This is a genomic window from Pseudomonas sp. GL_135, from assembly GCF_057834665.1.
The window spans coordinates 4,707,672-4,765,342 of sequence record NZ_CM174408.1 but is presented as its reverse complement, the minus strand read 5'-3'; the positions used below and the strand labels follow the sequence as shown (position 1 = coordinate 4,765,342).

50 protein-coding genes and 2 tRNA genes (1 of these 52 only partly in view) are annotated in these 57,671 nt (G+C 58.8%); 38 read left to right on the top strand and 14 right to left on the bottom strand.

The window, feature by feature from the left end; translation table 11 throughout:
- On the bottom strand, window positions 1-1,131 hold the 5' portion of the coding sequence (locus AC3ISG_RS21100; RefSeq protein WP_489297878.1) for a lactate permease LctP family transporter. It extends 576 nt beyond the left edge of the window; 1,131 of the gene's 1,707 nt are visible here — the first part of the coding sequence; its start codon is at window positions 1,129-1,131; the stop codon falls past the left edge of the window.
- A gap of 415 nt (window positions 1,132-1,546) precedes the next feature.
- On the opposite strand from AC3ISG_RS21100, the gene AC3ISG_RS21095 reads away from it, so the two are divergent.
- The gene (locus tag AC3ISG_RS21095; RefSeq protein WP_489297877.1) at window positions 1,547-2,314 is read left to right on the top strand and encodes a GntR family transcriptional regulator; all 768 of its coding nucleotides are present in this window, start codon (window positions 1,547-1,549) and stop codon (window positions 2,312-2,314) included.
- Window positions 2,315-2,395: 81 nt separating this feature from the next.
- On the opposite strand, the gene smpB is transcribed toward AC3ISG_RS21095, so the two are convergent.
- Window positions 2,396-2,878: an SsrA-binding protein SmpB gene (smpB, locus tag AC3ISG_RS21090; protein ID WP_065987620.1), complete on the bottom strand. Its 483-nt coding sequence runs from the start codon at window positions 2,876-2,878 to the stop codon at window positions 2,396-2,398.
- A 127-nt stretch (window positions 2,879-3,005) separates the two neighbouring features.
- Here smpB and AC3ISG_RS21085 point away from each other — a divergent pair, with 127 nt between their 5' ends.
- Genes AC3ISG_RS21085 through AC3ISG_RS21075 form a run of 3 tightly spaced genes read left to right on the top strand, consistent with a single transcriptional unit; the run spans window position 3,006 to window position 5,164 of the window.
- Window positions 3,006-4,409: a sodium-dependent transporter gene (locus tag AC3ISG_RS21085; RefSeq protein WP_489297876.1), complete on the top strand. Its 1,404-nt coding sequence runs from the start codon at window positions 3,006-3,008 to the stop codon at window positions 4,407-4,409.
- Window positions 4,410-4,416: 7 nt separating this feature from the next.
- A complete protein-coding gene (locus AC3ISG_RS21080) occupies window positions 4,417-4,851 on the top strand; it encodes a type II toxin-antitoxin system RatA family toxin (RefSeq protein WP_065987619.1) in 435 nt (144 codons plus the stop codon).
- Window positions 4,844-5,164 (top strand): RnfH family protein, encoded by a 321-nt coding sequence (locus AC3ISG_RS21075; RefSeq protein ID WP_489297875.1) that lies wholly within the window; start codon window positions 4,844-4,846, stop codon window positions 5,162-5,164. Before AC3ISG_RS21080 ends, AC3ISG_RS21075 begins: the two co-directional genes overlap by 8 nt.
- An 87-nt stretch (window positions 5,165-5,251) precedes the next feature.
- On the opposite strand, the gene AC3ISG_RS21070 is transcribed toward AC3ISG_RS21075, so the two are convergent.
- Window positions 5,252-5,776, bottom strand: coding sequence for an outer membrane protein assembly factor BamE (locus AC3ISG_RS21070; RefSeq protein WP_122535412.1), 525 nt, complete (start codon window positions 5,774-5,776; stop codon window positions 5,252-5,254).
- A 98-nt stretch (window positions 5,777-5,874) separates the two neighbouring features.
- Between AC3ISG_RS21070 and fur the strand changes: the two genes are divergently transcribed.
- Window positions 5,875-6,282: a ferric iron uptake transcriptional regulator gene (gene fur / locus AC3ISG_RS21065; RefSeq protein WP_065987616.1), complete on the top strand. Its 408-nt coding sequence runs from the start codon at window positions 5,875-5,877 to the stop codon at window positions 6,280-6,282.
- A gap of 108 nt (window positions 6,283-6,390) precedes the next feature.
- On the opposite strand, the gene recN is transcribed toward fur, so the two are convergent.
- Entirely contained in the window at window positions 6,391-8,064 is a 1,674-nt protein-coding gene (gene recN, locus AC3ISG_RS21060) for a DNA repair protein RecN (RefSeq protein ID WP_122622784.1), read from the bottom strand.
- A gap of 277 nt (window positions 8,065-8,341) precedes the next feature.
- Here recN and grpE point away from each other — a divergent pair, with 277 nt between their 5' ends.
- From grpE to greA, 7 genes are all read left to right on the top strand, one after another.
- On the top strand, window positions 8,342-8,908 hold the full coding sequence (gene grpE, locus AC3ISG_RS21055; RefSeq protein WP_489297874.1) for a nucleotide exchange factor GrpE: 567 nt from the start codon (window positions 8,342-8,344) through the stop codon (window positions 8,906-8,908).
- A 59-nt stretch (window positions 8,909-8,967) separates the two neighbouring features.
- Window positions 8,968-10,929: a molecular chaperone DnaK gene (dnaK, locus tag AC3ISG_RS21050; protein WP_489297873.1), complete on the top strand. Its 1,962-nt coding sequence runs from the start codon at window positions 8,968-8,970 to the stop codon at window positions 10,927-10,929.
- Between the two features lie 322 nt (window positions 10,930-11,251).
- A complete protein-coding gene (dnaJ, locus tag AC3ISG_RS21045) occupies window positions 11,252-12,382 on the top strand; it encodes a molecular chaperone DnaJ (RefSeq protein ID WP_489297872.1) in 1,131 nt (376 codons plus the stop codon).
- 10 nt (window positions 12,383-12,392) lie between these two features.
- Window positions 12,393-13,199 carry a 4-hydroxy-tetrahydrodipicolinate reductase gene (dapB, locus tag AC3ISG_RS21040; protein WP_489297871.1) on the top strand — a complete coding sequence of 269 codons (807 nt, stop codon included), beginning with the start codon at window positions 12,393-12,395 and terminating at the stop codon, window positions 13,197-13,199.
- Between the two features lie 300 nt (window positions 13,200-13,499).
- The gene (gene carA / locus AC3ISG_RS21035; protein WP_489297870.1) at window positions 13,500-14,636 is read left to right on the top strand and encodes a glutamine-hydrolyzing carbamoyl-phosphate synthase small subunit; all 1,137 of its coding nucleotides are present in this window, start codon (window positions 13,500-13,502) and stop codon (window positions 14,634-14,636) included.
- Window positions 14,637-14,758: 122 nt separating this feature from the next.
- The gene (carB, locus tag AC3ISG_RS21030; RefSeq protein WP_369318943.1) at window positions 14,759-17,980 is read left to right on the top strand and encodes a carbamoyl-phosphate synthase large subunit; all 3,222 of its coding nucleotides are present in this window, start codon (window positions 14,759-14,761) and stop codon (window positions 17,978-17,980) included.
- Window positions 17,977-18,453 carry a transcription elongation factor GreA gene (gene greA / locus AC3ISG_RS21025; RefSeq protein ID WP_122535420.1) on the top strand — a complete coding sequence of 159 codons (477 nt, stop codon included), beginning with the start codon at window positions 17,977-17,979 and terminating at the stop codon, window positions 18,451-18,453. The genes carB and greA overlap by 4 nt, the downstream gene beginning before the upstream one ends.
- Before the next feature lie 169 nt (window positions 18,454-18,622).
- Here the strand turns inward: greA and AC3ISG_RS21020 are convergent, their stop codons facing one another.
- On the bottom strand, window positions 18,623-18,931 hold the full coding sequence (locus AC3ISG_RS21020) for a YhbY family RNA-binding protein (RefSeq protein WP_489297869.1): 309 nt from the start codon (window positions 18,929-18,931) through the stop codon (window positions 18,623-18,625).
- Between the two features lie 107 nt (window positions 18,932-19,038).
- On the opposite strand from AC3ISG_RS21020, the gene rlmE reads away from it, so the two are divergent.
- The 18 genes from rlmE (at window position 19,039) to AC3ISG_RS20930 (ending at window position 37,454) form a co-directional block, all read left to right on the top strand.
- The gene (rlmE, locus tag AC3ISG_RS21015; RefSeq protein ID WP_065987607.1) at window positions 19,039-19,689 is read left to right on the top strand and encodes a 23S rRNA (uridine(2552)-2'-O)-methyltransferase RlmE; all 651 of its coding nucleotides are present in this window, start codon (window positions 19,039-19,041) and stop codon (window positions 19,687-19,689) included.
- A gap of 189 nt (window positions 19,690-19,878) precedes the next feature.
- Window positions 19,879-21,789 (top strand): ATP-dependent zinc metalloprotease FtsH, encoded by a 1,911-nt coding sequence (ftsH, locus tag AC3ISG_RS21010; protein ID WP_122535421.1) that lies wholly within the window; start codon window positions 19,879-19,881, stop codon window positions 21,787-21,789.
- Window positions 21,790-21,797: 8 nt separating this feature from the next.
- Window positions 21,798-22,649: a dihydropteroate synthase gene (gene folP / locus AC3ISG_RS21005; protein WP_489297868.1), complete on the top strand. Its 852-nt coding sequence runs from the start codon at window positions 21,798-21,800 to the stop codon at window positions 22,647-22,649.
- Between the two features lie 16 nt (window positions 22,650-22,665).
- The gene (glmM, locus tag AC3ISG_RS21000; protein ID WP_122535423.1) at window positions 22,666-24,009 is read left to right on the top strand and encodes a phosphoglucosamine mutase; all 1,344 of its coding nucleotides are present in this window, start codon (window positions 22,666-22,668) and stop codon (window positions 24,007-24,009) included.
- Window positions 24,010-24,075: 66 nt separating this feature from the next.
- The gene (tpiA, locus tag AC3ISG_RS20995; RefSeq protein ID WP_489297867.1) at window positions 24,076-24,831 is read left to right on the top strand and encodes a triose-phosphate isomerase; all 756 of its coding nucleotides are present in this window, start codon (window positions 24,076-24,078) and stop codon (window positions 24,829-24,831) included.
- 4 nt (window positions 24,832-24,835) lie between these two features.
- Window positions 24,836-25,219 (top strand): preprotein translocase subunit SecG, encoded by a 384-nt coding sequence (gene secG / locus AC3ISG_RS20990; protein ID WP_122535425.1) that lies wholly within the window; start codon window positions 24,836-24,838, stop codon window positions 25,217-25,219.
- 44 nt (window positions 25,220-25,263) lie between these two features.
- A tRNA-Leu gene (locus tag AC3ISG_RS20985) sits at window positions 25,264-25,349 on the top strand.
- Window positions 25,350-25,446: 97 nt separating this feature from the next.
- Window positions 25,447-25,523 (top strand) — tRNA-Met (locus tag AC3ISG_RS20980).
- A 127-nt stretch (window positions 25,524-25,650) separates the two neighbouring features.
- The gene (gene rimP, locus AC3ISG_RS20975) at window positions 25,651-26,109 is read left to right on the top strand and encodes a ribosome maturation factor RimP (RefSeq protein WP_163022007.1); all 459 of its coding nucleotides are present in this window, start codon (window positions 25,651-25,653) and stop codon (window positions 26,107-26,109) included.
- Window positions 26,110-26,168: 59 nt separating this feature from the next.
- Window positions 26,169-27,650 carry a transcription termination factor NusA gene (gene nusA / locus AC3ISG_RS20970; protein WP_065987602.1) on the top strand — a complete coding sequence of 494 codons (1,482 nt, stop codon included), beginning with the start codon at window positions 26,169-26,171 and terminating at the stop codon, window positions 27,648-27,650.
- A 27-nt stretch (window positions 27,651-27,677) separates the two neighbouring features.
- Window positions 27,678-30,206, top strand: coding sequence for a translation initiation factor IF-2 (infB, locus tag AC3ISG_RS20965; protein WP_122535427.1), 2,529 nt, complete (start codon window positions 27,678-27,680; stop codon window positions 30,204-30,206).
- A 161-nt stretch (window positions 30,207-30,367) separates the two neighbouring features.
- A complete protein-coding gene (rbfA, locus tag AC3ISG_RS20960; RefSeq protein WP_122535428.1) occupies window positions 30,368-30,769 on the top strand; it encodes a 30S ribosome-binding factor RbfA in 402 nt (133 codons plus the stop codon).
- Between the two features lie 3 nt (window positions 30,770-30,772).
- Window positions 30,773-31,690 carry a tRNA pseudouridine(55) synthase TruB gene (gene truB / locus AC3ISG_RS20955; RefSeq protein ID WP_065987599.1) on the top strand — a complete coding sequence of 306 codons (918 nt, stop codon included), beginning with the start codon at window positions 30,773-30,775 and terminating at the stop codon, window positions 31,688-31,690.
- Between the two features lie 151 nt (window positions 31,691-31,841).
- Entirely contained in the window at window positions 31,842-32,111 is a 270-nt protein-coding gene (gene rpsO, locus AC3ISG_RS20950; RefSeq protein WP_037015114.1) for a 30S ribosomal protein S15, read from the top strand.
- 172 nt (window positions 32,112-32,283) lie between these two features.
- Entirely contained in the window at window positions 32,284-34,389 is a 2,106-nt protein-coding gene (gene pnp / locus AC3ISG_RS20945) for a polyribonucleotide nucleotidyltransferase (RefSeq protein WP_122622794.1), read from the top strand.
- Window positions 34,390-34,683: 294 nt separating this feature from the next.
- Window positions 34,684-35,034 (top strand): BON domain-containing protein, encoded by a 351-nt coding sequence (locus AC3ISG_RS20940; RefSeq protein ID WP_122535429.1) that lies wholly within the window; start codon window positions 34,684-34,686, stop codon window positions 35,032-35,034.
- Window positions 35,035-35,489: 455 nt separating this feature from the next.
- The gene (locus AC3ISG_RS20935; protein WP_122535430.1) at window positions 35,490-36,491 is read left to right on the top strand and encodes a response regulator; all 1,002 of its coding nucleotides are present in this window, start codon (window positions 35,490-35,492) and stop codon (window positions 36,489-36,491) included.
- A gap of 3 nt (window positions 36,492-36,494) precedes the next feature.
- A complete protein-coding gene (locus AC3ISG_RS20930) occupies window positions 36,495-37,454 on the top strand; it encodes a sensor domain-containing diguanylate cyclase (RefSeq protein ID WP_122622796.1) in 960 nt (319 codons plus the stop codon).
- Between the two features lie 59 nt (window positions 37,455-37,513).
- Here AC3ISG_RS20930 and AC3ISG_RS20925 read toward each other — a convergent pair whose 3' ends face one another.
- From AC3ISG_RS20925 to AC3ISG_RS20895, 7 genes are all read right to left on the bottom strand, one after another.
- Window positions 37,514-38,275: a hypothetical protein gene (locus AC3ISG_RS20925; RefSeq protein ID WP_489297866.1), complete on the bottom strand. Its 762-nt coding sequence runs from the start codon at window positions 38,273-38,275 to the stop codon at window positions 37,514-37,516.
- Between the two features lie 360 nt (window positions 38,276-38,635).
- Window positions 38,636-39,916, bottom strand: coding sequence for a TRAP transporter large permease (locus AC3ISG_RS20920; RefSeq protein ID WP_489299568.1), 1,281 nt, complete (start codon window positions 39,914-39,916; stop codon window positions 38,636-38,638).
- A complete protein-coding gene (locus AC3ISG_RS20915) occupies window positions 39,916-40,443 on the bottom strand; it encodes a TRAP transporter small permease (RefSeq protein ID WP_122535434.1) in 528 nt (175 codons plus the stop codon). The genes AC3ISG_RS20920 and AC3ISG_RS20915 overlap by 1 nt, the downstream gene beginning before the upstream one ends.
- Before the next feature lie 63 nt (window positions 40,444-40,506).
- Window positions 40,507-41,490, bottom strand: a complete 984-nt coding sequence (locus tag AC3ISG_RS20910; RefSeq protein ID WP_489297865.1) for a TRAP transporter substrate-binding protein — start codon at window positions 41,488-41,490, stop codon at window positions 40,507-40,509.
- An 84-nt stretch (window positions 41,491-41,574) separates the two neighbouring features.
- Window positions 41,575-42,462 (bottom strand): glucurono-1,5-lactonase, encoded by an 888-nt coding sequence (locus tag AC3ISG_RS20905; protein WP_489297864.1) that lies wholly within the window; start codon window positions 42,460-42,462, stop codon window positions 41,575-41,577.
- Window positions 42,463-42,528: 66 nt separating this feature from the next.
- Window positions 42,529-43,353, bottom strand: coding sequence for an NAD-dependent epimerase/dehydratase family protein (locus tag AC3ISG_RS20900; RefSeq protein ID WP_122535437.1), 825 nt, complete (start codon window positions 43,351-43,353; stop codon window positions 42,529-42,531).
- Between the two features lie 365 nt (window positions 43,354-43,718).
- Window positions 43,719-44,975: an OprD family porin gene (locus AC3ISG_RS20895; RefSeq protein WP_489297863.1), complete on the bottom strand. Its 1,257-nt coding sequence runs from the start codon at window positions 44,973-44,975 to the stop codon at window positions 43,719-43,721.
- Between the two features lie 510 nt (window positions 44,976-45,485).
- Between AC3ISG_RS20895 and AC3ISG_RS20890 the strand changes: the two genes are divergently transcribed.
- The 6 genes from AC3ISG_RS20890 to AC3ISG_RS20865 all read left to right on the top strand — a co-directional run bounded on the left by AC3ISG_RS20890 (window position 45,486) and on the right by AC3ISG_RS20865 (window position 52,733).
- Window positions 45,486-46,433 carry a substrate-binding domain-containing protein gene (locus tag AC3ISG_RS20890; protein WP_489297862.1) on the top strand — a complete coding sequence of 316 codons (948 nt, stop codon included), beginning with the start codon at window positions 45,486-45,488 and terminating at the stop codon, window positions 46,431-46,433.
- A gap of 98 nt (window positions 46,434-46,531) precedes the next feature.
- A complete protein-coding gene (locus AC3ISG_RS20885; protein WP_489297861.1) occupies window positions 46,532-48,043 on the top strand; it encodes a sugar ABC transporter ATP-binding protein in 1,512 nt (503 codons plus the stop codon).
- 4 nt (window positions 48,044-48,047) lie between these two features.
- Entirely contained in the window at window positions 48,048-49,007 is a 960-nt protein-coding gene (locus AC3ISG_RS20880; protein ID WP_489299567.1) for an ABC transporter permease, read from the top strand.
- Window positions 49,008-49,221: 214 nt separating this feature from the next.
- Window positions 49,222-50,310 carry an alcohol dehydrogenase catalytic domain-containing protein gene (locus AC3ISG_RS20875; RefSeq protein WP_172610686.1) on the top strand — a complete coding sequence of 363 codons (1,089 nt, stop codon included), beginning with the start codon at window positions 49,222-49,224 and terminating at the stop codon, window positions 50,308-50,310.
- A gap of 150 nt (window positions 50,311-50,460) precedes the next feature.
- Window positions 50,461-51,993 carry an FGGY-family carbohydrate kinase gene (locus AC3ISG_RS20870; RefSeq protein WP_489297860.1) on the top strand — a complete coding sequence of 511 codons (1,533 nt, stop codon included), beginning with the start codon at window positions 50,461-50,463 and terminating at the stop codon, window positions 51,991-51,993.
- A gap of 2 nt (window positions 51,994-51,995) precedes the next feature.
- Entirely contained in the window at window positions 51,996-52,733 is a 738-nt protein-coding gene (locus tag AC3ISG_RS20865) for an SDR family oxidoreductase (protein ID WP_489297859.1), read from the top strand.
- An 802-nt stretch (window positions 52,734-53,535) separates the two neighbouring features.
- Here the strand turns inward: AC3ISG_RS20865 and AC3ISG_RS20860 are convergent.
- Window positions 53,536-54,552, bottom strand: coding sequence for a LacI family DNA-binding transcriptional regulator (locus tag AC3ISG_RS20860; RefSeq protein WP_122536656.1), 1,017 nt, complete (start codon window positions 54,550-54,552; stop codon window positions 53,536-53,538).
- Between the two features lie 189 nt (window positions 54,553-54,741).
- A complete protein-coding gene (locus tag AC3ISG_RS20855) occupies window positions 54,742-55,446 on the bottom strand; it encodes a hypothetical protein (protein ID WP_163023114.1) in 705 nt (234 codons plus the stop codon).
- Window positions 55,447-55,819: 373 nt separating this feature from the next.
- Between AC3ISG_RS20855 and AC3ISG_RS20850 the strand changes: the two genes are divergently transcribed.
- Window positions 55,820-57,025 (top strand): MFS transporter, encoded by a 1,206-nt coding sequence (locus AC3ISG_RS20850; RefSeq protein WP_122536658.1) that lies wholly within the window; start codon window positions 55,820-55,822, stop codon window positions 57,023-57,025.
- A 3-nt stretch (window positions 57,026-57,028) separates the two neighbouring features.
- On the top strand, window positions 57,029-57,496 hold the full coding sequence (locus tag AC3ISG_RS20845; protein WP_489297858.1) for a metallophosphoesterase family protein: 468 nt from the start codon (window positions 57,029-57,031) through the stop codon (window positions 57,494-57,496).
- Window positions 57,497-57,671 lie beyond the last annotated feature (175 nt).

The window sequence follows — 57,671 nt, the reverse complement described above, 5'->3', positions numbered from 1 at the left end:
TGGCATGGCCGTCGGGTTGGCGACAATCGGCGCCATCTTCATGACCAGTTGATCCAGGTGCGGCACCGGGAAGTTCATGGTCAGTGCCTGCAGCGGGCCGCCCGCAGCGAACAGCGCCTTGAACGGCTTCAGCGTCCAGATCGTCACGACAACGGTAAGAATCAGGAAGGGCGACCAGGCTTTGATGATGGTGCCTGCCGAGTATGGCGATTTCTTGGTGGTGCGCGGCTGACCAAAGCCGCCTGGATTGCCTGGGCCTCCGGCCATGACCGCAGCACCGCCGGACGCACCGGCGACTTGAGCGTCGGTTGAGCGCGCCGGCTGCCAGACTTTCAGGAAGAAGGTCAGGGATACGAGGCTAACCAGTGCGGAGGTAATGTCAGGCAGTTCCGGGCCAATGAAGTTGGAGGTCAGAAACTGCACGATGGCGAAGCTGCCGCCTGCGACCAGCGCTGCGGGCCAGGTCTCTTTGACGCCTTTCACGCCATCCATCATGAACATCAGCCAGAACGGCACGAATACTGACAATAGCGGCAATTGACGACCGGCCATGGCGCCGATCTTGAACGGGTCGAGGCCGGACACCTGGCCTGCCACGATGATCGGGATACCCAGTGCGCCGAACGCCACCGGTGCGGTGTTGGCGATCAGGCAGAGGCCGGCGGCGTACAGCGGGTTCAATCCTAGGCCAACAAGCAAGGCAGCGGTGATCGCCACCGGTGCGCCGAAGCCCGCTGCCCCTTCCAGAAATGCGCCGAAGCAGAAACCGATCAGCAAGACCTGAATGCGTTGATCGTCGGTGATTGACATGACCGAGCTTCGGATGATTTCAAACTGGCCGCTTTTGACCGTCAGTTTGTAGAGAAACACCGCCGCAATGATGATCCACGCGATGGGCCACAGGCCATAAAGGAACCCGTAGCCGGCGGACGCGACAGCCATGTCGGCAGGCATCTGGAACGCGAAGATCGCGATCAAAATGGCGAGCAGCAGGGTGATCGCGCCTGCGATGTGGCCCTTGAGCCGGAATATTGCCAGCGCCAGAAAGAAGAAAACGATCGGGATGACAGCCGCCAGGGCCGAAAGGCCCAGGCCGCCAAGAGGTGTGTAGAGCTGTTGCCAGGTTTGCATGTATGAGGCCCCTAATTGTTTTTGGTTAGGCCCGGTGTCCATGTCTTACGTGCGCGGCTCCTGCAGGCGACAACTGCTTTTCTGTCTTCCTGTCGGCGCTGACGAACGAGTCGCACAGCTCACCAGCTCAAGCGTTCCGCCGTCGGGAAGTGCCTGCGGCGCAGTACGGTGGTAGCCGTCCGGCGCCGGCATTGTAAATTGGTAATACCAATTTACAATGTCTTGGAGCTAGGTTAGAAGCCTTGCTGACGGTGTGTCAATTTATGACGCGTAAACTTTCGTAGTAGCTCGCCCGCATTGCGCCTGAGAGGGTGATTTCTCCTACACCTGACGGGTGAATGTCTGATCGCGATCGGCGAGAATATGCGCCCCGCATCACGTCAGACGGGGCTGCCGGGTTGTGGAGTGAAGGGTTATGGGCTTTGATCAGGTGCGCCAGCGCCGCTTGTCCGACGAGATTGTCGAGCAGCTGGAAAGAATGATTCTGGAGGGCACGTTGAGCTCCGGCGGTCGTCTGCCAGCTGAGCGATCGCTTGCGGAGCAGTTTGGGGTGTCACGTCCCTCGCTGCGTGAGGCTATTCAAAAGCTTACGGCCAAAGGGCTGCTGGTTAGTCGTCAGGGCGGCGGCAATTACGTCGTCGACAGTCTCGGGTCCACATTCAGCGATCCGCTGCTTCATCTGTTGGAAAGCAGCCCGGAAGCCCAGCGCGACCTGCTCGAATTCCGCCACACCCTGGAAGCCTCCTGCGCTTATTACGCGGCCATACGTGCAACGGATGTCGACCGGCTACGGCTGCGTGAAGCGTTTGATGCGCTGCAGGATTGCTACAGCCGTGCGGAAGAAGTGAGCCGTGCGGAGGAGGGCGCTGCAGATGCCAGCTTCCACCTCGCCATCGCCGAAGCCAGCCATAACGCTGTGTTGCTGCACACGATTCGTGGCTTGTTCGATCTGCTGCGGCGCAGCGTGGTCACCAATATCGGCGGCATGTACAAACAGCGCGCAGAAACCCGCGACATGCTGATTGATCAGCATCGTGAGTTGTACATGGCGATTATCGAAGGGCGGGCGGACGATGCCCGAGAGGTGTCGAGCCGTCATTTGCTGTACGTACAGGAGGTGCTGGAGGAAGTGCGCCAGCAGGTTCAGCGCACTGCGCGGGCCGAACGGCGGAACCGAATTTGAAGAGGTTGCACGGCGCCGGAGTGGTTGCGGGCCGTGCGTCATCTACAGGCGCTCCTTTTCGAAGCGACAAGAAAGACTGAATCAGTCTTCCTTGCCCTTGTTACGCACCGCGCGTTGCAGCTCGCGATTGGAGTCGCGTTCGCGCTCGGTGTCGCGCTTGTCGTATTCCTTCTTGCCTTTGCCCAGAGCAATCTCGCACTTGATCAAGTGCTGCTTCCAGTAAAGGGCAAGGGCCACGCAGGCATAGCCTTTTTGCTGAACAGACGACGTCAGCTTTTCCAGCTCGCGCTTGTTGAGCAACAGTTTACGGGTGCGTGTCGGGTCAGCGATGACGTGGGTACTGGCTGTCGTCAGTGGCGAGATATGGCTACCCATCAGCCAGGCCTCACCGTCTTTGAGCAACACGTAACTGTCAACCAGCTGCACCTTGTTGGCACGCAGGCTTTTTACTTCCCAGCCAGCCAGGACCAGACCGGCCTCGAACTTGTGTTCGATGAAGTAATCGTGACGCGCCTTTTTATTTTGCGCGATGGTCCCTGTGGGATGTTTCTTGAGCTTAGCCATAGGCGACGCATTATAGGGATCAACGGGCGTCTCGGCTATGGGCTCGCGCGCTGAAGCTGCGTGCTTGAGCACGTGGAGTGAATCCCGGACAATGCGCGATCTTTTTTGCGTGTTGGACGTGTCAACGATGTCGACGGACAAGGTTTCGGTTCACGGGAGTTGGGCCAGTCGCTGGGTGTTCATCCTGGCTGCCACCGGCTCTGCCGTAGGGTTGGGAAGCATCTGGAAATTCCCTTACATGGTCGGCGTCTACGGCGGTGGTGCGTTCGTGCTGGTGTTTCTGGCGTGCATCGCCCTGATCGGGATTCCGGTGATGATTGCCGAGACGCTCATCGGTCGCCGCGCACGGCAGAGCCCGGCCAACGCGCTGCGTTCGCTGGCACTCGCCGTCGGGCATTCGTCGAAGTGGTCCTGGGGCGCGTTTGCCGGCATGGTCACCGCGTTGTTGATCCTCTCTTTTTATAGCGTCGTCGGCGGCTGGTCGCTCGAGTACATCATTGATGTCGGCAAAGGCGATTTCAAAGGCGTGACGCCTGACGGTGTCGGTGCCTATTTCGGCGAGATGATCGCGGATCCATGGCGTCTGGTGGGCTGGCACACGCTGTTCATGCTGCTGTCCGCGATCACCATCGCCAAGGGCGTCAACGCCGGGCTTGAGCGCAGTTTGCGCATCCTGATGCCTTTGTTATTCGTGCTCATCGTGATTTTGCTGGGCTACAGCCTGACCACCGGGCATTTCATGGAAGGCGTGCATTTCATGTTCGACTTCACGCCCGAAAAGCTGCTCGATGGTCTGCTCCCGGCCATGGGTCACGCGTTCTTCTCACTCAGTGTGGGCGTCGGTTCGATCATGATCTATGGCGCCTACATGACCAAAGAGGCCTCGATCAGCGCAACCGTCGTGGGCGTGGCATTGCTTGATACGTTCGTGTCACTGCTGGCGGGCCTCGCATTGTTTCCGATTGTGTTCGCAGCCGGCCTAAACCCCAGCGAAGGGCCGGGCCTGATGTTCGTTACGCTGCCCTACGCGTTTGGTAACGTCGCGTTTGGTACCGTCATGGGCGTGGTGTTCTTTATTTTGGTCGCCGTCGCGGCCTGGAGCTCGGCCATTTCCTTGCTCGAACCCATGGTCGCGTACTTGGTCGAGCGCACAAAGGTTCGCCGCGGCTGGGTGACTTTCTGGCTATCGTTTATCTGCTGGTTCGTCGGGTTGGGGACGGTGTTCTCGTTCAACATCTGGAAGCAGGCCAAATTCTTCGTGAACGAAGGCGCCGGCTTCCATCTCTATCAGTGGGGAGCGTCGTCGGGACTGGATTTCTTCGGCGTGATCGATTTCTTCACCTCGCGGATCATGCTGCCGCTGGGTGGTTTGTGTTTTGTGGTATTCGCAGGTTGGGTGATGGGACGCGGCGCGGTGCGTGACGAATTGTCGGTACGCAGCCCGGTTCTGTTCGCTTTAACGTTCTTTTTGATGCGCTATGTGGCGCCGATCGGCATCCTGATTGTCTTTGCCGCTCAGCTTTGGAAATGACGCTGACATGACTACGCATATTCAACGTTCCGCCCTTTTGCCATATCCCGCCCAGGCGCTGTACGACCTGGTCAATGACGTGAGTCGCTACTCCGAGTTCCTGCCCTGGTGTTCCGGCGCCAGTGTGCTGGAGCAGAGTGATACCTCAATGCGTGCGCGTGTCGAGATCGCCAAAGGCGGTTTGAGCCAGCACTTCGTCACGCGTAATACGCTGACGCCCGGGCAAACCATCGAGATGAATCTGGAGGAGGGGCCCTTCAGCCAGCTCCACGGTGTCTGGACTTTCAAGGCCCTGAATGAAAAGGCCTGCAAGATTAGCCTGGACTTGTCGTTCGACTACAGCGGCTCGATCGTCCGCGCGACCTTGGGGCCGCTTTTCAATCAGGCCGCCAACACGTTGGTTGACGCGTTCTGCCAGCGAGCCAAAGAGCTGCATGGCTGAGCCGATGATTCGGGTCGAGGTGGTCTATGCCGCCGTCGACCGTCAGGCACTGCTTGCACTGGACGTGCCCCTCGGAACATCGGTACGTGCCGCAGCCATCGCGTCGGGCATGGCCGAGCGCTTTCCTGAGCTGGATCTCGCACACTGCCCCTTGGGCATTTTCGGCAAGCTTATCGATGGGCCGGAGCAGCACGAATTGGAGGCCGGTGACAGGGTTGAGATTTATCGCCCGTTGCTGGCCGACCCGAAAGAGATACGGCGTCTGCGTGCTCTGAAAGCTGCGGCTTCAAGAAAGGCGAAAAAACCGATTTAATTTCCTCATCGGCTCGATTGAGAGACGTAAAAAAGCCCGGCATGTCCGGGCTTTTTTATGCGGCTGATTCCACAAGGAAACGGTGGCTCAACGCGGATTCGTATCCAATGGTTCCTGGGAAGGAATGGGCACGGTTTCGACTTTGTCGACATCGTTTTGAATCTGCTCAAGCAACGAGCCAGGCTTCGGTGGCTCTTCCTTCGGCGGCTCTGTCCCTTGGTTTTCGGGGGTGACAGTTGTATCGCTGCCCTTGCCGAGAATGGCTTCGTCGCGGCTGACACCCGGCTTGAAGTCACCTGACAGGCTCGCCAACTGGTCGTTGCCATTGAAGATCAGGCTCACGCGCTCCTGCTGGCGTTCGCCACCACCAGGCTGCAGGCTGTACAGGTAGTCCCAGCGTTCAGGGTGGAAAGTGTCGGTCAACAAGGGGTTGCCCATGATAAACCTTACTTGCCGACGGGTCATTCCCGGGCGTAACTGGTCTATCATGTCCTGCGTGACGACATTGCCCTGTTGGATGTCGATTTTATAAACCCCGGGGAATGAACAACCGGCGAGTGCGAGCAGTCCCACAAAGGTGAAACTGGTTAGCAAGAGCTTGGTGTTTTGCATCGGTGGGCGACTTCCACTATCTTGGCTGGGACAACGTAAACCCCGATCATACCTGCATTAAGAGAAGCTGCGAAGCAGCGTCTGCGAGAAAGCTGACCATGGTTGAAAATAGCGAACTACGCAAAGCCGGACTAAAAGTGACCCTGCCGCGGGTCAAGATCCTTCAAATGCTCGATTCTGCGCAGCAGCGCCACATGAGCGCAGAGGACGTCTACAAGGCGCTGATGGAGGCCAACGAAGACGTCGGCCTGGCAACGGTTTACCGAGTTCTGACTCAGTTCGAAGCAGCCGGGTTGGTGGTTCGCCACAACTTCGACGGCGGCCACGCGGTATTTGAACTGGCTGACGGAGGCCACCACGACCATATGGTCAACGTGGAATCCGGTGAGGTCATCGAGTTCTTCGACGAAGAGATCGAAAAACTGCAAAAAGCCATTGTGAGCAAGCACGGCTTCGAGCTGGTGGATCACAATCTGGTGCTCTACGTACGCAAGCAAAAGGTGTAAGCCTCTTGTGAAGTACGACAAAGGCGACCTTCGGGTCGCCTTTGTTGTTTCTGCACTCCACGATCGGCGGCTGCGGCCGGTGTGTGTCGGGCCAGGCCGTGACGGTCATCACGACTTGGAGGTGACCACCATCTTCTTGGCGTGCGCGAGCGACTCCTTGGTCAGGTCGATCCCTCCCAGCATTCGCGCCACCTCTTCCACCCGTTCATTCTTGCTGAGCTTGGAAACCGCAGTGCGCGTGACGTCCGCATCCCGGACCTTGTGCACAAACAGGTGTTGATGCCCTTGAGCGGCAACTTGCGGCAAGTGAGTGACGGTCATGACCTGGCCGCGTTCGCCTAGACGACGCAGCAGTTGGCCGACGATTTCAGCGGTAGGGCCGCCGATACCGACGTCAACTTCGTCAAACACCAGCGTCGGAACCCGGGATGTCTGTGCGGTGATCACCTGAATCGCCAGACTGATTCGCGACAGCTCACCGCCCGACGCCACCTTCGCCAGCGCCTTGAGTGGCTGGCCCGGGTTGGCGCTGACCAGCAGTTCAACCTGCTCCAGCCCATTGGGTGACAGCTCTTTGTCCACGTTCTCGCGCAGCTCGATATTGAAACGGCCGCCCGGCATACCCAGCCGCTGAATTTCGTGCTCGACCTTGTGGGCCAGTTCCGGCGCAGCACGGTGACGCAGGTCGCTCAGCTCGCGCGCCTTCTCTTGATAGTGCCGCGCGTAAGAACCTACCTCGTGTTCCAGTCTCTCGATCGCTTCATCGTTGGCGTTGAGGGTTTCGATCTCGTCGAGCAGCTTCTGGTGCAGCGCTGCGACTTCCGTTGGCTGCACGCGGTGTTTGCGTGCCAGCGTGTAAATCGTGTCGAGGCGCTCTTCGATTTGCTGCAGACGGGCGGGGTCCGCTTCGAAGCGATCAAGGAAACGATTGATCTCGCCGACGGCTTCTTCAACCTGAATCTGCGCACTGGAGAGCAGATTGGTCGCTTCATTCAGCGCGTCGGGGGTGTTGTTCACGCTGCTCAGTCGGTTGAGGCTTGCGGTCAAGGCATTCAGCGCATTGCCGGAATCGCTTTCACTGCACAGTTCGACCACTTGCCGGCAGATGCCCAACAGACTCTCTGCATTGGTCAGCGTTGTGTGTTCCTGTTCCAGCCGCTCAAGCTCGTTTTCGCCGAGGCTCAGGCTCTCCAGCTCTTCAAGCTGGTAGCTCAGCAACTGATGCTTGGCACGCTGCTCGTCGCCAGAATTGGAAAGACGCTCAAGCTCCTGACGCGTTTGCCGCCAGCGCTGAGAAGCCAGTTGTACCTGACGTGCGAGGTCGGTGGCGCCCGCATATTCGTCCAGCAGTCGCCGATGGGTGTCGGTCTTTAGCAGCGATTGATGCTCGTGCTGGCTGTGAATGTCGATGACCAGCTCGCCAAGCGCTTTCAGGTCGCCCTGGGGGCATGGTGTCCCGTTGATATAGGCGCGTGAGCGGCCTTCGGCAGTGATGACGCGACGCAGAATGCAGGGGCCGTCGGTTTCGAGGTCCCGCTCCTTCAGCCAGGCGCTTGCTTCTGGGATATCCGACACGTCGAAGGTCGCCAGTATGTCTGCCTTGTCGGCACCTGGCCTTACAACACCACTGTCGGCGCGATCGCCAAGCGTCAGCCCGAGGGCGTCGAGCATGATCGACTTGCCGGCCCCGGTTTCCCCGGTGATCACACTCATACCGCGATCAAGTTCGAGATCGAGATGTTCAACGATGGCGTAATTATGTATGGACAGGTGGACCAGCATCAGAGCGGCTCCCAAACAATTTGTCTGGTTATTTATACAGTGTTTTGCTTTGGGCTGACAATGCCCGGCCTTAGCTCGATTTGATAGGTCATCGCCATTTTTTAGCATCAATCCTGCATTTCGCCACCGCGTAAAGCCGCCGAACTCATGTCAGCACATTTGTAGGGTTATTCGGCGGATCCTGCACCCAGGCCCCTTGAACACGGAAATTACGACCCCATATAGCCGGGCAGAGGCGTGAGTTGAGCTCACGGATGTAATTAGAAGGAGAGAATTTATGGCTGACGAACAGAACCCGGACATGCAGGCCCAGGATCAGGCTGCTGACATGGCGACTTCTCAAGATGATCTGGCAACCCGCGTGCAAGTGCTTGAAGAACAGCTGAAGGCGGCGCAGGACCAGTCTCTGCGTGTAGCTGCGGATCTGCAGAACGTCCGCCGCCGTGCTGAGCAGGATGTAGAGAAGGCGCATAAGTTTGCGCTTGAAAAATTTGCCAGCGATCTGCTGCCGATCGTTGACAGCCTTGAGCGTGGCCTGGATTTGTCCAACCCGGATGACGAGAGCATCCGGCCCATGCGTGAAGGCATCGAGCTGACGTTGAAGATGTTCTACGACACGCTCAAGCGCTACCACCTGGAAGCCATTGATCCACACGGCCAGCCATTCAACGCCGAGCACCATCAGGCAATGGCGATGCAGGAAAGCGCTGACGTGGAGCCGAACAGCGTGCTCAAGGTTTTCCAGAAGGGTTATCAGCTCAATGGCCGTTTACTTCGCCCGGCCATGGTCGTGGTCAGCAAGGCGCCATCGCCTGTTTCGCCGTCTATTGACGAGCAGGCTTGAAATTAGCTGAGTGGCCCCCATTTACAGGCCAAGCGTTTAAGAATTACCGCAATTTGTAAATGCAGTTGCGGCAACCAAATTTAAGTTTCGGGAGATTCAACATGGGCAAGATTATCGGTATCGACCTGGGGACCACCAACTCCTGCGTCTCGGTTCTGGAAAACGGCGTCGCCAAGGTCATCGAGAACGCGGAAGGCGCACGCACCACCCCTTCGATCATTGCGTATGCCAATGACGGCGAGATTCTTGTTGGTCAATCGGCCAAGCGTCAGGCTGTCACCAACCCGCACAACACGCTGTACGCAGTGAAGCGCCTGATCGGCCGTAAGTTCGACGAAGAAGTCGTTCAGAAAGACATCAAGATGGTGCCGTACAAAATCGCCAAAGCTGACAACGGCGATGCGTGGGTAGAAGTCAACGGCAAGAAAATGTCCGCGCCTCAGATTTCGGCTGAAATTCTGAAGAAAATGAAGAAGACCGCTGAGGATTACCTCGGCGAGGCAGTAACGGAAGCGGTTATCACCGTTCCGGCTTACTTCAACGACAGCCAGCGTCAGGCCACCAAAGATGCCGGTCGTATTGCGGGTCTGGACGTCAAGCGCATCATCAACGAACCAACCGCAGCCGCACTGGCTTACGGTATGGACAAAGCGAAGGGCGACCACACCGTCATCGTTTATGACCTGGGTGGCGGTACGTTCGACGTCTCCGTTATTGAAATCGCTGAAGTCGATGGCGAGCACCAGTTCGAAGTGTTGGCCACCAACGGCGACACCTTCCTGGGTGGTGAAGACTTCGACAACCGCCTGATCGATTACCTGGTCGACGAATTCAAGAAAGAATCCGGCATGAACCTGAAGGGTGATCCGCTGGCGATGCAGCGTCTTAAAGAAGCTGCCGAGAAAGCCAAAATCGAGCTGTCTTCGAGCAATTCGACCGACGTGAACCTGCCGTACATCACTGCAGACGCCACCGGCCCTAAGCACTTGAACGTGAAGATTTCCCGCGCCAAGCTGGAATCGCTGGTTGAGGATCTGGTGCAACGTACCATCGAGCCTTGCCGCATTGCGCTGAAAGACTCGGGTATCGAAATCAGCGCGATCAACGACGTGATTCTGGTCGGCGGCCAGACCCGCATGCCACTGGTTCAGCAGAAGGTCACCGAGTTCTTCGGTAAGGAAGCGCGTAAAGACGTTAACCCTGACGAAGCCGTTGCCATGGGTGCAGCGATCCAGGGTGCGGTACTGGCCGGCGACGTAAAAGACGTTCTGCTGCTGGACGTGAGCCCGCTGACGCTGGGTATCGAAACCATGGGCGGCGTGATGACGGCGCTGATCGAGAAAAACACCACGATTCCTACCAAGAAATCGCAAGTGTTCTCGACTGCCGACGACAACCAGAGCGCAGTGACCATTCACGTGCTGCAGGGCGAGCGTAAGCAGGCGACTCAGAACAAATCCCTGGGTAAGTTCGATCTGGCCGAGATTCCACCAGCACCGCGTGGCGTGCCTCAGATCGAAGTGACCTTCGACATCGACGCTAACGGCATTCTGCACGTCGGCGCGAAAGACAAGGCGACAGGCAAGACTCAGTCGATCGTGATCAAGGCCAACTCCGGTCTGTCGGATGAAGAAATCCAGCAGATGATTCGCGATGCTGAAGCGAACTCGGACGAAGACCGCAAGTTCGAAGAGCTGGCATCTGCCCGCAACCAGGGCGACGCGCTGGTGCACTCGACTCGCAAAATGGTCACAGACGCCGGCGACAAAGTCACCGCTGAAGAAAAAACCGCTATCGAGGCCGCACTGGTTGCACTTGAAGCCGCTGTGAAGGGCGACGACAAGGCTGCCATCGACGCCAGGATCGAAGAGCTGTCGAAAGTCTCCGCGCCGGTCGCTCAGAAGATGTACGCCGAGCAAGCCGAAAAACCTGAAGGCGGTGCCCAGGCCGCTCAGGAAGAAAGCAAGCCGGCTGACGACGTAGTCGACGCCGAGTTCGAAGAAGTAAAAGACCACAAGTAAGCGCAGGCTCACTTGATCGCCGGTTGACTGCTTTCTAACAGTCGCTGGTAGGATGTCGCCGCGCGGGAGCTTGCTCCCGCGTTGGCGTGTCTGGAACACCCAAAATTTTCAAGCACGCGAAGCTGTATCGCGGGCTTTGTGGCAAAGCCGGATGCTCCTGCACTCCGGCTTGTTCTGCCGCTTTTCACGGTCGATCAAAGGCCGCTGAACCAAGACCAGGATCGTTTAATGACGTGAGTTGGGTCCGGGCCTGAAAGGGGCTCAACGAGTCCGGCAGACTCAGGAGGGTCATGCCGGACGTCCTCAAGAGTGCGGAAAATTTATGTCAAAGCGTGATTATTACGAAGTATTGGGAGTGGAGCGTAGCTCCAGCGAAGCGGACCTGAAGAAGGCGTATCGCCGTCTCGCAATGAAATTTCACCCTGACCGCAACCCGGGTGACAAGGCTTCGGAAGACGCCTTCAAAGAAGCCAACGAAGCGTACGAAGTTCTTTCCGATGCCAGCAAGCGCGCGGCCTATGACCAATACGGTCATGCCGGTGTGGATCAGGGCATGGGGGGTGGTGGTTTCGGCGGCGGTGGCGCCAACTTCTCCGACATCTTCGGCGATGTCTTCAGCGACTTCTTCGGTGGCGGCCGTGCTGGCGGCGGTGGTCGTGGCGGTGCCCAGCGTGGCAGCGACCTTCGCTACACCCTCGAATTGAATCTTGAAGAAGCCGTGCGTGGCACCACCGTCAGCATCCGTGTCCCGACACTGGTCAACTGCAAGCCGTGCGACGGCAGCGGCGCCAAAAAAGGCTCGTCCCCGGTGACCTGCCCGACGTGCGGCGGCATTGGCCAGGTGCGTATGCAGCAGGGCTTCTTCTCTGTTCAGCAGACCTGTCCGCGTTGCCACGGCAACGGCAAGATCATTTCCGACCCTTGCGACTCCTGCCATGGCGAAGGCCGTGTCGAAGAATCGAAGACGCTGTCGGTCAAGGTGCCGCCAGGCGTCGACACCGGCGATCGCATTCGTCTGTCGGGCGAAGGTGAAGCGGGGACGCAGGGCGGCCCAACGGGCGACCTGTACGTTGTGATCAACGTGCGTGAACATGCCATCTTCCAGCGCGACGGCAAGCACCTGTACTGCGAAGTGCCGATCAGCTTCACCGACGCTGCGCTGGGTGGTGAGCTGGAAGTGCCGACGCTGGACGGTCGCGTCAAGCTGAAGATCCCGGAAGGCACGCAAACCGGTAAGCAGTTCCGTCTGCGCGGGAAAGGCGTGGCCCCTGTGCGTGGCGGTGGCGCGGGCGACTTGATGTGCCGTGTGGCGGTAGAGACCCCGGTCAATCTCGGCCGTCGTCAGCGCGAATTGCTCGAAGAGTTCCGCGCCTCCCTCGAAGGCGACAGCTCTCATTCGCCTAAAGCCAGTGGCTGGTTTGAAGGTGTGAAGCGTTTCTTCGGCGATCTCTAAGGGGCAGGGCATGCGACGCATTGCTGTGATGGGCGCCGCCGGGCGCATGGGCAAGAACCTGATCGAGGCGGTGCAGGATCGTGCGCCGCTCACCGGGCTGACAGCGGCCATCGTCCGTCCCGGCAGCACGATGATCGGCGCTGACGCCGGCGAACTCGCATCGCTGGGGCGTATCGGTGTTCAGTTGACCGGTAATCTGGAGCAGGTCATGGATGAGTTTGACGTCCTGATCGACTTCACACTGCCCGACGTCATGCTGAAAAACCTGGCGTTCTGCCGTAAGGCGGGCAAGGCGATGGTCATTGGTACCACCGGCTTGAGCGTCGACCAAAAGCATCTGCTGGTGGAAGCGAGTCGAGATATTCCAGTCGTCTTCGCATCCAATTTCAGTGTGGGGGTGAACCTGTCGTTCAAGCTGCTGGATCTGGCGGCGCGAGTGATGGGTGAAGATGCAGACATCGAGATCATCGAAGCTCATCACCGCAACAAGGTCGACGCGCCATCGGGTACGGCGGTCAGCATGGGTGAGGTCGTTGCCAATGCCCTGGGGCGTGATTTGAGCAGGGTCGCCGTTTACGGTCGTGAGGGCTACGCCGGTGTTCGTGAGCGGGAGACGATCGGCTTCGCCACGGTCCGTGGCGGTGACGTTGTGGGTGATCACACTGTGTTGTTCGCTGCCGAGGGTGAGCGTCTGGAGATTACGCACAAGGCTTCCAGTCGGATGACCTTTGCCAAGGGCGCAGTGCGTGCCGCGCTGTGGCTTGATGGCAAGGCGCCGGGTCTTTACGACATGCAGGACGTACTCGACCTGCGGTGAGTCTTCCGGCGCTTACATGTCACCAGTAACAATGCGGGCAGGAGAGGGGCTTTCCCTGTATCCTGCCCGCAGTTTCAAGCCATTACACACCCGCTACGCGATGTCCCGTCGCACTCCCCAGCCCTCACGGCAATTTTAGCGGTGGATTAAAAAGACCTCTTTCTGTAAGCTACAGCTTTAGTGTGTCCACTAAAAGCGCGCAGATAATTCTATGAAAAAAGCGGGGTGACGTGTCTATACGTCATTCCGCTTTTTTACAACCTGCGATCGCCCTTTCAGGCTTTATTACGGGAGGTCTTCTTGACTAAGCCAGCCATACTCGCCCTTGCTGATGGCAGCATTTTTCGCGGCGAAGCCATTGGTGCCGACGGTCAAACCGTTGGTGAAGTGGTGTTCAACACCGCAATGACCGGCTATCAGGAAATTCTTACCGATCCTTCCTATGCCCAGCAAATCGTCACCCTGACTTACCCGCACATCGGCAACACCGGCACCACGCCGGAAGATGCCGAGTCCGACCGCGTCTGGGCGGCGGGTCTGGTCATTCGCGACCTGCCACTGGTTGCGAGCAACTGGCGTAACAAGATGCCCCTGGATGAGTATCTGAAAGCCAATAAAACCGTTGCGATTGCGGGCATCGACACACGCCGTCTGACGCGCATCCTTCGCGAGAAGGGTGCTCAAAATGGCTGCATCATGGCTGGCGACAACATTTCCGTAGAGGCCGCCATCGCGGCAGCACGAGGTTTCCCAGGTCTGAAGGGCATGGACCTCGCCAAGGAAGTCAGCACCAAAGACACCTACGAGTGGCGCTCCACGGTCTGGAACCTGCAGTCCGACAGCAGCCCCGAGGTCGCCGCAGCCGACTTGAAGTACCACGTGGTCGCCTGGGACTACGGCGTCAAGCTGAACATCCTGCGCATGCTGGTGGAGCGCGGTTGCCGTGTAACGGTCGTACCGGCGCAAACCCCGGCCAGCGAAGTGCTTGCGCTCAAGCCGGACGGCATTTTCCTGTCCAACGGCCCTGGCGATCCGGAACCCTGCGACTACGCCATTCAAGCGATCAAGGATGTGCTCGAGACCGACATTCCGGTGTTCGGTATCTGCCTGGGCCACCAGCTGCTGGCGCTCGCCTCCGGCGCTCGGACCATCAAGATGGATCTGGGCCACCACGGCGCCAACCACCCGGTTCAGGACCTCGACACAGGCGTGGTCATGATCACAAGCCAGAACCATGGTTTTGCGGTGGACGAAGCGACCCTGCCGAGCAACGTTCGCGCGATTCACAAGTCGCTGTTTGATGGCAGCCTGCAGGGCATTGAGCGCACCGACAAGGACGCGTTCAGCTTCCAGGGTCACCCTGAAGCGAGCCCGGGCCCGACTGACGTCGCGCCGCTGTTCGATCGCTTCATCACAGCCATGGACAAACGCCGCTGAGGCTGCCTTGCGACTGTAGCGAACAGGTGACCGCGGCGGACCGGACCCGATCCGACAGCCCGCCCGGCACCTGAGATGTTCAAGACGGCTTGCCGACTGACACAGGATTCGAGTGACAACCCATGCCAAAACGTACAGACATTAAAAGCATCCTGATTCTTGGCGCTGGCCCGATCGTGATCGGCCAGGCCTGCGAATTCGACTACTCCGGCGCCCAGGCCTGCAAGGCCCTGCGCGAAGAGGGTTACCGCGTCATTCTGGTCAACTCGAACCCGGCCACCATCATGACCGACCCGGCCATGGCGGATGCGACCTACATCGAGCCGATCAAATGGGCGACCGTCGCCAAGATTATCGAAAAAGAACGCCCTGACGCGCTGCTGCCAACCATGGGCGGCCAGACCGCACTGAACTGCGCACTGGACCTGGAGCGCGAGGGCGTTCTGGAGAAGTTCGGCGTTGAAATGATCGGCGCCAATGCCGACACCATCGACAAGGCTGAAGACCGCTCGCGTTTCGACAAAGCCATGAAATCCATCGGCCTGGCGTGCCCGCGTTCCGGTATCGCTCACAGCATGGAAGAGGCCAATGCGGTCCTCGAAAAGCTGGGTTTCCCGTGCATCATTCGTCCGTCCTTCACCATGGGCGGCACCGGTGGCGGCATCGCGTACAACCGTGAAGAGTTCGAAGAAATCTGCGCCCGCGGTCTCGACCTGTCGCCGACTAAAGAGCTGCTGATCGACGAGTCGCTGATCGGCTGGAAAGAATACGAAATGGAAGTTGTCCGCGACAAAAAGGACAACTGCATCATCGTCTGCTCCATCGAAAACTTCGATCCGATGGGCGTCCACACTGGCGACTCCATCACCGTTGCGCCAGCACAGACGCTCACCGACAAGGAATACCAGATTCTGCGTAACGCTTCGCTGGCGGTCCTGCGCGAGATCGGCGTCGAAACGGGCGGCTCCAACGTTCAGTTCGGTATCTGCCCTGACACCGGCCGCATGGTTGTTATCGAGATGAACCCACGGGTTTCTCGTTCTTCTGCACTGGCGTCCAAGGCTACCGGCTTCCCGATCGCCCGAGTGGCAGCCAAGCTAGCTGTCGGCTACACGCTGGACGAGTTGCAGAACGAAATCACCGGCGGCAAGACCCCGGCGTCGTTCGAGCCGTCGATCGACTACGTCGTCACCAAGCTGCCGCGCTTTGCGTTCGAGAAGTTCGCGAAAGCTGACGCGCGTCTGACCACTCAAATGAAATCGGTCGGCGAAGTCATGGCCATCGGCCGGACGTTCCAGGAATCCCTGCAGAAAGCTCTGCGCGGCCTTGAAGTGGGCGTCAGCGGTCTCGATCCGAAGCTGGACCTGAGCAATCCGGAAAGCATGAGCATTCTCAAGCGCGAACTGACGGTTCCGGGTGCCGAGCGCATCTGGTACGTAGCCGACGCTTTCCGTGCCGGCATGACGGTTGAACAGATTTTCGGCATGAACATGATCGACCCTTGGTTCCTGGTGCAGATCGAAGATCTGATCAAGGACGAGGAGAAGGTCAAGACTCTCGGTCTGTCGGCGATTGACCGCGACATTATGTATCGCCTCAAGCGCAAGGGCTTCTCGGACGCACGCCTGGCCAAGCTGCTGGGTGTGACCGAGAAAAACCTGCGCACGCACCGTCACAAGCTGGACGTGCTGCCGGTCTACAAGCGCGTTGACACCTGCGCCGCCGAGTTCGCCACCGACACTGCGTACATGTACTCCACGTACGAGGAAGAGTGCGAAGCCAACCCGACGAATCGCGACAAGATCATGATTCTGGGTGGCGGTCCGAACCGCATTGGCCAGGGCATCGAGTTCGACTACTGCTGCGTGCACGCTGCGCTGGCGCTGCGGGAGGACGGGTACGAGACCATCATGGTCAACTGCAACCCGGAAACCGTATCGACCGACTACGACACCTCCGACCGGCTGTACTTCGAGCCAGTGACCCTGGAAGACGTGCTGGAAATCGTCCGCGTCGAGAAGCCGAAAGGCGTGATCGTTCAGTATGGCGGGCAGACCCCGTTGAAACTGGCTCGCGCGCTGGAGGCCGCAGGCGTGCCGATCATCGGCACCAGCCCGGACGCCATTGACCGTGCAGAAGACCGTGAGCGCTTCCAGCAAATGGTTGAGCGACTGAACCTGCGTCAACCGCCAAACGCTACGGTGCGCAGCGAAGACGAGGCGATTCGGGCCGCTGCGAAAATCGGCTACCCGCTAGTGGTGCGTCCGTCCTATGTACTGGGCGGCCGTGCGATGGAAATCGTCTACGAAGAAGACGAACTCAAGCGCTACCTGCGTGAAGCGGTTCAAGTGTCCAACGACAGCCCGGTGCTGCTTGATCACTTCCTCAACTGCGCGATCGAAATGGACGTTGATGCCGTCTGCGACGGTACCGACGTGGTAATCGGCGCAATCATGCAGCACATCGAACAGGCCGGCGTTCACTCCGGTGACTCGGCATGCTCGCTGCCACCGTATTCGCTGCCGGCGCATATCCAGGACGAAATGCGTGAGCAGGTCAAGAAAATGGCACTGGAGCTCGGCGTTGTCGGACTGATGAACGTGCAACTGGCATTGCAGGGCGAAGATATCTACGTCATTGAAGTGAACCCGCGCGCCTCGCGTACGGTGCCGTTCGTTTCGAAGTGCATTGGTGTCTCGCTGGCAATGATTGCAGCTCGAGTCATGGCCGGTAAAACGCTGAAAGAGCTCGGCTTCACCAAAGAAATCATCCCCAATTTCTACAGCGTGAAAGAGGCGGTGTTCCCGTTCGCCAAGTTCCCGGGCGTTGACCCGATCCTCGGCCCAGAGATGAAGTCGACCGGTGAAGTCATGGGTGTCGGTGACACCTTCGGCGAAGCCTTCGCCAAAGCCCAGATGGGCGCCAGTGAAGTGCTACCGACTGGCGGAACGGCTTTCATCAGTGTGCGTGATGACGACAAGCCCCTGGTGGCAGGTGTTGCACGTAGCTTGATCGAGCTGGGCTTCGACATCGTTGCAACCGCCGGCACTGCACGTCTGATCGAAGAGGCGGGGCTGAAAGTTCGCCGCGTCAACAAGGTGACCGAGGGCCGTCCACACGTGGTCGACATGATCAAGAATGACGAAGTCACACTGATCATCAACACCACCGAAGGTCGTCAGTCGATCGCCGACTCCTACTCCATTCGCCGCAATGCCCTGCAGCACAAGATTTACTGCACCACGACCATTGCCGCGGGCGAGGCCATCTGTGAAGCGCTGAAGTTCGGCCCTGAAAAAACCGTGCGCCGCTTGCAGGATCTACACGCAGGACTCAAAGCATGATCAAGTACCCAATGACCGTTCAGGGCGCTCGCGCCCTGGAAGAAGAACACGCACACCTGACCAAGGTGGTTCGTCCCAAGCTCAGCCAGGACATCGGGACTGCGCGTGAGCTGGGCGATCTCAAGGAAAACGCCGAATACCATGCCGCCCGCGAACAGCAGGGCATGGTCGAAGCGCGTATTCGCGACATCGAAGGCCGAATCCAGAATCAGGTGATCATCGACGTCACTACGATCCCTCACACCGGAAAAGTGATCTTCGGCACCACTGTCGAAATCGCGAACGTTGAGACGGACGAGCGCGTCACCTACCACATCGTGGGTGAGGACGAAGCTGACTTCAAATTGGGCAAGATATCGGTGGGTTCGCCGCTTGCTCGCGCGTTGATTGGCAAGGAAGAAGGCGATGTCGTCGCTGTGAAAACACCGAGCGGTGTGATCGAGTACGAAATCGTGGAAGTGCGTCACGTCTGATGATCGACACCCGCTTTGCGCGGGTGGTGATTCAGCCAGCGGGTTCGAAGGTCATTGACTGACCTTTCGAGCCGGCGGTCGCATGTCCGGTCTGACCGAGTCTGCGCTCATGTTTCCGGGTGAGCGCCGAGTCGTAAGGTCAGCGCTTATTCGCCCTGACCCGACAGGATCAGTTGAAGCGGTGGACGTTGGAAAGCTGCTTGTTTACCCTCGGGTTCTTGCGGTAAATCAGCGCCATTTTGCCGATCACCTGCACCAGATCGGCCTTACCGACTTTGCACAGTTCAGCGATGGCTGCCAGGCGGCTCTCGCGGTCGAGGATGTTGAGTTTGATCTTGATCAACTCGTGATCACCCAGCGCGCGCTCTAGTTCGGCCAACACACCTTCAGTCAGACCATTGTCCGCCACCATCAACACCGGTTTCAGATGGTGACCAATGGATTTGTATTGTTTCTTCTGCTCTTGAGTGAGCGGCATAATCTGACCTCTGCGTCTGATCTTGTAAAAAGCGGCGGCCAGTTTACCCGAGCGAGTCCGGGACCGCCCGGTTAATCGCGACTCGTCCTAATTTTTTGAGGTGCTCCGTGGCACGTTCCAAAACCAGCCATAACTGGCTTAAAGAACACTTCGACGACAAGTACGTCAAAATGGCGCAGCGGGATGGTTACCGTTCCCGCGCCAGTTACAAGCTTCTCGAGATCCAGGAGAAAGACAAAATCATTCGTCCCGGCATGACGGTCATCGACCTTGGCGCAGCGCCAGGGGGCTGGTCCCAAGTGACCAGTCGTCTGATTGGTGGTCAGGGCCGTTTGATTGCATCGGACATCCTGGAAATGGACAGCATTCCCGACGTGACCTTCATCCAGGGGGATTTCACCCAGGATGAAGTGCTCGCCCAGATCCTCGAGGCTGTGGGTAATACGCAGGTAGACCTTGTGATTTCCGACATGGCCCCCAATATGAGTGGATTGAGCGCTGTGGATATGCCGCGCGCGATGTTCCTCTGTGAACTGGCGCTGGATCTGGCCGGCCGTGTACTGCGTCCTGGTGGGGATTTCCTGATCAAGGTCTTCCAGGGTGAGGGCTTTGACGTGTACCACAAGGACATCCGCAAGCTGTTCGACAAGGTGCAGATGCGCAAGCCCTTGTCGTCGCGGGATCGGTCCAGGGAGCAGTATTTGTTGGGTCGCGGGTTTCGCGGCATAGAGGGATCGGCGAGCGATGAGCGCCTTTGATCAAGCGATAGCTTTTTTCAAATAGCTTAATCAAGGGAGCGTAACCAACATCGCGTAGTCAAAGTTTCACAAAGGGTTACAGACGCCGCCTGCCACGCCTGTAGGATCTGTAGTACGTTAGGCCGGTAAATATCATGCGAGGCACGCTCCAGCGTGGAGCTTGCTTCAGAGGGTAGCTAATTGAACGATATGGCAAAGAATTTGATCCTGTGGTTGATCATCGCGGCGGTTCTCGTGACCGTGATGAACAACTTCTCCAGTCCTAACGAGCCGCAGACCCTCAACTATTCCGAATTCATCCAGCAGGTGAAGGACGGCAAGGTGGAGAAAGTTGCCGTTGATGGTTACGTCATCACCGGCAAGCGCAGCGATGGCGACTCCTTCAAGACCATCCGACCGGCTATCCAGGATAACGGTCTGATCGGTGATCTGGTCGACAACAACGTTGTGATCGAAGGCAAGCAACCAGAGCAGCAAAGCATCTGGACTCAGCTTCTCGTCGCCAGCTTCCCTATCCTCGTGATTATTGCCGTCTTCATGTTCTTCATGCGCCAGATGCAAGGTGGTGCAGGTGGTAAGGGCGGCCCGATGAGCTTTGGCAAAAGCAAAGCGCGTCTGCTGTCCGAAGATCAGGTGAAGACGACACTGGCTGACGTTGCCGGTTGTGATGAGGCCAAAGAAGAAGTCGGCGAGCTCGTCGAGTTTCTGCGCGACCCGGGCAAGTTCCAGCGCCTGGGCGGTCGCATCCCTCGTGGCGTCTTGATGGTGGGCCCTCCGGGTACTGGTAAAACCTTGCTGGCGAAAGCCATCGCGGGTGAAGCCAAGGTACCGTTCTTCACGATTTCCGGTTCTGACTTCGTAGAAATGTTCGTCGGTGTTGGTGCAAGCCGGGTCCGTGACATGTTCGAGCAGGCCAAGAAGCATGCGCCTTGCATCATCTTCATCGACGAAATCGATGCGGTAGGTCGTCACCGTGGCGCCGGCATGGGCGGCGGTCATGATGAGCGTGAGCAGACGCTCAACCAGTTGCTGGTTGAGATGGACGGCTTTGAAATGAATGACGGCATCATCGTGATTGCCGCTACCAACCGTCCAGATGTCCTCGACCCTGCGCTGCTGCGTCCGGGCCGTTTCGACCGTCAGGTGGTTGTGGGCTTGCCCGACATTCGCGGTCGTGAACAGATTCTCAAAGTACACATGCGCAAAGTGCCAATGGGTGACGACGTTCAGCCAGGTGTGATTGCTCGTGGTACTCCGGGGTTCTCCGGTGCCGACTTGGCAAACCTGGTAAACGAGGCATCGCTGTTCGCCGCTCGTACGGGTAAGCGCATCGTCGAGATGAAAGAATTCGAATTGGCGAAAGACAAGATTATGATGGGCGCCGAGCGCAAGTCGATGGTCATGTCCGACAAAGAGAAGCGGAACACGGCTTATCACGAGGCAGGTCACGCAATCGTGGGTCGCGTCGTGCCAGAGCATGATCCGGTGTACAAGGTGTCGATCATCCCTCGCGGTCGTGCGCTGGGTGTCACGATGTTCCTCCCGGAGGAGGATCGCTACAGCCTTTCCAAGCGTGCATTGATCAGTCAGATCTGCTCGCTGTACGGTGGGCGTATTGCGGAAGAAATGACACTGGGCTTCGATGGGGTGACCACTGGTGCTTCCAACGACATCATGCGGGCCAGCCAGATCGCTCGGAACATGGTCACCAAGTGGGGTCTTTCCGAGAAGCTGGGTCCGTTGATGTATTCGGACGAAGACGAAGGCGGGTACCTCGGCCGTGGTGGCGGCGGTCAAAATTCCAGCCTCTCCGGTGACACGGCACGTCTTATCGACTCTGAAGTGCGCAGCATCATTGATCAGTGCTACGGCACGGCCAGACAAATCCTTACGGATAATCGTGACAAGTTGGAAGCGATGGCTGACGCGCTGATGAAGTACGAAACCATCGATGCCGAGCAAATCGATGACATCATGGCAGGCCGCACACCACGTGAGCCTCGCGACTGGGAAGGTGGCTCCGGAGATTCCGGCACTCCAATCGCACCTGTAGGTCCGCGTCCGGAATCGCCGATTGGCGGCCCTGCTGCTGAACACTAAGGTCTGACATGACTTCTGCGTTTCACCCGACCCGGTTGCCTTGCGGCAACCGGGTTCTTGATTTATCCCGCACGCATGTGATGGGAATCCTTAATATCACTCCTGATTCGTTCTCGGACGGCGGGCGCTTTGCGCAGCGCGACCTGGCGTTGCGTCATGCCGAAGCGATGATGCTGGCGGGCGCGACTTTGATCGATGTCGGTGGAGAGTCGACTCGCCCTGGTGCGCGATCTGTTTCTCCTGTTGAAGAGCTGGAGCGTGTGGCGCCTGTCGTCGAGGCGATCAGCGCCGAGCTGGATGTCATCATTTCAGTGGATACGTCAACGCCGGCCGTCATTCGCGAGACGGCGCGACTGGGGGCAGGTCTCATCAACGATGTTCGCTCGCTGCGTCGAGACGGGGCGCTGGACGCCGCTGTAGCGACGGGTTTGCCTGTTTGCCTCATGCACATGCGCGGCGAGCCGACAGACATGCAGAATGATCCTCACTACACTGACCTGATCGGCGAAGTCAGTTCCTTCCTGCGCGAGCGGATGGAGGAGTGCGTCGCGGCAGGCATTCCGGTTGAGAGCATCATCCTCGACCCGGGATTCGGGTTTGCCAAAACCCTCGAGCATAATCTGAGCCTCTTCAAGCATATGGAAGAGCTTCATGCTTTGGGCCGTCCGCTGCTGGTCGGCGTCTCTCGCAAGAGCATGATCGGCAAGGTTCTCGACAAGCCTGTTGATCAGCGTCTAAATGGTGCGCTGGCGCTGGCCGCCATGGCGATGGTCAAAGGCGCAAAAATCCTGCGTGTGCATGACGTCCCGGAGACGGTTGACGTGGTGCGTATGATTGCTGCTGTTGAATCAGCTAAATAAGAAATCTGGAGCACCCATGAACACAAAAAAATACTTCGGTACCGACGGTATCCGCGGACGTGTAGGCCAATTCCCGATCACCCCTGATTTCATGCTGAAATTGGGATGGGCAGCAGGGATGGCCTTCCGGAAAATGGGCGCATGCCGGATTCTGGTCGGCAAGGACACACGTATTTCGGGCTACATGTTCGAGTCGGCGCTTGAGGCAGGTTTGTCCGCAGCCGGAGCGGATGTGATGCTGCTGGGTCCGATGCCGACGCCTGCGATTGCTTATCTGACGCGTACGTTTCATGCCGAAGCGGGCATCGTGATCAGTGCGTCGCACAACCCGCACTACGACAACGGCATCAAATTCTTCTCCGGGCAGGGCACCAAGCTGCCTGATGAAATCGAACTCATGATCGAAGAGCTCCTCGACTCGCCTATGACGGTCGAGGAGTCAGATAAGCTGGGCAAAGTGTCGCGTATCAACGACGCTGCGGGTCGTTATATCGAATTTTGTAAGAGCAGTGTTCCGACCAGTACTGATTTTGAGGGGCTGAAGCTCGTTGTCGATTGCGCCCACGGTGCAACGTACAAAGTGGCGCCGAATGTGTTCCGTGAGCTTGGCGCCGAGGTGACCGTGCTGTCGGCGGCCCCCAATGGGCTCAACATCAATGACAATTGCGGCTCAACCCACATGGAAGCGCTGCAGGCTGCCGTTGTCGAGCATGGCGCTGACCTGGGCATCGGTTTTGACGGTGATGGCGACCGCGTGCTGATGGTCGATCACACCGGCGCGATCGTCGATGGCGATGAACTGCTTTACATCATCGCGCGTGACCTACAGGAACGCGGCCAGTTGCAGGGAGGTGTCGTCGGCACCCTGATGAGCAACCTCGGGCTGGAGCTGGCACTTGCCGATCTTGACATCCCGTTCGTGCGCGCCAACGTGGGCGATCGTTATGTCATCGCCGAACTGCTGGAGCGTGACTGGCAGGTGGGCGGCGAGAACTCTGGTCATGTCGTGTGCTTCCGGCATACCACGACGGGGGATGCGATCATCGCCGCGCTTCAGGTACTGCTGTCGATGAAGCGTACCGGTCAGAGCCTCGCGCAATCGCGTTCAGGTTTGAAGAAATGCCCTCAGGTCCTGATCAACGTGCGCTTTGAGGGTAGAGGCGTTGATCCGGTCAAGCATCCTGCTGTCATTGAAGCGTGTGACCGCGTGACCGCCGCCATGGGCGGGCGTGGGCGTGTTCTTCTGCGCAAGTCCGGTACCGAGCCGCTGGTGCGGGTAATGGTCGAGGGCGAGGACGAAATCCTGGTCCGTGGGTATGCCGATGAGCTGGCAAAACTGGTTGCTGAAGTTTGCGTCTGATTTCGGCTTGCCAGTGTTGAAACTGTTGGGTAACATCTGCGCCCACTTTGACCGACGAGGTACAGCATGCGTCGCCCTATGGTAGCTGGTAACTGGAAGATGCACGGTACCCGCGCCAGCGTCGCTGAGCTGATCGAGGGGCTTGCAAATCTCGCCCTTCCGGGTGGCGTAGATGTGGCGGTCTTCCCGCCGAGCCTGCACGTGAGTCTTGTGGTTGATTGCCTGGAAGGGCAGTCGATTTCCGTTGGTGCGCAGAATTGCGCCCATCAAGCCGGGCAAGGCGCGTTGACCGGAGAAGTGTCGTCGACTCAGTTGGCGGATGCAGGCTGCAAGTTTGTGCTTGTTGGGCACTCAGAGCGTCGTCAGGTAATGGGCGAAAGCAATGAAGTACTCAATCGCAAGTTCGAGGCTGCTCAGGCAGCGGGTCTGACGCCGATACTGTGCATCGGCGAGACACTTGAAGAGCGCCAAGCCGGCAAGACGCTCGAAGTTGTCGGGCAGCAGCTGGACAGCATCATCGAGGAGCTTGGCATCGGTGCTTTCGTTAATGCGGTAGTTGCTTATGAGCCAGTCTGGGCCATCGGTACCGGACTGACTGCCTCGCCGGAACAGGCGCAGGAAGTGCACGCAGCGATTCGTGCGCAATTGATGAAAGAGAATTCTGAAGTCGCACAAGGTGTGCGTCTTCTATATGGCGGCAGCGTGAAGGCGGCCAATGCGGCCGAACTGTTCGGCATGCCGGATATCGATGGAGGCCTCATTGGTGGTGCCTCCCTGAATGCAGATGAGTTCGGTGCGATCATTCGCGCCGCGGGAAACTGAAAAAATGCTGGAAACAGTCGTAGTCGTTCTTCATCTGCTGGGTGCTCTGGGCGTTGTTGCTCTGGTTTTGCTGCAGCAGGGCAAAGGTGCTGACGCTGGCGCATCTTTTGGAGCAGGTGCATCAAATACTGTGTTTGGTGGGCAAGGTTCCTCTACCTTTCTCAGTAAACTTACTGCTATACTTGCCGCCTGTTTCTTCATGACTAGCTTAGGGTTAGGTTACTTTGCTAAAGAGAAAGCTCACCAGCTGACTCAAGTAGGTTTGCCAAATCCAGCGGTACTGGAAGTGAAGCAAAAGCCGGCAGCAGATGATGTTCCGGTTCTGGAAGGGCAACAGAAACCAGCTGCAGTACCTGCTGATGTTCCTGTCACTCCAGAGCAAAAGTAATACCGGATTCGCAGCTGTTTTTGGGGCTGCAAAAGAGTTGTAATGCCGAGGTGGTGGAATTGGTAGACACGCAACCTTGAGGTGGTTGTGCCCATAGGGTGTAGGGGTTCGAGTCCCCTTCTCGGTACCAATTAACAAGAAAGCCCGCAGTAGCGGGCTTTCTTGTAGGTGGATGTGTCGGATTGACCCAAATTTGGATCGGTCGTATACTTCCGCCCCAGCTTTGTCGCGGGGTGGAGCAGTCTGGTAGCTCGTCGGGCTCATAACCCGAAGGTCGTTGGTTCAAATCCAGCCCCCGCAACCAGTTTTAGCGGAGCCCCTTTTCAGGGGCTTTTTGTTAGCTGGACACTTTATGACGCCGCTTTTCGCCGGCGTTTTCGTGATTGGGCTTTTGCCCATTTTTTATTTGCAGCATGCACGAGGGGGTTCAGGTGTCGAGCAAGCTAGAAGAGTTGCAGGCCTTGTTGGCCCCGGTGGTCGTGGCCCTAGGCTATGAATGCTGGGGTATCGAGTATTCGTCTCAAGGGCGTCACTCGATGTTGCGCGTCTATATCGATAAAGAAGGCGGCGTGTTGGTGGACGATTGCGCGATCGTCAGCCGTCAGATCAGCGGTATTCTGGATGTGGAAGATCCGATCAGCTCCGAATACACGCTCGAAGTTTCCTCTCCAGGCATGGAACGCCCACTGTTCACGATTGAGCAGTTTGCCGAGTTTGCCGGGGCACAAGTGAAGATAAAGCTGCGTTCGCCGTTTGAAGGTCGACGCAACTTTCAAGGCCTTCTCCGCGGGGTGGAGGAGCAGGACGTCGTGGTTCAGGTTGAAGATCACGAGTTTCTGTTGCCGATCGATCTGATCGACAAAGCCAACATTATTCCCACGTTTGACTAAGACGTGCCAGATACAGCGGATCCCGCGGATCCAATGGCTTGCGAAAGGCGAGGCGTACGATGAGCAAAGAAGTACTGCTGGTTGTTGAATCGGTATCCAATGAAAAAGGCGTACCGGCCGATGTGATTTTTGAAGCGCTTGAGATAGCTTTGGCCACGGCCACCAAGAAGCGTTTTGAAGATGAAGTAGACCTGCGTGTCGAGATTAATCGTCAAACAGGTGCCTATGAGACTTTCCGTCGCTGGACCGTCGTCGAAGAAGACGACCTCGACGACCCGGCTATCGAAACGTGGCCGAGCAAAGTTGCCCTGACGCACCCGGGCGCCAACGTTGGCGACGTTGTAGAAGAAAAGATCGATTCCATCGAGTTCGGCCGCATCGCTGCGCAAACTGCCAAGCAAGTCATTGTGCAGAAAGTTCGCGAAGCTGAGCGAGCTCAAGTCGTGGACGCCTACCGTGAGCGTCTGGGCGAAATCATTTCCGGCACTGTTAAAAAGGTTACACGTGACAATGTCATCGTCGACCTTGGTAACAATGCCGAAGCTCTGCTGGCGCGTGAAGACATCATTTCGCGGGAGACTTTCCGCGTGGGTGTCCGCGTCCGTGCATTGCTCAAAGAGATCCGCACCGAAAACCGCGGCCCTCAGCTGATCCTGTCGCGTACCGCGCCGGAAATGCTGATCGAGCTGTTCCGGATTGAAGTTCCGGAAATCGCCGAAGGACTCATTGAGGTGATGGCTGCCTCCCGTGATCCTGGTTCGCGTGCAAAGATCGCAGTTCGCTCCAAGGACAAACGCATTGACCCGCAAGGCGCGTGCATCGGCATGCGTGGTTCTCGCGTGCAGGCTGTTTCCGGCGAGTTGGGCGGCGAACGTGTGGATATCGTGCTTTGGGACGATAACCCGGCGCAGTTCGTCATCAACGCCATGTCGCCTGCCGAAGTGGCAGCGATCATCGTTGATGAAGATGCCCACGCCATGGACATCGCTGTAGGCGCAGACAACCTCGCCCAGGCGATTGGCCGTGGTGGCCAGAACGTGCGTCTGGCCAGTCAGCTGACTGGCTGGACCCTTAACGTGATGACCGAATCGGACATCCAGGCCAAGCAGCAAGCGGAAACCGGCGACATCCTGCGCAACTTTATCGACGAGCTGGAAGTCGATGAGGATCTCGCTCAGGTTCTGGTAGACGAAGGCTTCACCAGCCTGGAAGAGATTGCCTACGTACCGTTGGAAGAAATGCTCAACATCGACGGCTTTGACGAAGACACCGTCAACGAGCTTCGCGCTCGTGCCAAGGATCGTTTGTTGACTAAAGCCATCGCTACTGAGGAAAAGCTGGCAGACGCCCATCCGGCCGAAGACCTGCTCTCGCTTGAGGGTATGGACAAGGATTTGGCGATGGAACTGGCGGTGCGCGGCGTAATTACCCGCGAAGACCTGGCCGAGCAGTCTATTGACGATCTGCTCGACATCGACGGCATTGACGATGATCGTGCCGGCAAGTTGATCATGGCCGCCCGAGCCCATTGGTTCGAGTAAGTAGATGCGGCCTGAGGAGAGAAGTGCATGACGCAAGTCACGGTGAAAGAACTGGCCAAGACGGTCGACACACCGGTAGAGCGCCTGTTACAGCAGATGCGTGAGGCAGGTTTGCCGCACAACGCCGCCGAACAAGTTGTGACCGATATCGAAAAGCAAGCCCTGTTGACGCACCTGAAAAGCGGTCACAAGGCCAAGGTGGAAGAGCCGCGCAAGATCACTTTGCAGCGCAAGACCACCAGTACCCTTCGCGTTGCTGGCAGCAAAAGCATCAGCGTTGAAGTACGTAAAAAGAAAGTCTTTGTTCAGCGCAGCCCGGAAGAAATCGAAGCCGAACGCAAGCGCGAGCTGGACGAACGTCGTGCGGTAGAAAACGCCGCTCGTCAAAAGGCTGAAGAAGAATCCCGTCAGCGTGCCGAAGAAGAAGCGCGCCGTCAGCCTTCGTCGGGTGCCCCCGCTGCCGAGGCTGTTGCAGCGCCGGCACCGGCTCCGCAAGCTGCCGAGCCAGCTCGGGAGACTCCGGCTGCGGCACCTGCTGCGCCTGTCGCCGATCGCAAGAAAGACGAACAGCGTCGTCCTGACAAACCACGCAACGACGATAACAATCGTCGCAGCGGCGGCGGTGGTGATGGCGATCGCAAGAACGCCCCGCATCGCGCATCGGTCAAGGAAAAGGCGCCAACGCCACGCGTTGCTCCTCGTACTACCGACGAAGAAAGCGATGGCTTCCGTCGCGGCGGTCGCGGCAAGGCCAAGCTGAAGAAGCGCAACGCGCACGGTTTCCAGAGCCCTACCGGCCCTGTCGTTCGTGAAGTGAAGATCGGCGAAACCATCAGCGTGGGCGATCTCGCTCAGCAGATGTCGGTCAAAGCTGCCGAGATCATCAAGTTCATGTTCAAGCTGGGTACTCCGGCCACCATCAACCAGGTTCTGGATCAGGAAACTGCCCAGCTGGTCGCTGAAGAACTGGGCCACAAAGTGACCCTGGTCAGCGACACCGCGCTGGAAGATTCCCTGGCCGAGTCCCTGAAGTTTGAAGGTGAGACGTTCTCCCGTGCGCCGGTTGTAACGGTCATGGGTCACGTTGACCACGGTAAAACATCGCTCCTCGACTACATCCGTCGTGCCAAGGTTGCTGCTGGCGAAGCCGGTGGTATCACCCAGCACATCGGTGCATACCACGTAGAAACCGAGCGTGGCATGGTGACGTTCCTCGATACCCCGGGTCACGCTGCGTTTACCGCAATGCGTGCTCGTGGTGCCAAGGCAACCGACATCGTGATTCTGGTTGTCGCTGCAGACGACGGCGTGATGCCGCAGACCATCGAAGCCGTGCAACACGCCAAGGCTGCCGGTGTTCCGCTGGTCGTTGCCGTTAACAAGATCGACAAGCCGGGCGCCGACCTGGACCGTATCCGCAGTGAGCTTTCGGTTCACGGCGTCACGTCCGAAGAGTGGGGCGGTGAGACACCTTTCGTCTCGGTCTCCGCGAAGATGGGTACCGGCGTCGACGAGCTGCTTGAAGCCGTTCTGCTGCAGGCCGAGGTTCTGGAATTGATGGCAACGCCGTCTGCTCCGGGTCGTGGTGTTGTGGTTGAATCGCGTCTGGACAAGGGCCGTGGCCCGGTTGCCACTGTTCTGGTTCAGGACGGTACGCTGCGTCAGGGCGACATGGTTCTGGTTGGCTCCAACTACGGTCGCGTTCGGGCAATGCTCGACGAGAACGGCAAGCCAATCAAGGAAGCCGGTCCGTCGATCCCTGTCGAGATTCTTGGCCTGGATGGTACGCCGGACGCTGGCGACGAGATGAGCGTTGTTGCCGACGAGAAGAAAGCCCGTGAAGTGGCTCTGTTCCGTCAAGGCAAGTTCCGCGAAGTCAAGCTGGCCCGTGCTCACGCCGGCAAGCTGGAAAACATCTTCGAGAACATGGGTCAGGAAGAGAAGAAGACGCTCAACATCGTCCTCAAATCCGATGTCCGTGGTTCTCTGGAAGCGTTGCAGGGTGCCTTGAATGGCCTGGGTAACGACGAAGTGCAAGTGCGCGTAGTGGGCGGCGGTGTCGGTGGTATCACCGAAAGCGACGCCAACCTGGCACTGGCCTCCAACGCTGTACTGTTCGGCTTCAACGTGCGTGCCGATGCTGGTGCGCGCAAGATCGTCGAGCAGGAAGGTCTGGATATGCGTTACTACAACGTCATCTACGACATCATCGAAGACGTCAAGAAGGCCCTCACCGGCATGCTTGGCAGTGACGTTCGGGAGAATATCCTGGGTATCGCTGAAGTCCGCGACGTGTTCCGCTCGCCGAAATTCGGCGCGATCGCCGGTTGCATGGTCATCGAAGGCGTTGTCTTCCGTAACCGTCCAATCCGTGTACTGCGTGAAGACATCGTTATCTTCGAAGGCGAGCTGGAATCCCTGCGCCGCTTCAAGGATGACGCTTCCGAAGTGCGTGCCGGCATGGAATGCGGTATCGGCGTCAAGAGCTACAACGACGTCAAGGTCGGTGACAAGATCGAAGTCTTCGAGAAGGTCCAAGTGGCTCGCAGCCTCTAAATCGCGAGCTTCAGGAGTCATGGCTTGCGCCGCATGAAAATGTCAGGCGTCGGTCATGGACTCTAAACGCAACGCCCGGTCCGGCTCTCGCCAGGCCGGGCGTTTGCCGCTTTCAGACCACATGGCTTTAGCCATGGGTCAGCAGTGACAGGTAACAAGACATGGCAAAAGAATACAGCCGTACCCAGCGTATCGGCGATCAGATGCAGCGTGAGCTGGCACAGCTGATCCGTCGTGAAATCAAAGACCCCCGCGTGGGGCTGGTCACCATCACCGCCGTCGACGTCAGCCGTGATGTCGGACACGCGAAAATCTTCATGACCGTGATGGGGCAGGACAGCGCCGAAGAGATCGCGCAGTCGATCAAAGTGCTCAACGCCGCTGCAGGCTTCCTGCGTATGCAACTGGCGCGTGAGATGAAGCTGCGCAGCGTTCCGCAGCTGCATTTCCATTACGACGAAAGCGTTGCCCGTGGCGCGCACTTGTCGGCCTTGATCGAGCGTGCCGTGGCTGAAGATGGTCAGCACCAAGCCGCACCCAAGCAAGACGGTCCGGAGGAATAAGGCGTGGCTCAGGTCAAGCGTATTCGCCGTAACGTCAGCGGGATCATCCTGCTCGACAAGCCGCTGGGCTTCACGTCCAACGCCGCGCTGCAAAAAGTGCGCTGGTTGCTCAACGCTGAAAAAGCCGGCCACACCGGCAGTCTTGATCCGCTGGCGACCGGCGTTCTGCCGCTGTGCTTCGGTGAAGCGACAAAGTTTTCGCAGTACCTGCTCGATTCCGACAAGGGTTATGAAACCCTGATGCAGCTCGGCAAGACCACCACCACGGCCGACGCCGAGGGTGAGGTTCTGCAGACGCGGCCTGTGACCGTTGGTCGTTCGGATATCGAAGCGGTGCTTCCGGCATTTCGCGGGGATATCAGTCAGATACCGCCGATGTACTCCGCCCTCAAGCGGGACGGTCAGCCGTTATACAAGCTGGCCCGGGCTGGGGAAGTGGTGGAGCGCGAACCGCGTTCTGTTACTATTGCGCGCCTGGAATTATTGGCGTGCGAAGGTGAGACCGCGCGTTTGGCTGTCGACTGCACCAAAGGCACCTATATTCGTACCCTTGTGGAAGATATCGGTGAGAAGCTGGGCTGCGGTGCATACGTCGCTCAGTTGCGTCGCACCCAGGCCGGCCCTTTCACGCTGGCCCAGACGGTAACGCTGGAAGAGCTGGAAGCGGTGCATGCCGAAGGCGGTAATGAGGCGGTTGATCGCTTCCTGATGCCATCGGACAGCGGGTTGCTGGATTGGCCGTTGTTGCAGTTCTCGGAGCACAGTTCGTTTTACTGGCTGCATGGTCAGCCAGTGAGAGCCCCCGACGCGCCGAAGTTCGGCATGGTGCGGGTGCAGGATCATGAAGGACGCTTCATCGGGATCGGTGAAGTGAGTGAGGACGGGCGCATTGCGCCGCGTCGACTGATTCGGTCAGAGTGACCGGACCCGTCGCGGCAGGGTTTCCTGGCACGGCGGTACGAGGGTGGCTGTTAACAGGCATGGTCACTCCTCACATTTAAATACGAGAGTCAGCTCTCGGCCTGTTGAAGCCGTCTCCCAGGAGCGGTTTCTTGATAAAAGGAATGCCCACATGGCACTCAGCGTTGAAGATAAAGCTCAGATCGTAACCGACTACCAGCAAGCTGTTGGTGATACTGGTTCGCCAGAAGTGCAAGTTGCACTGCTGACCGCCAACATCAACAAACTGCAAGGCCACTTCAAGGCCAACGGTAAGGATCACCACTCCCGTCGTGGTCTGATCCGTATGGTAAACCAGCGTCGCAAGCTGCTGGATTACCTGAAAGGTAAGGACGTTAGCCGTTACAGCGCCCTGATCGGTCGTCTGGGTCTGCGTCGCTAATAACGACTCGGATAGAGGTTGGTTGTTCGTCATGCTCCGCTGGTTTTACCAGCGGGCTGGCGGGCTCCCAGCCTCTAGTTGTATCTGGGCTGCCGAAGGGTCCGATTCCCCTCGCTGCCCAAGAATTCGCAAGAAACCAGTTCCCCAAGAGCCACAAAGAAGGTAGGAAACCGTGAACCCGGTAATCAAGAAGTTTCAATTCGGTCAATCGACCGTAACCCTCGAGACTGGCCGCATTGCCCGTCAAGCCTCTGGTGCTGTATTGGTCACCGTTGACGACGACGTCACCGTTCTCGTGACTGTGGTCGGCGCCAAGCATGCAGACGCAAGCAAAGGCTTTTTCCCTCTTTCCGTTCACTACCAGGAAAAGACCTACGCCGCTGGCAAGATCCCTGGTGGGTTCTTCAAGCGTGAAGGCCGTCCTTCCGAAAAAGAAACACTGACCTCGCGTTTGATCGACCGTCCGATCCGCCCACTGTTTCCAGAAGGCTTCATGAATGAAGTGCAGGTTGTCTGCACTGTCGTCTCCACCAGCAAGAAAACCGATCCGGACGTCGCTGCGATGATCGGTACTTCGGCTGCCCTGGCCATCTCCGGCATTCCGTTCGACGGCCCGATCGGTGCCGCGCGCGTTGCTTTCCACGAGAGCACCGGCTACCTGCTGAACCCGACTTACGAGCAACTGAAAGCATCGAGCCTGGACATGGTCGTTGCCGGTACCGAAGAAGCGGTACTGATGGTTGAATCGGAAGCCAAAGAACTGACCGAAGACCAGATGCTGGGCGCTGTGCTGTTCGCCCACGACGAATTCCAGTCGGTCATCAAGGCCGTCAAAGAGCTGGCCGCCGAAGCTGCCAAGCCAACCTGGAACTGGGCGCCGAAAGCCGAAGCCACTGAACTGCTGGGCGCTATCCGCTCCGAGTTCGGCGCAGCAATCTCCGAGGCCTACACCATCACCGTCAAGGCCGATCGCTACGCTCGCCTGGGTGAGCTGAAGGATCAGATCGTTGCCAAGCTGGCTGTTGAAGACGGCAGCCCGTCCGCCAGCGAAGTCAAAGCGGCGTTCGGTGAAATCGAATACCGCACCGTTCGCGAAAACATCGTCAACGGCAAGCCGCGTATCGACGGTCGCGACACCAAGACTGTGCGTCCGTTGAACATCGAAGTCGGCGTTCTGCCGAAGACTCACGGTTCGGCACTGTTCACCCGTGGCGAAACGCAGGCGCTGGTCGTGGCCACCCTGGGTACTGCCCGTGACGCTCAGCTGCTCGACACCCTCGAAGGCGAGAAAAAAGACCCGTTCATGCTGCACTACAACTTCCCTCCGTTCTCGGTGGGCGAGTGTGGTCGCATGGGTGGCGCAGGTCGTCGTGAAATCGGTCACGGCCGTCTGGCCCGCCGTTCGGTTCAGGCCATGCTGCCTGCTGCCGACGTGTTCCCGTACACCATCCGTGTCGTATCGGAAATCACCGAGTCCAACGGTTCCAGCTCCATGGCTTCGGTCTGTGGTGCTTCGCTGGCCTTGATGGACGCTGGTGTTCCGATGAAGGCGCCGGTTGCCGGTATCGCCATGGGTCTGGTTAAAGAAGGCGAGAAGTTCGCCATCCTGACCGACATCCTGGGTGACGAAGACCACCTGGGCGACATGGACTTCAAAGTAGCCGGTACCGCCAAAGGTGTGACCGCGCTGCAGATGGACATCAAAATCAAGGGCATCACCGAAGAGATCATGGAGATCGCTTTGGGTCAGGCGCTGGAAGCGCGTCTGAACATCCTGGGTCAGATGAACACCATCATCGGTCAGTCGCGCACCGAGCTGTCGGAAAACGCGCCGACCATGATCGCGATGAAGATCGACACCGACAAGATCCGTGATGTGATCGGCAAAGGCGGCGCGACCATCCGTGCCATCTGCGAAGAGACCAAAGCGTCGATCGACATCGAAGACGACGGCTCGATCAAGATCTTCGGCGAAACCAAGGAAGCGGCTGAAGCTGCACGTCAGCGCGTTCTGGGTATTACCGCTGAAGCCGAGATCGGCAAGATCTACATCGGCAAGGTTGAGCGCATCGTCGACTTCGGTGCGTTCGTTAACATCCTGCCGGGCAAAGACGGTCTGGTGCACATCTCCATGTTGAGCGACGCTCGCGTAGAGAAAGTCACCGACATCTTGAAAGAAGGTCAGGAAGTCGAAGTTCTGGTGCTGGACGTGGACAATCGCGGTCGCATCAAGCTGTCGATCAAAGATGTCGCAGCTGCCAAGGCGTCGGGGGTTTAAACCCTTTCTCCTTTAGCTGATAAAAAGAGCCCTTCGGGGCTCTTTTTTTTGAGTGCAATTAATGGCTTAGAAGCGAAAACAACACTGCGGCGGCTCGTCAGAACATGCATCTTGCAAGTGGAACTTTCTTAAAGCGGGCAATCTGCACGACAACTGCGGATCCATTAAAATATAACCTATTGATTTATAACGAATATTTATCAAGCCGAAGGTTGGCACACCGCTTGCGACATATAGGTAACCCTGCAGCCAACCAGATTGGCGCAGATTCTGAGAAAAACAGGAGTTACCCGTATGAAGAAGTTCGCTATTGCTGCTGCTACCGCCACTGCTCTGACTCTGACTATGGCTAACGTAGCCATGGCTCAGACCTCTGCTCAAGCTCCAATGACTGTAGCTGCAAACGAAGTCGCCAAAACCAAAGAGGCTACCTCTGACACTTGGATCACCACCAAGGTCAAAGCTGACCTGGTAACCGAGAAAGGCATTCCAGGCTCCGACATCAAGGTTGAGACCAACAAAGGCGTGGTTTCCCTGTCGTCGACTGTTGCTGTGACTGAAGCACAGAAAACTACTGCTGTAGCAATCACCAAGAAAATCAAAGGCGTTAAGGCTGTCTCGGCTGATGGCCTGAAAGCTGAGTAACTCCATTCGGTAGAACCTGCGGAATGATCGGCTGACAGTGGGATAGTCGTCAGCTGAATGATTCGCGGTTCATCCGAAGGCCACGGTGATGTGGTCATCAGAAGCCCCGGCGCTCGCGTCGGGGCTTTTTTGTGCGTTGATTTCCATGGGTCTTCTAGCCTGCTCCGCTAGCTCGGAAGCATATGACGTAGGCTCGGCACGCGCGCTGCGTTACGCTCCAGCGCGACTCCTATCCAAATGAGAGGATTAAATCCATCTGTTCGGAATGATCGAATGTTGATGAGCACATTACTTGCATATCACGCAGCCCGTTGTGGATTGGGTGAAGAATCTACCCACAGGCTCAATACCTTGATAAGCCGTTATCAACTACAGTCTGGTGCGAAGCATTGTTCACCACAATGGTGCTGCCTTGCATCGGCCCAGGCCTGAAACTCTTTTGCTGTGAGAAGTAAATGCCCACGATTCCCTTGTTGATTTGCGACGACTCCAATATGGCGCGGAAACAGCTGATGAAATCCCTGCCGCCTGAGTGGGATGTGTCAGTGACCACGGCGACCAATGGCCGTGAAGGGGTCGAGGCGATTCGTCAGGGCCTGGGCAGCGTGGTGTTGCTGGATCTAACAATGCCGGACATGGACGGCTACCAGACGTTGGCCGCCATTCGCGCGGAAAACCTGCAAACCAGCGTCATTATTGTCTCCGGCGACGTTCAGGAAGAGGCTGTGCGCCGTACCCTTGAACTGGGCGCACTCGCGTTTCTGAAAAAACCGGCCGATCCAGATCAGTTGCAGCAGACCCTTCAGCGGCTGGGCTTGCTGGGGGAGAGCGCCAATCAGTGGGTCGCCCCGGCATTGAGCGTCGACCAGACCCCCATCAGTTTCAATGATGCATTCCGCGAGACCGTGAACGTCGCGATGGGCCGCGCGGCCGCGTTGCTGGCGAGGGTGTTGGGGGTGTTTGTGCAACTGCCGGTGCCCAACGTCAATATGCTGGAAGTGGGCGAGTTGCACATGGCGTTGTCCGATGCCCAGGCCAATGACCGGCTCACGGCGGTGTGTCAGGGCTATATCGGTGGCGGCATCGCCGGCGAAGCGCTGTTGTTGTTCCATGATTCGGAAATCGCCGATATGGCGCAGCTGATGAAGGTCGACGACGCCGACTACTCTGACATGGAGATGTTGCTGGACTTGTCTTCCATCCTGATCGGCGCCTGTCTGAGCGGCATTGCCGAACAGCTCGACGTCGCTTTTTCCCAAAGCCACCCCCAAGTGCTGGGCTTGCACAGCGGCATTGAAGAGCTGATCCGCCTCAACGAGCGGCGCTGGAAGAAGACGCTGGCTGTGGAGATCAGTTACAGCCTGGAAGGCCATAACATCCATTTCGATCTGTTGATGTTGTTCACCGAGGACTCGGTCGAGCTGCTGTCGCGGAAACTCGCCCATTTGATGAGCTGATTCATGAACGATCGTATCGATTTCAAAGAATTGCACTGGCTGCTCACCGTGACGCAGAACATCGACGTCGGCGTGGTGGTGCTGGATGAGGAGTACCGGGTGCAGGTCTGGAACACCTTCATGGAGAACCGTTCCGGAATACTGTCGTATGAAGCGGCGACCCGTTCGTTCTTTTCGTTGTTCCCGGAGATCAACGAGCGCTGGCTGAAGAACAAGATCGACAGCGTGATTACCCTCGGCACGCCAGCGTTCACGATCTGGGAGCAGCGCCCTTATCTGGTTCATTTCAAGAGCTATCAGCCCATCACCGGGCAAGAAGACTTCATGTACCAGAACACCACGATGTATCCGCTGCGGTCCACGACCGGAGTAGTGAGCCATGTGTGTCTGGTGATCTACGACGTCACCGATGTGGCGACGAACCGTCTGCAATTGCAGGCGGCCAACCGCGAGCTGCAGAAGCTGTCGAGCACTGACCGCCTGACCAGTCTGTACAACCGCGGTCACTGGGAAGAAGCGCTGCGTCTGGAGCATGCGCGGCACGTGCGTTACGGCTCATCGGCGGCCTTGGTGATGTTCGACATCGACCACTTCAAGCGCGTCAACGACACCTTTGGCCATCAATGCGGTGATCGGGTCATCCAGCGGGTGGCGGACGTGGTGCGTGAGCACATCCGTGACGCTGACATCGCTGGCCGTTACGGTGGCGAAGAGTTCGCAGTGCTGCTGCCGGACACCGACAAGCAGGGCGGCGCCATATTTGCCGAGCGTCTGCGCGCCGCCGTCGAGGCGCTGGACGTCATGCAGGAAGGCGAAGCCATTCATTGCACGATCAGCCTGGGTGTCGCTGACATGACTTCGCCCATGGACGACTACAAGATGCTGATCGAACGGGCGGATCAGGCGCTGTACGAATCCAAGAAAAACGGGCGCAATCGCGTCTCGGTCGATGCCTCGGATTGAAAACCACAATGAAGGCTGCATCATGAGGTCTGCATAGCAGTCTGCCCCACTGGACAACCTCATATCTGCGGCGCGTCTTCTTGCAGCCCTTGACCCTTCCAGGTACCGAGTGATCGACGCAGTCGGCTGGCCAGCGAGCTGCTGCCATGGACGTTTTGGTAGTGAAACACCGCCGTGGCGCGCAAGGCGTCTTCGGCCACGGGCATGTTGGTGTGCAGTGAGCGATAGCCCCAGAACAGGTACAGGTGGCCGGGTTGCATGGCGATGCGGGTAAAGTCGCTGTCATCCTTCGCGACTTTGTTCCTGAGGCGGCGCTGCATCCAGCCGTTGTCTACCCGGACCTTGTCGAGCAGGTTGGCGAAATAGGTACGGCGGATCGGCCGCCGGTTCGGCAGCATCAGCAGGTCGCCGCGCTCTCCGCTGGTGGGCATGCAGACCGGCATGATGGTGGTCAGCACAAACGAGTCGTAGTGGAAGATTAGCGATTCGCGACGCCCGCCGCTGCCGGTCAGGCAGCGTAACGTCTGGGTCATGCCGTTTTCGCTGGAGCGATCGCCGGTGACGCCCGCCACAATGCGTCGGCATAAATCGATGAAATCCCGCGACGTGCCCCATTCATGGAGCGGCGTTCCTTGCACGGCCTGTCGGCCCGAGAGGGCCACGTAGTCATTGCCGCACTCGGCAACGGTTCGGGCGACCAATGCTTGCAGCGACTGGAGTTGGGACGGGCTGGCCCAGTCCGGCAAGACAGCGTATCCGTCGCTTTCGATGGCATTGATCAAGCTCTTCACCTGAGCTTCCGAAAAAGTCGTGTAAGGCATCTGGCGCAACCTCATGACGTAGACAGAGGAACTAAGAAGCCCATCGGACCTACTGCTTGAGATGTACCGTTTCAGCCGGGCGAGGCCAGAGACTAGCAGCTAGCACAGGTTTATCCATGCGCAAGAAGATAATATTTCCAAATGTTTATTTTCATCTAAAAAGTGCTGGTTTCTGTCCGTTTATGAAACAGATCGACGCAGAACGCTGCAGTTAGAGAGGTCGCGATGCGTAACGTATTTGTGTCACTGAATATGTCTAAGTCGGTTTCGGCGGTGAAACAGGGGAGGGGTGTCTACGCGGACAATAAACAAAACGCCCTCAGAGTGAGGGCGTTTTTTCAGTGCTTTAGCTCAGCTGATTTACAGCACCACGCTTGGCAGCCACAGCGAGATCGCAGGAATGTACGTCACCACCATCAGTACCAGGAAAAGTGCGACATAGAAGGGAAGCAGCGCTTTCACTGTGGCCTCGATCGTGACCTTGCCCACCGCAGCGCCCACGAAGAGCACGGCCCCTACAGGCGGCGTGATCAAACCGATGCCCAGGTTGACCAGCATGATCATCCCGAAGTGCACCGGATCGACGCCAATGCCGACGATCACCGGCAGCAGGATCGGGGTGAGGATGAGGATCAACGGCGCCATGTCCATTACCGTGCCCAGCAGCAACAACATGACGTTGATGCACATCAGGATCACGTAGCGGTTGTCCGACAGCGTCAGAAACGCCGTGGTGATCTTCATCGGGATTTCCATCAGCGTCAGGATGTAACCAAAGCTGGCAGCAAAACCGATCAGGATCATCACGATGGAAACCGTGCGCACGGCCCGATGCATCAGCTTGGGCAGGTCGCGCCATTTGTAATCGCGGTAGATGAACATGGTGACGAAGAACGCCCACAGCACTGCGATCGCTGCGGACTCGGTGGCCGTGAACACGCCCGACAAAATGCCGCCCAGGATGATCACCATCGCCATCATGCCCCACAGGGCTTCACCGGCGATTTTCAGCGCCTTGCGCAGCGGTATCACTTCGCCCTTGGGGTAGTTGCGCTTACGGGCGAAGATCATGCACAGCACCATCAACACAGCGCTGAGCAGCAGGCCAGGCATGATCCCGGCCATGAACAGCGACGCGATCGACACCGTGCCACCGGCGGCCAGCGAGTACAGCACCGAGTTATGGCTAGGCGGTGTCAGCAATGCTTGCACCGAACCACTCACCGTCACCGCCGTAGAGAAGTCGCGGGGATAGCCATTGCGCTCCATTTCCGGGATCAGCACAGAACCCACTGACGCCGTATCGGCAACTGACGAGCCGGAGATGGCACCGAAGAACGTCGAGGCGACGATGTTCACCAGCGACAGGCCGCCGCGCACGAAGCCCACCAAAACACCGGCGAACGCCACGAGCCGACGGGACATCCCGCCCTCGGCCATGATCGCGCCGGCCAGTACGAAGAACGGGATCGCCAGCAACGAGAACTTGTTCACGCCACCCGCGACTTGAATCATCAGCGCGTCGAACGGGATCTCGATCCACCACGCGCCGATCAGTGCAGACAGGCCGAGGGCGAACGCCACAGGCATGCCGACCAGGATCAGCGCGATGAAGCTGCCCAACAGAATAAATGCGTCCATCATGCTGCCTCTTCGCTGGATTCGACCACGTCGTAACTCACCACCCGACGGTGACGCTGGTCACCCAGAAACAGCTTCTCCAGGACGAAGATCAGCGTCAGTACGCCGCCGATGGGAATCGGCAGATAGGAGATGCCAACCCGCAGCGCAGGCATCTCACCCAGAAACTGGTTCCAGGTATTCAGGCACAGCTTCATGCCCTTGACCGCCATGAACACGCAGACCACCGCCATCAGGATTTGCACCAGCACTGCGGCAGCATTACGTGCGTTTTCTGGCAGGCGGTCGGTGGCCATGTTGACCGCCATGTGCGCACCGGCCCGATAACTTGCGGCGGCGCCGAAGAAGGTGAACACCACCATCAGCAGAATGGCGGTGGGTTCCGGCCAGCTGGAGCCGGTGCCCAGGACGTAGCGGGCGAAGATGCCCCACGGGATGATCAGCGCCATGGTCAGCATCGACAGGCCCGCGATCCCGATGCAGAGGCGATACAGTGCGTCATTGAAGCGCAGAATCGTGTTTTTCATAGGCTCACCACAACGACGGTGAACGGCCGGGGCCGCCACCGCAGTGCTATCGGGCTGAAGGGCTTATTGAACGGCTTCGATACGCTTGATCAAGTCGGCATAAGGCGCGCCGTACTGAGCGCGTACGCTCGCCGTCGCGTCGTAGAAGGCTTTCTTCTGATCTGGCGTGAGCGTGATGAACTCGACGCCCGCTGCCTTCAGCTTGGCCTCGCTCTCGGCTGACTTTTTGTCCCACAGGACGCGCTCTTCCGCTTGCGCCTCGACGGCCAGCTTTTTCACCAGCGCCTGCTGGTCCGAACTCAGCTCGGTCCAGGTCTTCTTCGACATCACGACGGGCTCAGGCAGGATCAAATGCTCGGTGAGGGTGTAGAACTTGGCGTTCTGATAGTGGTTATGCTCAAGCAGCGTCGGCATGTTGTTTTCAGCGCCGTCGATAACACCCGTTTGCAGCGCGCTGAAAATTTCACCGGTCGCCATGGCAATGCCGTTGCCGCCCATGGCGTTGATGGTGTCGATGAACACCGGATTGCCCTGAACACGAATTTTCATGCCTTTGAGATCGGCAATGTCGCGAACCGGCTTCTTGGTGTAAAGGTTGCGCGTGCCGCCGTCCATCCATGCCAAGGCCACGAGGTTGAAGTTGGAGTTGGTGATCTTGTCCAGCATTTCCTGGCCAATCTGGCCGTCGATCACCTTGCGCATGTGGGCGTGATCACGGAATACGAACGGCAGGTTGAACGCGTTCACCTCCGGTACCACCGGGCCGACGATGCCGAGGCTGACGCGGGTCATCTGGATGGCGCCAGCTTGAAGTTGCTCAACGACCTCCTTCTCTGAACCCAGCACACCGCCGGCAAACATTTTGAAGCTGATCTCGCCTTTGCTTTGCTCTACCAGCTTTTTGCCCATGTCCTGTTCAGCGACAACGGGCGGGTAACCTGCGGGGTGTACTTCGGCAAACTTGATTTTGATGTCCGCCAGCGCTGTGTTTGAGAGGCACAGCGCCAGAGGGAGTGCGGCGAGGAGCAACTTGCGTTTGACGTCCATGGATGTTCTCCGGTGTTGTTATTGTTTTTTCAGATAGAACGTTGGGGCTTTTACTGCGGTGGAGCGACGGAGCTGGCCTGAGGCTCAGCCCTTGAACAGGGGTTCTTCGAGTCCCTTGACGCCAGGGTTTAGCGCGAACACGCCACCGGCCAGGGGCTGGTCGCTGAGGTCGCCGCCGGGGCGGATGGACGTGACGTACAGGGTGTCTAGATTCGAGCCGCCGAAGGCGCACATGGCGGGCTTTTTCACCGGCACACTCAGCGAGCGATCCAGCTTGCCCGCAGGCGTAAAACGATGGATCACGCCTTCATCGTTGCCGCAGATCCAGTAGCAGCCATCGGCGTCCACCGCTGCGCCGTCGGGGCGGCCGGCGTATTGGTTCATGTCCACGAACAGGCGGCGGTTGTGCGGCGTGCCGGTGTCGGTGTCGTAATCAAACGCCCAGATTTTCTGCACGGAAGGGTGTGAATCCGAGAGGTACATGACGCGGCCGTCCGGGCTGAAGCCCAGGCCGTTGGGTACGATCATGTCGGTAAGCTGGGCAGTCAGCGGATCGGTCTGGCCGGCGCTGTAGCGATACAGCGAACCCACGGCCAGTGCCTTCGCCATGTCCATGAACATGGTGCCGGCCCAGAAACGGCCCTGGCGGTCGCAGCGACCGTCGTTGAAGCGCATGTTGTCGCTGGCGTGCTTGACGCTGCTGAGCACCTGCGTGGTAACAGTGCCGTCGTCCTGGGGATAAATGCGGAACAGGCCGCTCTCCATGCCGGCCAGCCAGCTGCCGTCGCTGTAGCGGGCGATACAGGCGAGCATTTCCGGCGTCTCCCAGCTGGCGGTGAGACCGTCTTGCGGGCTCCAGCGATGGAGGCGACGGGCCGGAATGTCGACCCAGTAGAGCGCCTGTTCCTGGGCGTTCCAGACCGGCGACTCACCGGTTGCATTACGTGCATCGAGAATCAGCTCTGCGTCCATGACGATCATTCCGTGATTTTTATTATAAGAGGCCGACCTCACAGTCGGCCTGGTCGTCGTTGAGTCTTACTCGTCGCCAAACGGCCCGGACGCCACGAACGCACCGCCCTGGTACACCATGGCGGGGTCGTCGGAAGCCGGCATCGGCTGCGCCTCGACTTTGGCGCGGAACTGTTCGGAACTGTCTTTCGGCTGATAGCCCAAGTGATTGGCCAGGCGGTTGTCCCACCAGACCGTGCTGTTGTCCGAAGCGCCATAAACGATGGTGTGGCCGACGTTCGGGGTGAAGAGTCCGCGTTCGATCAGCTGGGTCAGGTCGTCGTAACTCAGCCAACTGGCGAGCATGCGGCGGTTCTGTGCTTCAGGGAATGAAGAGCCGATGCGGATGCTGACAGTCTCGATGCCGTAGCGATCAAAGTAGAAGCTGGCCATGTCTTCGCCGTAGGATTTCGACAGACCGTAGTAGCTGTCCGGGCGACGCATGGCGCTGGCGTCGATGACTTCATCCTGACGGTAGAAACCGATGACGTGGTTAGAGCTGGCGAAGATCACCCGCTTCACGCCATGCCGGCGCGCCGCTTCGTAGATATGGAAGATGCCGCAGATGTTCGGGCCCAGGATCTCTTCGAAAGACCGCTCAACAGAGACGCCGCCAAAGTGGACGATGGCGTCGACGCCTTCGACCAACTGATGAACCGCGTTTTTGTCGGCCAGGTCGCAGCGATGGATTTCTTCGTGAGGGCCGGCTGCCGTAGCCATGTCGGCGATATCGGAAAGACGCAGGATCTTGGCAAACGGACGCAGGCTTTCGCGCAGGACTTTACCGAGGCCGCCAGCGGCGCCCGTCAGCAAAATGCGGTTGAGCGGGGCCTGGGCGTTGAATTCAGTCATCGTGGGAAGCCCTGATTCTGATGTTGTTTTTATGGTGTCATCGGTTGTCGTATGACGCTTGCGGGATTATCAACAGGGCCCGCAAATTTTGTCAACGCGACGAAGGTGTAAGCCATCCGACGCCTGTCTGAAATGTTCGTCCGAACTGCGCAGATGCCGAGGGAATGCCGTGCTTTCACATTGCAGTGTGACGCCCGACGCTTTCCCGGCTAAAGCCGGTCCCACCAGGGGGTATGCATGCCTAGGGTGGGAGCGGCTTCAGCCGGGAAGAGGTCAGTTCGAGCAGCATCACGTTTGCGGTGTGACGGCCAACGTCTTCCCGACCAAAGCCGGTCCGACTGACTGCATGCGACAGCGTTTGCCCCTTACATCAGCGAAATCGGGTAGCTGATAAACACCCGGTTTTCGTCGAACTCGTTGGTGCTGTAATCACGCCGCATCGACGAGTTGCGCCACCGCACGTTGAGGCTTTTGAACGTGCCGCTCTGCACCGTATACGCCAGCTCGGACTCGCGTCCCCACTCCTTGCCGTCAGTCACGGTGCCGGTGTGCACGTTATCGCCGCTGATGTAGCGGTTCATCATCGTCAGGCCGGGGATGCCGAATATCGCGAAGTCCAGATCGTGACGCAGTTGCCAGGAGCGCTCCTTGGCATTGTCGTAGCTGGAGTTGTAGCTGTCGTTGGCCAGGGTGCCGCCGCTGGTGCCATTGACGCGCATCCACTGGTCATCGCCATAAACCTTCTGCAGGCCGAGGTAGACAGTGTTGCCTTTGTAGTTGGCGGACAGCATCGCGTAGGCGGTCTTGTTATCCAGCTCGCCGGCCAGCTTGTTGCCGTCCTCTTTGCCGAGGAAGTAGCCCAGGTTGGCGCCCAGGGTCCAGTCACCGATCGGCTGCTTGTGGATGAGGTTCAGAAACTCCTGCTGATAGACGTCTTCCAGCTGCGCGTACCAGAGCCCGACCTGGGTCCGCTTTTCGTTGAAGGTGTATTCGCCGCCGCCGAAGTTAAAGCGGTCCGACTTGAACGCGGCGGATTTACCGTTCATGAACATGTCTTCCATGCTCGCGTCGTTGCGTGGGCTGTTGCCGCGGAACTGGCCGCCGTACAGCGTGAGGCCGGCGATTTCCTTGGAGGTGATCTGCCCGCCGCGAAAGGTTTGCGGCAGCGACCGGCCGTCATCGGAACGCAGGATCGGCAACACCGGCATCCATTCACCAATCTTCAATTCCGTATTGGAGAGCCGCGCCTTGGCTGCCACACCGAGGCGGCCAAAGTTGTCGGCGGGGCGTCCGTCATCATGGATAGGCAACAGCTGAGTACCGCCGGTGCCTTTGCCGCCGTCGAGCTTCTGCGAGTAGAGGCCCAGCACATCGAGGCCGAAGCCAACCGTGCCCGGGGTAAAGCCCGATTTCACATCGAGAATGAAGTTTTGCGTCCACTCTTCGGCGTAGTTCTGCGGATTCGCCGCGTTGGTGAAGTTGCGGTTGAAGTAGGCATTGCGCAGGTTGAGCGTGGCCTTGGTGTCATCGATAAAGCCTTCAGCGAGGCTCATCAATGGCAGGCTGAACGCGACGCTGCCAGCGCCAAGCAACAGCCACGAACGGTTGGTCTGGATCTTCATTTCTTATTGTTCTCCCTTTCTGCTGACAAAACGGTCCCGCACCGAAGGTCGCCGCCGAGGCGCCGCAGGCGTGGACAGGGGTGCTCACGTCACCGGTTTTGAATGAGGCTCACTGCCTGATCAAAACGACCGTCGTTGATCAATCGCTTGCGGGTGCGTCGGCGAAAACACACGCACGCACACGCACGAGTGAGGCGGGTGGAACACAAAGAGAGGGGGAGGTGTGGCGGATAACGCGGGGCGACAGGCGCCGATTGACTGTCATCGTCATGGAAGCATTCCTTTTTATTTTTGTTATCGGTTATGCGTTGTCGTACAACGCGATTTGGAGTATCGGCAGAGATTTGTACGCTGTCAACGCGCCAGCTCGGGAAACTCGCCAGCGGTCGTCCTGCCAGGCTTACCAACGGTCACGGGCGGATATTGCGAACCCTCTTTTTCTCTGCTAATTTCAAAAATGTTAACGATGACATTTCCGCTTTAACAATAAAAACAACGGGATTTTTCGCTATGACAACTCGCCTCAAGAAGGGCTTTTCCGCCGCTCTCTGTTCACTCGCCGTGGCCGTCGCCTGCGGCAGTGCCGTCACTGTCCAGGCCGCAGACGCCGCCAAGACCGGCCCATTGAAAATCGGCGCCTCGTTTCAAGAGATCAACAACCCCTATTTCGTGACCATGAAGGACGCCCTTCAGGACGCCACTACCAGCATCGGTGCCACGCTGCTGGTCACTGACGCGCGTCATGATGTGTCCAAGCAGATCAGCGACATTGAAGACATGCTGCAGAAAGGCATCGATATCCTGATCATCAACCCGACCGATTCGGTCGGCGTTCAGTCCGCCGTCAAGCAGGCCCATGACAAAGGCGTGGTGGTCGTCGCGGTGGACGCTCAGGCCAATGGCCCGCTGGACTCCTTCGTCGGCTCGAAGAACTTCGACGCCGGCGTGCAGGCCTGCGATTACCTGGCCAAGAACATCGGCGAGAAGGGCGACGTCGGAATTCTCGACGGCATCGCGGTGGTGCCGATTCTTGAGCGCGTGCGCGGCTGCAAGGAAGCCCTGGGCAAGTACAAAGACATCAAGATTGTCAGCATTCAGAACGGCAAGCAGGAGCGTGATCAAGCGCTGACTGTCACTGAAAACATGCTGCAGGCGCAGCCCAATCTCAAAGGCCTGTTCAGCGTCAACGACAACGGGTCCCTCGGCGCCCTGGCGGCCATCGAGTCCAGCGGCATGGACGTCAAGCTGACCAGCGTCGACGGCGCGCCCGAAGCCATTAAAGAAATCCAGAAGCCCAACAGCAAGTTCATCGCCACTTCCGCTCAATACCCTCGCGACCAGGTACGGCTGGCCCTGGGGCTGGCGCTCGCCAAGAAGTGGGGCTCACAAGTCCCGGCGACCATTCCGGTCGACATCCTGCTGGTGGATCAGGCGAAGGCGAAAACCTTCAGCTGGTAACGGGCGTGGCGCTGCTCGCCTGAGATTTTTTTTGGCCCAGGCGAGCGCCACGGATTGATGTGAGCTGCGCAGCGATGTTGTGCTGCGACGAGGTGCCCATGAGCTGCCTTCTGCAATTGGAAAACATCTGTAAAAGCTACCCCGGCGTGCAGGCGCTCAAGTCGATCAACCTGCAGGTCGAGCGCGGCGAAATTCACGCGCTGCTCGGTGAAAACGGTGCGGGCAAATCGACCCTGATGAAGATCCTCGCGGGCGTCGAGCATCAGGACAAAGGCAGCATTCTCATTGACGGTGCGGAGCAGCATTTCGCGACCTACAACGAGGCCATTGCCGCCGGCATCGGCATCGTCTTTCAGGAATTCAGCCTGATCCCCTATCTCAATGCCGTGGAGAATATTTTCCTCGGCCACGAGATCGTCAACGGCTTCGGCTTGCTGCGCAAAGGCGAGATGCGCGAGAAAGCCATCGCCTTGTTCGACCGGCTTGGGGTGAAGATCAATCTGGATTGCTCGGTGCAGCACTTGAGCGTGGCCGAGCAGCAGTTTGTCGAGATCGCCAAGGCGTTGGCCCTTGAAGCGCGTTTGCTGATTCTCGACGAACCCACCGCCACCCTGACCCCGTCCGAGGCCGAGCTGTTGTTCGACATCATGCGCGAGCTGAAAAGCCAGGGCGTGGCGGTGATCTTCATCTCCCACCACCTGGAGGAAATCTTTCAGGTCTGCGACCGCATCAGCGTGCTGCGTGATGGCGCCAACGTCGGCGCCTTGACCGTCGCCAACAGCGACATCGACACGCTGGTGGAGATGATGGTGGGGCGGCGTCTGGAAGCGAACTTTCCGCCCAAACAGTCCCGGGCCCAGGGCGAAGTGGTGCTGCAAGTGCGTGACATTCAGCTGACCCGTAATGGCCCGCACAACAGCTTCAATCTGCACAAGGGCGAGATTCTCGGCTTCGCCGGGCTGGTGGGGTCCGGGCGCACGGAATTGGCGCTGGGCGTGATTGGCGCGTTGCCGGTGGTCAGCAAGGATCTGCTGTTGCGCGGTCAGCCGGCGCACCTCAATGATCCGGCGCAAGCGCTGGCCAGTGGCATCGGCCTGTTGCCGGAAAGCCGCAAGAGCGAAGGGCTGATCGTCGATTTCACCATTCGCGAGAACATCTCCCTGAACAATCTGGGCAAGTACGAAAGCGCGGCGCACCTGCTCGACCGGCACAAGGAAGACACCACCACTGCCGAGCTGATGAAGCAGCTGTCGATCAAGGCGCCAAGTTGTGAAAGCCGGGTCATTAATCTCAGCGGCGGCAATCAGCAGAAGGTGGTGATCGCGCGCTGGATCAATCACCACTGCGACATCCTGATCTTCGACGAGCCGACCCGAGGCATCGACGTCGGCGCGAAAGCGGAGATCTACACCCTGATGCGCACACTCACCGAACAAGGCTTCGCGATCATCATGATCTCTTCAGAACTGCCGGAAATCATCGGCATGTGCGACCGCGTGGCCGTTTTCAACAAGGGCGCTATCGTCAATGTGCTGGAGGCTTCGGCCATCAATCCGCAGGAAGTGATGCGCCACGCCACCGGGAGCCTGAACAGTGAACACCTCCATTAAACCCATGACCGCACAGCCCAACCGGATGAAGCTCAACTTCGCTCGATTGATCCGATCGCCAGCGTTTTACCCGTTCGTTGGCCTGGTGGTGGTGACGGTCTTCATGATCTTCGCCAGCGACAAGTTTCTCACCGGCGCGAATCTGGAAAACATCGCCCGCCAGGTGTCGATCAACGCCATCATCGCGGTCGGCATGACCTGCGTGATTCTCACCGGCGGCATCGATTTGTCAGTGGGTCCGGTGATGGCCTTGTCCGGCACGCTGACCACCGGGCTGATGGTCGCAGGCGTCCCGGCGCCGATCGCGATCCTCATCGGTTTGCTGATTGGCGTGGGCTTCGGAGTGGGCAACGGCATCTTCGTCGCGTACCTGAAAATGCCGCCGATCATTGTCACGCTGGCGACCATGGGCATCGCCCGCGGGCTGGGCCTGATGTACACCGACGGCTACCCGATTGCAGGCATGCCGGACTGGTTCGCCTGGTTCGGGCGCGGCACGCTGTTCGGCATTCAGGTGCCTATTTTGATCATGCTGGCGACCTACTTCTTCGCCTGGGTGCTGCTGCAGCACACGCGGGTGGGCCGCTACGTTTATGCCATCGGCGGCAACGAGGAAGCCGTGCGTCTGTCCGGCGTGCGCGCCTCGCGGTTCAAGCTGCTGGTGTACTCGATCAGCGGGCTGACGGCGGCGATTGCGGGGCTGGTGTTGTCGTCGCGGCTGATGAGCGGGCAACCGAACGCTGGCGTCGGTTTCGAGCTGGATGCCATCGCAGCCGTGGTACTGGGCGGCGCGTCGATCGCCGGCGGTCGCGGCGTAATCATCGGCACGCTGGTGGGCGCGATGCTCCTGGGCGTGCTGAACAACGGCTTGAACATGCTGGGCGTCTCGCCCTATGTGCAAAGCGTGATCAAGGGCGGAATCATTTTGCTGGCGATCTTCATCAGTCGGCAGCGGCACAATTAAGGTGTGGGGTGACTGCGCTGGCCTCTTCGCGAGCAAGCTCGCCCCCACAGACGGCCGATGCGACCAACTTTACGGCCATGCCCAGAACCTGTGGGCGTGACCGGGGTGGCGCTTCACCTTGCTCACGAAGGGGCCGGCCCTGGTACACACGAATCCGAGATGAAAAACGGTGGCGCGATATTCGCCACCTAACTACACAAACAGGTGAACCGACATGGAACAAAACACAACAAACACCATGCAAGCCGTCGTCTGCCATGCGCCGAAAGACTACCGTCTGGAGCAGATCAGCAAGCCCGTCGCCCGTGCCAATGAACTGGTGATCCGCATCGGTGCCTGCGGGATCTGCGCCAGTGACTGCAAATGCCACTCGGGCGCAGCGATGTTCTGGGGCGGCGAGAGCCCGTGGGTCAAGGCGCCTGTGGTGCCGGGCCACGAGTTCTTTGGCTACGTCGATTCGGTGGGCGAGGGCGCTGAAGAGCACTTCGGCGTGAAGGTGGGTGACAAGGTTATCGCCGAGCAAATCGTCCCTTGCGAGAAGTGCAAGTTCTGCAAATCCGGCAAGTACTGGATGTGCGAGGTGCACAACATTTTCGGCTTCCAGAAGGACGTCGCCGAGGGCGGCATGGCGCAGTACATGCGCATCCCGAAAACCGCCATCGTGCATCACATCCCCGAGTCTGTGTCGCTGGAAGATTCTGCGTTGATCGAGCCGATGGCCTGTTCGATTCACACCGTCAACCGCGGTGATGTTCAGCTCGACGACGTGCTGGTGATCGCCGGTGCCGGCACGCTGGGCCTTTGCATGGTGCAAGTGGCTGCATTGAAAACGCCGAAGAAGCTGGTGGTCATCGACATGGTCGACGAGCGTCTGGAGCTGGCGAAAAAATTCGGCGCCGACGTGGTGATCAACCCGAGCCGCGACAACGCCAAAGAGATCATCAACGGCCTCACTGACGGCTATGGTTGCGACGTTTATATCGAGACCACGGGCGTGCCGATCGGCGTTACCCAAGGCCTTGACCTGATCCGCAAGCTGGGCCGCTTTGTGGAGTTCAGCGTGTTCGGTGCCGAGACCAGCGCTGACTGGTCGATCATCGGCGACCGCAAGGAACTCGACGTACGCGGCGCTCACTTGGGCCCGTATTGCTACCCGATTGCCATCGACCTGTTCGAACGCGGGCTGGTGACGTCCGAAGGCATCGTCACCCATGACTTCGGTCTGGACGACTACGCCGAAGCGTTCGCACTGGCGGACTCGACCAAGTCGATCAAGGTGCTGCTAAAGCCCGTTAACGGATAACGCTGTTTCTGTAGGAGCCACCGGAGGTTACGACGGCCGCGATGCGGTTTACCTGACACAACGCTTTCGCGACCGTCGTACCCTCCGATTGCTCCTACAAGGGACCGTGGCACGCCTCAAGCAACCCAATAACAACAAGAGCGCACCCGGATGGATTACGTCATCGGTGTCGACATCGGCACCCAAAGCACCAAGGCGTTACTGGTCGATGCCCAAGGCCAGATCATCGCGCAGCACAGCCACAGTTATAAGGTCGACACCCCCAAACCGCGCTGGGCCGAGCAATGGCCGCAGGTCTGGCTCGACGCCGTGGAAATCTGCGTTGCTGCGTGCATGCGCAAGAGCGCCTTGCCCAGGGACAGCGTCAAAGCCCTGTGTGTCAGCAGCCTGTATGGCGGCTCCGGCATTGCGGTCGATGCGCAGATCAAACCCTTGTATCCGTGCCTGATCTGGATGGACCGCCGCGCCGAAGCACAGGTGGAGTGGGTCAATCAGCACGTGGATCTGGAGCGGCTTTACACGATCACTGGCAACTCGGTAGACAGTTATTACGGCTTCACCAAAATGCTCTGGCTCAAGGACAAACAGCCGCAGGTCTGGGCTGACACGCGCTATCTGCTGCCGCCCAACAGCTACATCAATTACTGCCTGACCGGCGAGGTCGCGGTGGATCACAGCTCTGCCGGCAACATCGGCGGGGTCTATGACGTCCAGGCGCGGGGCTGGTCGGCAGAAATGCTCGATGCACTGGGCATCCCGATGTCGATGATGCCCCAGCGGCTCGTTCATTCCGGTGATGTGGTCGGCGGCTTGTTGCCCGAATGGGCTGATCGGCTTGGGCTTACCCCTGGCATCCCACTGCTAGGCGGCGGTGTCGATGCCGCCATGGCGACCTTCGCCGCGGGCGTTACTCAGGCCGGCAACCATGTGGCAATGATCGGCACCAGCATGTGCTGGGGCTACCTCAATCAGCAGGTCGACGCCCGGCACGGTCTGGTCAGTTTCCCCCACGTCTTCAACGGCGCCAGAGACCTCTACATCTTCGGCGGCGCGATCACCGCCGGCGCCTCGGTCAGCTGGTTTCGCGAGCAGTTCTGCCAGGCCGAAGAGCAGCAGGGCCGCGAGAGCGGCGAAGACAGCCACGTGATTCTCGAACGCGCGGCGATGAAGATCCCGGCCGGCAGCGACGGCGTGTTGTTCCAGCCTTACCTGATGGGCGAGCGAAGCCCGGTGTGGGACGCCAAAGCCAGCGGCAGCTTTGTCGGGCTGAGCCTCTATCACAGCCGGATTCACCTCTACCGCGCGGTGCTCGAAGGCGTCACGTTCGCGCTTCGGCACAACATCGAAGCGGGCACCAAAGGCGCGCAATCCCTGGACCCTCGGCTGATCGTGGTCGGCGGTGCCAGCCACTCGGACCTGTGGATGCAAATCATCGCCGACGTCACCGACTTCCCGGTCTACACCATCGTGCAGGAAGTCGAAGCGGCGCTCGGCGCCGCGCTGCTCGCTGCTCATGCGGTCGGTCTGGTGGATGAGGCACAGGTCCACAAAGGCTGGGTCCAACTGGAGCTACGGGCCGAGCCTCAAGCGGAGAACGTCGAGTTGTATTCGCGACTGTTCGCCGATTACGTGGCGCTGTACCCGGCGCTGAAACCGATCATGCATCGTTTGCAGGGAGCGTGACTGTGAACACGGCTCAATTTGATTTCAGCGGCCAGCGCATTCTGGTCACCGGCGCCAGCAGCGGCATCGGCTGGGAGGTCGCGCAGCAACTGCTGAACAGTGGCGCCGAGGTCTATGCCCTGGGTCGCGACGCATCGGCTCTGGAGAAACTGGCGGGGCAGGGCTGTCAGGTCTTGCGTGTGGACGTGGCCGATCAGCCGTCATTGGCCGCACTGTTGGCGGACTTGCCAGTGATGCACGGCCTGGTCAACTGCGCGGGGATTTCCATACTGGAGTCCGCGACCGAGGTGAGCGCTGCGGCGTTCGATCAGGTCATGGCGGTCAATGTGCGCGCGGCTGCGATGATCGCGGGAGCGGTGGCGAAGAAGATGATCGGTGAAGGCGTGGCGGGGAGCATCGTCAATGTGTCGAGCCAGGCCTCGTTGGTGGCTTTGGACGATCACCTGAGCTATTGCGCGTCGAAGGGCGCGATGGATGCCATGACCCGTGTGCAGTGTGGTGAGTGGGGGCGTCATGGGATTCGCGTCAACAGCGTCAACCCCACCGTCACGCTGACGCCCATGGCACAGATGGCCTGGAGCGAGCCGAGCAAACGCGACCCGGCGCTGGCGGCGATTCCCCTCGGCCGCTTCGCCGAAACCGCAGAAGTCGCGGCGCCGATCCTGTTCCTGCTGAGCAGCGCGGCGTCGATGATCAGTGGCGTGTCGCTGCCGATTGATGGGGGTTACACGAGCCGCTAGGACGCTCGGTTTTGACGCAAGTGTTGAGGCTTGATGCGAGCCTCTTGTGGGAGATTCTATGGTTGTCATCAAGCCAAAATCCCCCTTTTGATCGTTCCCACGTTCCGCGTGGTAACGCCGCCCCGGACGCTCCGCGTCCCGCAGACGACGCGCATTCAGGCCGGGGAGGGTGACGCGGAGCGTCACGGGATGCATTCCCACGCAGAGCGGGGGGAACGATCAAGATCAAAAGCTTCCCGGCTGAAGCCGGTCCCACAGAATGCACGCTGCTTTTAGTGGGACCGGCTTTAGCCGGGAAGAGGTCAGTTCAGGCGCCGACAGTATTGCGGATCAGCCACACTTCCTGTGGGAGCGAGCTTGCTCGCGAAGGCTTTATCTCAAACACCAGATATCCGTCTGATCGTTCCCACGCTCTGCATGGTAACGCCGCCTCGGACGCTCCGCGTCCCGCAGACGACGCGCATTCAGGCCGGGGAGGGTGACGCGTAGCGTCACGGGATGCATTCCCACGCAGAGCAGGGGAACGATCAAGATCAAAAGCTTCCCGGCTGAAGCCGGTCCCACAGAATGCACGCTGCTTTTAGTGGGATCGGCTTTAGCCGGGAAGAGGCCAGCCCAGGCGCCGACAGTATTGCGGATCAGCCACACTTCCTGTGGGAGCGAGCTTGCTCGCGAAGGCGTCATTCCAGGCGAAGGGGATTTAGCGAGTGTACTGCCGCCTTCGTGAGCAAGCTCACTCCCACAAGATCTGCATCTGCCCTGAGAGCTCGTAGGTTTTACAGCGAGGGTTGCGGATGAAAAATCACCCCGCCGCGCCATTCTCCAGCTCTCCGACAATCACCACCTGCGCCTTCGGCAGATGCCGATCCTCGATTCGCTCCAGCAGCAGTTTTACCGCGCTGCTTCCGGCCAGCGAGGCGTCGTGGGCAATGCAGGCGATGGGGATGCCGAAGATGTCGGCGAACGGCAACCGGTCGATGCCGCAGATGGCCACGCTGTGGTGGGCAATATCTCGGTCGCGCAGGGCTTTCATGGCGCCCAGCGTGATGAGCTGGTTGAAGCCGAAAATCGCGTCCGGCAGCGGCTGATTGCGCAGGTAATCCAGCGTGCTTTGGTGCGACGGTTCCAGGGTGTAGTCCCCGGCAAACACATCCAGCTGTACCGGCTTGCCGCTCTCGGCAATCGCGGCCTTCACGCCCTTCAGACGTTCCTCGGAAATCCGCGAATGGGCGGGGCCGGTCAGCACCAGCATGCGTCCCATGGCCGGGCTCTGCGCCAGCAGGTAACGCGCACCCTTCAGGCCGCTGTGATAGTTGTCGAGCACCACATGACTGAATGGGCTGGCAGGCAATGCGCGGTCCAGTTGCACCACGGGAATGTCGCCGTTACTGAGGCGGCTGAGATAGACCGGCTGGTACGCCGGCTCGTCCGACACCGGCGACAGCACGATGCCAGCCACGCGGTAACTGAGCAGCGTGTCCACAGCCTTGGCTTCGAGTTCTTCGGAGCCGTCGGTGTCAACCAGCATGATGGTGTAACCGCGGGTTTTCGCCTCGCGGGAGATCGCCTTGATCATCTCGCTGTAGAAGGGGTTGTCCACCGACGCGGTAATAACACCGATGATCATGCTCTCGCTGCGCTTGAGGCTGCGGGCAAACGCATTAGGAACGTAATCGAGTTCGTGCGCCACTTCCAGGATGCGTGCGAGCGTGGCGGGCTTGACCAGATCGGGTTTGTTCAGCGCCCGGGAAACAGTGACAGGGGTCATGTTCACACGACGGGCGATGTCAGAAATGGTGACGGGGGTTTTCTTGCTCATGGGCGATTGGCTGCCTGAAATCCGGGACAACCTGCGGGGCAGTCGCATCCCTCCAAAGAGTGCCAAGGCTAGCACGATGGAGGGCGCGAAAGGGATGCCCGTGTCGGCGCGGGCATGCAAACCGACGCCTTTATTTTCGGGGGCTGGGTGAATGTCTGATGACGCGCGGTCGATACCCGGCCGCCAGCGTCAGACGCTGGTTTCCATGGCTTCGGCAACAGCGCGACGTCGGGCTTTGACGGGCATGGAAATCTGCAATTCGGTGAGTTCGTCAAAGCGCGAGAGATCCCGGCGCAGCTCCAGAAAGTAGTCCAGCGCGCCGCCCAGGCAGATGCTGTAGGCCAGCAGTTCGACGCCTTCTTCAACGGTGGTTTTCGCCAGCCGCGCGTAGCCGCCCTGAAGGATGCCGTGCCACAGCGAACCCATGCCGAAGAGTCGCGAGAAGATCAGCACCAACAAACCGGCCATGATGAAACCGAACGCCGGACGCAGAGAAAAACGGGCGAGCCCCGAGACCACATCGCGCCACGCGTTCTTGTAACCCAAGGCCTTATAGACGCAGGTGCCAGCGGTGAGCAGCGCAGGCCACAGCCAGAAACTGTGACTGATCGGATCGAACAGCCCGTCCAGCTCACGGATCAGCATGCAGGCGAAAAAGCCGCCAATCAGGATGCCGACGCCACGTTGCCCCGGCTGCCGCGCCGAAAGCCAAAACAGACCGGCGATGATTGCCAGCATGACTTCCTGGCTGACCTCGGTGAACGAGGTTTCGAGGATGTCGGTCTTGGCGACGAAGATGTCGATGAACACCATGCCGATACTGAAGAGCGTAAGCGCCAGCATGACGCCGAATCGCGCCAGTGCTGATTTCACAAGTTGTAGATCGTTATTCACACGTTTTTCACTGTTGAGCCGGTATTAAGGGCGCGACTCTAAAGAACTTTCCCGGGTTAGCCAAACAGCGGATTAGTGCACACTTTTAATTATTCTTCCATTCAGTAAAAGTCTTTTGTTGTATCGGGTGTTGCGGTTTTTTAAATCTGTCGTATTGGCCTTATTGCCACCACGGTATCGCTTTGTTGGGGGTCTTATACGGTCGAAGAGGCGAGAAGCGTGCAAAGTCAAAGTGTTTAACATGATGATGAATATGTTCACATATTCGTCAAAACTGCCTGAGCACAAGCCTCCGACGGCGCTCGCAGGTCTACCTTGCCTGATCGGTATCAGCGACACTGCGTGTCTTGTTCATCCAGTGCCCGGAGCGCTCATGTCCCTGCCTGCTTCAACTTCATCGCGCGACTTCATCTTCGCCGCCTGCGCGTTGCTCATTGCCATGGTCGGCACCACGCTGCCCACGCCGCTGTATGCCCTCTATCAACAACGCCTCGGCTTCGATGCAAGCTGGCTGACCATCATTTTCTCAATCTACGCAGCGGGCGTGATCGCAGCGTTGCTGGCGGTCGGGAGTTGGTCCGATCAACTGGGGCGCAAGCCGCTGTTGCTGGCAGGGCTGGCAATGGGGGCGATTAGCGCGGTTATCTTTCTGCTCAGCGATTCGATTGGCGGTTTGCTGATCGGACGGCTTTTCTCCGGTTTCAGCGCGGGCATCATGACCGGCACGGCAACGGTTGCTGTCATCGAACTCGCCCCCAAGACCTGGAAAAACGCCACGCTGGTGGCCACGGCCGCCAATATGTTCGGCCTCGGCATCGGGCCTTTGCTGGCCGGCTTCACCTCGCAGTTTCTGCCGGATGCGCTGCATCTGGTGTTCTACGTGCACTTGGTAATGCTGGTACTGGCGACTGTCGGTATTGCCCTGATTCGGGAGACCGTGCAGCGCCCGCACACGCTGAAACTGGGTATTCAGAAACCATCGGTTCCGGCGTCCGTGCGCAGCGTGTTTATCTCCGCGTCCATCGCCGGGCTGGCAGGTTTCAGCGTGGCAGGATTATTCACCAGCATGGTCCCGTCGGTGATGATCCACATCATGCACGAGCAAGGGGGGTTGTTGATCGGTGCCGTGATCGGGTTGTTTTTCGTCGCGTCGATCATCGGCCAGGCGTTGCTTCAGGTGCTGCCCAAGGACAGGCACATGACCCTCGGCTGCGTCGGGCTGATTGTCGGGATGATCTGCTTGGGGCTGAGCATTGCCACGTCGCAGCTGGGACTGTTGGTCGCGGCGGGTCTGGTGGCAGGCGTCGGCCAGGGCATGATCCTGCGCGCCGGCATGGGCGCGGTTACCGCCAGCAGCCCGGCTGATCAGAAGGCAGCGGTCACGTCTGCCTTCTTCGTGGTGCTTTACGTGTCGATCTCGGTGCCGGTGGTGGCGGTTGGTTTCAGCGTGCGGGTGTTTGGCCTGGAGCATGTGGGCGAGTTCTTCGCCTCGCTGGTGGCCGTCGTCGCGTTGCTGGCGATGATCAGCATGAAACGCGTGCAATCGAAGCAGGCCGCCCTGTCGGCGCCGGGGAGCTGAAGAATGAGCGTAAAAGTCGGCTTGATCTCGGATACCCACGGCCTGCTGCGTCCTCAGGCACTTGAAGCGTTGCAGGGCTGCGATTACCTGATCCACGGCGGCGACATCGGCAAGCCGGAAATCCTCGACGCACTGAAAACCATCGCGCCACTAACGGTGGTGCGTGGCAATAACGATACCGATGATGCCTGGGCTTGCGACGTACCCCATGAAGCGGTTTTGCGTATCGGTGATGTCGCGATTTACACCACGCACATACTGGCCGATGTGCCGGCCCCTTTACCGGACGGGGTGCGAGTAGTGATCACCGGGCACTCCCATCGGCCTGTGCAGCAGACGCGGGATGGCGTGCTGTTCATTAACCCGGGCAGCGCCGGACCGCGACGGTTCAAATTGCCGATCACGGTGGGCATGCTGCACATCGAGGGTGATGAAGTGCGCGGTGAGTTAATTGAGTTGGTACTTAAATAGCCCCATCTACTGTGCTTGCGATGCGGTCCAGTGTGGGATTGAGCTTGCTCACGAGGACGATCCTTCAACCGCCGACGCTCTAGCGGATGTACGGGCCTCTTCGCGAGCAAGGTGGAGCGCCACCCCGGTCGCTCCCACACATATCACTCTTCAACAGGTGGCCCTGCTGCGTCCG

Coding starts and splice junctions, on each gene's coding strand:
- AC3ISG_RS21095 (WP_489297877.1), top strand. CDS start 1,547: ATGGGCTTTGATCAGGTGCGCCAGCGCCGCTTGTCCGACGAGATTGTC.
- smpB (WP_065987620.1), bottom strand. CDS start 2,878: ATGGCTAAGCTCAAGAAACATCCCACAGGGACCATCGCGCAAAATAAA.
- AC3ISG_RS21085 (WP_489297876.1), top strand. CDS start 3,006: ATGTCGACGGACAAGGTTTCGGTTCACGGGAGTTGGGCCAGTCGCTGG.
- AC3ISG_RS21080 (WP_065987619.1), top strand. CDS start 4,417: ATGACTACGCATATTCAACGTTCCGCCCTTTTGCCATATCCCGCCCAG.
- AC3ISG_RS21075 (WP_489297875.1), top strand. CDS start 4,844: ATGGCTGAGCCGATGATTCGGGTCGAGGTGGTCTATGCCGCCGTCGAC.
- AC3ISG_RS21070 (WP_122535412.1), bottom strand. CDS start 5,776: ATGCAAAACACCAAGCTCTTGCTAACCAGTTTCACCTTTGTGGGACTG.
- fur (WP_065987616.1), top strand. CDS start 5,875: ATGGTTGAAAATAGCGAACTACGCAAAGCCGGACTAAAAGTGACCCTG.
- recN (WP_122622784.1), bottom strand. CDS start 8,064: ATGCTGGTCCACCTGTCCATACATAATTACGCCATCGTTGAACATCTC.
- grpE (WP_489297874.1), top strand. CDS start 8,342: ATGGCTGACGAACAGAACCCGGACATGCAGGCCCAGGATCAGGCTGCT.
- dnaK (WP_489297873.1), top strand. CDS start 8,968: ATGCAGTTGCGGCAACCAAATTTAAGTTTCGGGAGATTCAACATGGGC.
- dnaJ (WP_489297872.1), top strand. CDS start 11,252: ATGTCAAAGCGTGATTATTACGAAGTATTGGGAGTGGAGCGTAGCTCC.
- dapB (WP_489297871.1), top strand. CDS start 12,393: ATGCGACGCATTGCTGTGATGGGCGCCGCCGGGCGCATGGGCAAGAAC.
- carB (WP_369318943.1), top strand. CDS start 14,759: ATGCCAAAACGTACAGACATTAAAAGCATCCTGATTCTTGGCGCTGGC.
- greA (WP_122535420.1), top strand. CDS start 17,977: ATGATCAAGTACCCAATGACCGTTCAGGGCGCTCGCGCCCTGGAAGAA.
- AC3ISG_RS21020 (WP_489297869.1), bottom strand. CDS start 18,931: ATGCCGCTCACTCAAGAGCAGAAGAAACAATACAAATCCATTGGTCAC.
- ftsH (WP_122535421.1), top strand. CDS start 19,879: ATGGCAAAGAATTTGATCCTGTGGTTGATCATCGCGGCGGTTCTCGTG.
- folP (WP_489297868.1), top strand. CDS start 21,798: ATGACTTCTGCGTTTCACCCGACCCGGTTGCCTTGCGGCAACCGGGTT.
- glmM (WP_122535423.1), top strand. CDS start 22,666: ATGAACACAAAAAAATACTTCGGTACCGACGGTATCCGCGGACGTGTA.
- tpiA (WP_489297867.1), top strand. CDS start 24,076: ATGCGTCGCCCTATGGTAGCTGGTAACTGGAAGATGCACGGTACCCGC.
- secG (WP_122535425.1), top strand. CDS start 24,836: ATGCTGGAAACAGTCGTAGTCGTTCTTCATCTGCTGGGTGCTCTGGGC.
- nusA (WP_065987602.1), top strand. CDS start 26,169: ATGAGCAAAGAAGTACTGCTGGTTGTTGAATCGGTATCCAATGAAAAA.
- infB (WP_122535427.1), top strand. CDS start 27,678: ATGACGCAAGTCACGGTGAAAGAACTGGCCAAGACGGTCGACACACCG.
- rbfA (WP_122535428.1), top strand. CDS start 30,368: ATGGCAAAAGAATACAGCCGTACCCAGCGTATCGGCGATCAGATGCAG.
- rpsO (WP_037015114.1), top strand. CDS start 31,842: ATGGCACTCAGCGTTGAAGATAAAGCTCAGATCGTAACCGACTACCAG.
- AC3ISG_RS20940 (WP_122535429.1), top strand. CDS start 34,684: ATGAAGAAGTTCGCTATTGCTGCTGCTACCGCCACTGCTCTGACTCTG.
- AC3ISG_RS20935 (WP_122535430.1), top strand. CDS start 35,490: ATGCCCACGATTCCCTTGTTGATTTGCGACGACTCCAATATGGCGCGG.
- AC3ISG_RS20930 (WP_122622796.1), top strand. CDS start 36,495: ATGAACGATCGTATCGATTTCAAAGAATTGCACTGGCTGCTCACCGTG.
- AC3ISG_RS20925 (WP_489297866.1), bottom strand. CDS start 38,275: ATGCCTTACACGACTTTTTCGGAAGCTCAGGTGAAGAGCTTGATCAAT.
- AC3ISG_RS20920 (WP_489299568.1), bottom strand. CDS start 39,916: ATGGACGCATTTATTCTGTTGGGCAGCTTCATCGCGCTGATCCTGGTC.
- AC3ISG_RS20915 (WP_122535434.1), bottom strand. CDS start 40,443: ATGAAAAACACGATTCTGCGCTTCAATGACGCACTGTATCGCCTCTGC.
- AC3ISG_RS20910 (WP_489297865.1), bottom strand. CDS start 41,490: ATGGACGTCAAACGCAAGTTGCTCCTCGCCGCACTCCCTCTGGCGCTG.
- AC3ISG_RS20905 (WP_489297864.1), bottom strand. CDS start 42,462: ATGGACGCAGAGCTGATTCTCGATGCACGTAATGCAACCGGTGAGTCG.
- AC3ISG_RS20900 (WP_122535437.1), bottom strand. CDS start 43,353: ATGACTGAATTCAACGCCCAGGCCCCGCTCAACCGCATTTTGCTGACG.
- AC3ISG_RS20895 (WP_489297863.1), bottom strand. CDS start 44,975: ATGAAGATCCAGACCAACCGTTCGTGGCTGTTGCTTGGCGCTGGCAGC.
- AC3ISG_RS20890 (WP_489297862.1), top strand. CDS start 45,486: ATGACAACTCGCCTCAAGAAGGGCTTTTCCGCCGCTCTCTGTTCACTC.
- AC3ISG_RS20885 (WP_489297861.1), top strand. CDS start 46,532: ATGAGCTGCCTTCTGCAATTGGAAAACATCTGTAAAAGCTACCCCGGC.
- AC3ISG_RS20880 (WP_489299567.1), top strand. CDS start 48,048: ATGACCGCACAGCCCAACCGGATGAAGCTCAACTTCGCTCGATTGATC.
- AC3ISG_RS20875 (WP_172610686.1), top strand. CDS start 49,222: ATGGAACAAAACACAACAAACACCATGCAAGCCGTCGTCTGCCATGCG.
- AC3ISG_RS20870 (WP_489297860.1), top strand. CDS start 50,461: ATGGATTACGTCATCGGTGTCGACATCGGCACCCAAAGCACCAAGGCG.
- AC3ISG_RS20860 (WP_122536656.1), bottom strand. CDS start 54,552: ATGAGCAAGAAAACCCCCGTCACCATTTCTGACATCGCCCGTCGTGTG.
- AC3ISG_RS20850 (WP_122536658.1), top strand. CDS start 55,820: ATGTCCCTGCCTGCTTCAACTTCATCGCGCGACTTCATCTTCGCCGCC.
- AC3ISG_RS20845 (WP_489297858.1), top strand. CDS start 57,029: ATGAGCGTAAAAGTCGGCTTGATCTCGGATACCCACGGCCTGCTGCGT.